The organism is Halomonas sp. A3H3, from assembly GCF_000982975.1.
GTDB lineage: Bacteria > Pseudomonadota > Gammaproteobacteria > Pseudomonadales > Halomonadaceae > Vreelandella > Vreelandella titanicae.
In genome coordinates, this window is record NZ_HG423343.1 from 3,841,452 (window position 1) to 3,894,016 (window position 52,565).

General features: G+C 56.1%; 72 protein-coding genes (1 of these 72 only partly in view). 45 read left to right on the plus strand and 27 right to left on the minus strand.

The window, feature by feature from the left end; all coding sequences use genetic code 11:
* Positions 1–803: tyrosine-type recombinase/integrase (locus HALA3H3_RS17210; RefSeq protein WP_158414249.1), on the plus strand; the 803-nt coding region annotated here is incomplete at its 5' end.
* On the opposite strand, the gene HALA3H3_RS26280 is transcribed toward HALA3H3_RS17210, so the two are convergent.
* From HALA3H3_RS26280 to HALA3H3_RS17285, 16 genes are all read right to left on the minus strand, one after another.
* Positions 754–957: a helix-turn-helix transcriptional regulator gene (locus HALA3H3_RS26280; RefSeq protein ID WP_022522810.1), complete on the minus strand. Its 204-nt coding sequence runs from the start codon at positions 955–957 to the stop codon at positions 754–756. The two genes, HALA3H3_RS17210 and HALA3H3_RS26280, sit on opposite strands and share 50 nt — an antisense overlap.
* A gap of 4 nt (positions 958–961) precedes the next feature.
* Positions 962–1,477, minus strand: a complete 516-nt coding sequence (locus tag HALA3H3_RS17215; protein WP_022522811.1) for a hypothetical protein — start codon at positions 1,475–1,477, stop codon at positions 962–964.
* Complete coding sequence (locus HALA3H3_RS17220; RefSeq protein ID WP_022522812.1) at positions 1,477–1,728, minus strand: hypothetical protein; 252 nt, start codon at positions 1,726–1,728, stop codon at positions 1,477–1,479. Before HALA3H3_RS17220 ends, HALA3H3_RS17215 begins: the two co-directional genes overlap by 1 nt.
* Positions 1,728–2,246: a hypothetical protein gene (locus HALA3H3_RS17225; RefSeq protein ID WP_022522813.1), complete on the minus strand. Its 519-nt coding sequence runs from the start codon at positions 2,244–2,246 to the stop codon at positions 1,728–1,730. The genes HALA3H3_RS17220 and HALA3H3_RS17225 overlap by 1 nt, the downstream gene beginning before the upstream one ends.
* The gene (locus tag HALA3H3_RS17230; RefSeq protein WP_022522814.1) at positions 2,246–3,814 is read right to left on the minus strand and encodes a DNA cytosine methyltransferase; all 1,569 of its coding nucleotides are present in this window, start codon (positions 3,812–3,814) and stop codon (positions 2,246–2,248) included. Before HALA3H3_RS17230 ends, HALA3H3_RS17225 begins: the two co-directional genes overlap by 1 nt.
* Complete coding sequence (locus HALA3H3_RS17235; RefSeq protein ID WP_053857023.1) at positions 3,811–4,107, minus strand: hypothetical protein; 297 nt, start codon at positions 4,105–4,107, stop codon at positions 3,811–3,813. Before HALA3H3_RS17235 ends, HALA3H3_RS17230 begins: the two co-directional genes overlap by 4 nt.
* The gene (locus HALA3H3_RS26935) at positions 4,104–4,340 is read right to left on the minus strand and encodes a hypothetical protein (RefSeq protein WP_022522815.1); all 237 of its coding nucleotides are present in this window, start codon (positions 4,338–4,340) and stop codon (positions 4,104–4,106) included. Before HALA3H3_RS26935 ends, HALA3H3_RS17235 begins: the two co-directional genes overlap by 4 nt.
* A complete protein-coding gene (locus tag HALA3H3_RS17245; RefSeq protein WP_022522816.1) occupies positions 4,333–4,632 on the minus strand; it encodes a hypothetical protein in 300 nt (99 codons plus the stop codon). Before HALA3H3_RS17245 ends, HALA3H3_RS26935 begins: the two co-directional genes overlap by 8 nt.
* Positions 4,625–5,557, minus strand: a complete 933-nt coding sequence (locus HALA3H3_RS17250) for a recombination-associated protein RdgC (protein WP_022522817.1) — start codon at positions 5,555–5,557, stop codon at positions 4,625–4,627. The genes HALA3H3_RS17245 and HALA3H3_RS17250 overlap by 8 nt, the downstream gene beginning before the upstream one ends.
* A 1-nt stretch (position 5,558) precedes the next feature.
* Positions 5,559–5,855 carry a hypothetical protein gene (locus tag HALA3H3_RS17255; protein WP_022522819.1) on the minus strand — a complete coding sequence of 99 codons (297 nt, stop codon included), beginning with the start codon at positions 5,853–5,855 and terminating at the stop codon, positions 5,559–5,561.
* 95 nt (positions 5,856–5,950) lie between these two features.
* A complete protein-coding gene (locus HALA3H3_RS17260) occupies positions 5,951–6,202 on the minus strand; it encodes a hypothetical protein (protein WP_022522820.1) in 252 nt (83 codons plus the stop codon).
* A 9-nt stretch (positions 6,203–6,211) separates the two neighbouring features.
* The gene (locus HALA3H3_RS17265) at positions 6,212–6,493 is read right to left on the minus strand and encodes a hypothetical protein (protein WP_022522821.1); all 282 of its coding nucleotides are present in this window, start codon (positions 6,491–6,493) and stop codon (positions 6,212–6,214) included.
* Positions 6,490–6,786, minus strand: coding sequence for a hypothetical protein (locus tag HALA3H3_RS17270; protein ID WP_022522822.1), 297 nt, complete (start codon positions 6,784–6,786; stop codon positions 6,490–6,492). Before HALA3H3_RS17270 ends, HALA3H3_RS17265 begins: the two co-directional genes overlap by 4 nt.
* Complete coding sequence (locus tag HALA3H3_RS17275; RefSeq protein ID WP_022522823.1) at positions 6,783–7,061, minus strand: hypothetical protein; 279 nt, start codon at positions 7,059–7,061, stop codon at positions 6,783–6,785. Before HALA3H3_RS17275 ends, HALA3H3_RS17270 begins: the two co-directional genes overlap by 4 nt.
* A complete protein-coding gene (locus tag HALA3H3_RS17280; protein ID WP_022522824.1) occupies positions 7,058–7,444 on the minus strand; it encodes a LuxR C-terminal-related transcriptional regulator in 387 nt (128 codons plus the stop codon). Before HALA3H3_RS17280 ends, HALA3H3_RS17275 begins: the two co-directional genes overlap by 4 nt.
* Before the next feature lie 140 nt (positions 7,445–7,584).
* Positions 7,585–8,277, minus strand: a complete 693-nt coding sequence (locus tag HALA3H3_RS17285; protein ID WP_022522825.1) for a LexA family protein — start codon at positions 8,275–8,277, stop codon at positions 7,585–7,587.
* A 95-nt stretch (positions 8,278–8,372) separates the two neighbouring features.
* Between HALA3H3_RS17285 and HALA3H3_RS17290 the strand changes: the two genes are divergently transcribed.
* The 11 genes from HALA3H3_RS17290 (at position 8,373) to HALA3H3_RS17335 (ending at position 12,983) form a co-directional block, all read left to right on the plus strand.
* Positions 8,373–8,615 (plus strand): helix-turn-helix domain-containing protein, encoded by a 243-nt coding sequence (locus HALA3H3_RS17290; RefSeq protein WP_022522826.1) that lies wholly within the window; start codon positions 8,373–8,375, stop codon positions 8,613–8,615.
* Positions 8,616–8,697: 82 nt separating this feature from the next.
* The gene (locus HALA3H3_RS17295) at positions 8,698–8,955 is read left to right on the plus strand and encodes a hypothetical protein (protein ID WP_053857024.1); all 258 of its coding nucleotides are present in this window, start codon (positions 8,698–8,700) and stop codon (positions 8,953–8,955) included.
* Entirely contained in the window at positions 8,952–9,908 is a 957-nt protein-coding gene (locus HALA3H3_RS17300; protein ID WP_022522828.1) for a helix-turn-helix domain-containing protein, read from the plus strand. Before HALA3H3_RS17295 ends, HALA3H3_RS17300 begins: the two co-directional genes overlap by 4 nt.
* 31 nt (positions 9,909–9,939) lie before the next feature.
* Positions 9,940–10,542 (plus strand): replication protein P, encoded by a 603-nt coding sequence (locus HALA3H3_RS26940; protein WP_053857025.1) that lies wholly within the window; start codon positions 9,940–9,942, stop codon positions 10,540–10,542.
* Between the two features lie 2 nt (positions 10,543–10,544).
* Positions 10,545–10,865 (plus strand): MarR family winged helix-turn-helix transcriptional regulator, encoded by a 321-nt coding sequence (locus tag HALA3H3_RS17310; RefSeq protein ID WP_022522830.1) that lies wholly within the window; start codon positions 10,545–10,547, stop codon positions 10,863–10,865.
* Positions 10,862–11,272: an HNH endonuclease gene (locus HALA3H3_RS17315; protein ID WP_022522831.1), complete on the plus strand. Its 411-nt coding sequence runs from the start codon at positions 10,862–10,864 to the stop codon at positions 11,270–11,272. The genes HALA3H3_RS17310 and HALA3H3_RS17315 overlap by 4 nt, the downstream gene beginning before the upstream one ends.
* Entirely contained in the window at positions 11,272–11,559 is a 288-nt protein-coding gene (locus HALA3H3_RS17320; RefSeq protein WP_022522832.1) for a hypothetical protein, read from the plus strand. Before HALA3H3_RS17315 ends, HALA3H3_RS17320 begins: the two co-directional genes overlap by 1 nt.
* Positions 11,546–11,902 (plus strand): hypothetical protein, encoded by a 357-nt coding sequence (locus HALA3H3_RS17325; RefSeq protein WP_022522833.1) that lies wholly within the window; start codon positions 11,546–11,548, stop codon positions 11,900–11,902. Before HALA3H3_RS17320 ends, HALA3H3_RS17325 begins: the two co-directional genes overlap by 14 nt.
* A 139-nt stretch (positions 11,903–12,041) precedes the next feature.
* Entirely contained in the window at positions 12,042–12,176 is a 135-nt protein-coding gene (locus HALA3H3_RS27665) for a hypothetical protein (protein ID WP_258955951.1), read from the plus strand.
* Positions 12,163–12,477, plus strand: a complete 315-nt coding sequence (locus tag HALA3H3_RS17330) for a hypothetical protein (protein ID WP_053857026.1) — start codon at positions 12,163–12,165, stop codon at positions 12,475–12,477. Before HALA3H3_RS27665 ends, HALA3H3_RS17330 begins: the two co-directional genes overlap by 14 nt.
* Positions 12,474–12,983, plus strand: a complete 510-nt coding sequence (locus HALA3H3_RS17335; protein WP_022522836.1) for a VRR-NUC domain-containing protein — start codon at positions 12,474–12,476, stop codon at positions 12,981–12,983. The genes HALA3H3_RS17330 and HALA3H3_RS17335 overlap by 4 nt, the downstream gene beginning before the upstream one ends.
* 2 nt (positions 12,984–12,985) lie before the next feature.
* Here the strand turns inward: HALA3H3_RS17335 and HALA3H3_RS17340 are convergent, their stop codons facing one another.
* Both HALA3H3_RS17340 and HALA3H3_RS17345 read right to left on the minus strand, forming a co-directional pair.
* Entirely contained in the window at positions 12,986–13,405 is a 420-nt protein-coding gene (locus HALA3H3_RS17340; protein WP_022522837.1) for a type II toxin-antitoxin system HicB family antitoxin, read from the minus strand.
* A gap of 66 nt (positions 13,406–13,471) precedes the next feature.
* A complete protein-coding gene (locus HALA3H3_RS17345; protein ID WP_053857027.1) occupies positions 13,472–13,654 on the minus strand; it encodes a type II toxin-antitoxin system HicA family toxin in 183 nt (60 codons plus the stop codon).
* Between the two features lie 122 nt (positions 13,655–13,776).
* Here HALA3H3_RS17345 and HALA3H3_RS17350 point away from each other — a divergent pair, with 122 nt between their 5' ends.
* Positions 13,777–14,391: a hypothetical protein gene (locus HALA3H3_RS17350; RefSeq protein ID WP_022522839.1), complete on the plus strand. Its 615-nt coding sequence runs from the start codon at positions 13,777–13,779 to the stop codon at positions 14,389–14,391.
* A 19-nt stretch (positions 14,392–14,410) separates the two neighbouring features.
* On the opposite strand, the gene HALA3H3_RS17355 is transcribed toward HALA3H3_RS17350, so the two are convergent.
* Both HALA3H3_RS17355 and HALA3H3_RS17360 read right to left on the minus strand, forming a co-directional pair.
* Positions 14,411–15,343 carry a hypothetical protein gene (locus HALA3H3_RS17355; protein ID WP_022522840.1) on the minus strand — a complete coding sequence of 311 codons (933 nt, stop codon included), beginning with the start codon at positions 15,341–15,343 and terminating at the stop codon, positions 14,411–14,413.
* A gap of 16 nt (positions 15,344–15,359) precedes the next feature.
* Complete coding sequence (locus tag HALA3H3_RS17360; protein ID WP_053857028.1) at positions 15,360–15,551, minus strand: hypothetical protein; 192 nt, start codon at positions 15,549–15,551, stop codon at positions 15,360–15,362.
* A 542-nt stretch (positions 15,552–16,093) separates the two neighbouring features.
* On the opposite strand from HALA3H3_RS17360, the gene HALA3H3_RS17365 reads away from it, so the two are divergent.
* From HALA3H3_RS17365 to HALA3H3_RS17505, 28 genes are all read left to right on the plus strand, one after another.
* A complete protein-coding gene (locus HALA3H3_RS17365) occupies positions 16,094–16,600 on the plus strand; it encodes an N-acetylmuramoyl-L-alanine amidase (protein WP_022522841.1) in 507 nt (168 codons plus the stop codon).
* Positions 16,597–16,923 carry a hypothetical protein gene (locus HALA3H3_RS17370; RefSeq protein ID WP_022522842.1) on the plus strand — a complete coding sequence of 109 codons (327 nt, stop codon included), beginning with the start codon at positions 16,597–16,599 and terminating at the stop codon, positions 16,921–16,923. Before HALA3H3_RS17365 ends, HALA3H3_RS17370 begins: the two co-directional genes overlap by 4 nt.
* A complete protein-coding gene (locus tag HALA3H3_RS17375) occupies positions 16,920–17,132 on the plus strand; it encodes a DUF7940 domain-containing protein (protein ID WP_022522843.1) in 213 nt (70 codons plus the stop codon). Before HALA3H3_RS17370 ends, HALA3H3_RS17375 begins: the two co-directional genes overlap by 4 nt.
* Positions 17,129–17,545: a hypothetical protein gene (locus HALA3H3_RS17380; RefSeq protein ID WP_022522844.1), complete on the plus strand. Its 417-nt coding sequence runs from the start codon at positions 17,129–17,131 to the stop codon at positions 17,543–17,545. The genes HALA3H3_RS17375 and HALA3H3_RS17380 overlap by 4 nt, the downstream gene beginning before the upstream one ends.
* A gap of 274 nt (positions 17,546–17,819) precedes the next feature.
* Positions 17,820–18,149: an HNH endonuclease gene (locus tag HALA3H3_RS17390; protein ID WP_238326092.1), complete on the plus strand. Its 330-nt coding sequence runs from the start codon at positions 17,820–17,822 to the stop codon at positions 18,147–18,149.
* A gap of 112 nt (positions 18,150–18,261) precedes the next feature.
* Entirely contained in the window at positions 18,262–18,732 is a 471-nt protein-coding gene (locus tag HALA3H3_RS17395; protein ID WP_022522846.1) for a phage terminase small subunit P27 family, read from the plus strand.
* A 6-nt stretch (positions 18,733–18,738) separates the two neighbouring features.
* Positions 18,739–20,454 carry a terminase large subunit gene (locus HALA3H3_RS17400; protein WP_022522847.1) on the plus strand — a complete coding sequence of 572 codons (1,716 nt, stop codon included), beginning with the start codon at positions 18,739–18,741 and terminating at the stop codon, positions 20,452–20,454.
* Positions 20,448–20,645: a hypothetical protein gene (locus HALA3H3_RS17405; RefSeq protein WP_022522848.1), complete on the plus strand. Its 198-nt coding sequence runs from the start codon at positions 20,448–20,450 to the stop codon at positions 20,643–20,645. Before HALA3H3_RS17400 ends, HALA3H3_RS17405 begins: the two co-directional genes overlap by 7 nt.
* Entirely contained in the window at positions 20,645–21,922 is a 1,278-nt protein-coding gene (locus HALA3H3_RS17410; RefSeq protein WP_022522849.1) for a phage portal protein, read from the plus strand. The genes HALA3H3_RS17405 and HALA3H3_RS17410 overlap by 1 nt, the downstream gene beginning before the upstream one ends.
* Entirely contained in the window at positions 21,910–22,848 is a 939-nt protein-coding gene (locus tag HALA3H3_RS17415) for a S49 family peptidase (protein ID WP_022522850.1), read from the plus strand. Before HALA3H3_RS17410 ends, HALA3H3_RS17415 begins: the two co-directional genes overlap by 13 nt.
* A 72-nt stretch (positions 22,849–22,920) precedes the next feature.
* Positions 22,921–24,216 carry a phage major capsid protein gene (locus tag HALA3H3_RS17420; RefSeq protein ID WP_022522851.1) on the plus strand — a complete coding sequence of 432 codons (1,296 nt, stop codon included), beginning with the start codon at positions 22,921–22,923 and terminating at the stop codon, positions 24,214–24,216.
* A 93-nt stretch (positions 24,217–24,309) separates the two neighbouring features.
* Complete coding sequence (locus HALA3H3_RS17425; protein WP_022522852.1) at positions 24,310–24,543, plus strand: hypothetical protein; 234 nt, start codon at positions 24,310–24,312, stop codon at positions 24,541–24,543.
* 92 nt (positions 24,544–24,635) lie between these two features.
* Positions 24,636–25,196, plus strand: a complete 561-nt coding sequence (locus HALA3H3_RS17430; protein ID WP_022522853.1) for a head-tail connector protein — start codon at positions 24,636–24,638, stop codon at positions 25,194–25,196.
* A 3-nt stretch (positions 25,197–25,199) separates the two neighbouring features.
* Entirely contained in the window at positions 25,200–25,535 is a 336-nt protein-coding gene (locus HALA3H3_RS17435) for a phage head closure protein (RefSeq protein ID WP_022522854.1), read from the plus strand.
* Entirely contained in the window at positions 25,522–25,974 is a 453-nt protein-coding gene (locus HALA3H3_RS17440; RefSeq protein ID WP_022522855.1) for an HK97-gp10 family putative phage morphogenesis protein, read from the plus strand. The genes HALA3H3_RS17435 and HALA3H3_RS17440 overlap by 14 nt, the downstream gene beginning before the upstream one ends.
* Complete coding sequence (locus HALA3H3_RS17445; protein WP_022522856.1) at positions 25,971–26,699, plus strand: phage tail terminator protein; 729 nt, start codon at positions 25,971–25,973, stop codon at positions 26,697–26,699. Before HALA3H3_RS17440 ends, HALA3H3_RS17445 begins: the two co-directional genes overlap by 4 nt.
* A 60-nt stretch (positions 26,700–26,759) precedes the next feature.
* Positions 26,760–26,945, plus strand: coding sequence for a hypothetical protein (locus HALA3H3_RS17450; RefSeq protein WP_053857031.1), 186 nt, complete (start codon positions 26,760–26,762; stop codon positions 26,943–26,945).
* On the plus strand, positions 26,938–27,903 hold the full coding sequence (locus HALA3H3_RS17455) for a hypothetical protein (RefSeq protein WP_022522857.1): 966 nt from the start codon (positions 26,938–26,940) through the stop codon (positions 27,901–27,903). The genes HALA3H3_RS17450 and HALA3H3_RS17455 overlap by 8 nt, the downstream gene beginning before the upstream one ends.
* A 79-nt stretch (positions 27,904–27,982) precedes the next feature.
* Positions 27,983–28,324, plus strand: a complete 342-nt coding sequence (locus HALA3H3_RS17460; RefSeq protein WP_022522858.1) for a hypothetical protein — start codon at positions 27,983–27,985, stop codon at positions 28,322–28,324.
* Between the two features lie 74 nt (positions 28,325–28,398).
* Entirely contained in the window at positions 28,399–28,833 is a 435-nt protein-coding gene (locus HALA3H3_RS17465) for a DUF1799 domain-containing protein (RefSeq protein WP_241254272.1), read from the plus strand.
* A 75-nt stretch (positions 28,834–28,908) separates the two neighbouring features.
* Positions 28,909–29,778, plus strand: coding sequence for an exonuclease domain-containing protein (locus HALA3H3_RS17470; RefSeq protein WP_022522860.1), 870 nt, complete (start codon positions 28,909–28,911; stop codon positions 29,776–29,778).
* A gap of 2 nt (positions 29,779–29,780) precedes the next feature.
* Positions 29,781–30,089 (plus strand): hypothetical protein, encoded by a 309-nt coding sequence (locus tag HALA3H3_RS17475; RefSeq protein WP_022522861.1) that lies wholly within the window; start codon positions 29,781–29,783, stop codon positions 30,087–30,089.
* A 74-nt stretch (positions 30,090–30,163) separates the two neighbouring features.
* Positions 30,164–36,280 (plus strand): EF-hand domain-containing protein, encoded by a 6,117-nt coding sequence (locus HALA3H3_RS27755; protein ID WP_022522862.1) that lies wholly within the window; start codon positions 30,164–30,166, stop codon positions 36,278–36,280.
* A complete protein-coding gene (locus tag HALA3H3_RS17485) occupies positions 36,277–37,632 on the plus strand; it encodes a hypothetical protein (protein WP_022522863.1) in 1,356 nt (451 codons plus the stop codon). The genes HALA3H3_RS27755 and HALA3H3_RS17485 overlap by 4 nt, the downstream gene beginning before the upstream one ends.
* A complete protein-coding gene (locus HALA3H3_RS17490) occupies positions 37,629–38,450 on the plus strand; it encodes a hypothetical protein (RefSeq protein WP_022522864.1) in 822 nt (273 codons plus the stop codon). Before HALA3H3_RS17485 ends, HALA3H3_RS17490 begins: the two co-directional genes overlap by 4 nt.
* A gap of 2 nt (positions 38,451–38,452) precedes the next feature.
* Positions 38,453–40,765: a hypothetical protein gene (locus HALA3H3_RS27145; protein ID WP_022522865.1), complete on the plus strand. Its 2,313-nt coding sequence runs from the start codon at positions 38,453–38,455 to the stop codon at positions 40,763–40,765.
* Positions 40,766–40,774: 9 nt separating this feature from the next.
* Positions 40,775–41,200 (plus strand): hypothetical protein, encoded by a 426-nt coding sequence (locus HALA3H3_RS17500; protein WP_022522866.1) that lies wholly within the window; start codon positions 40,775–40,777, stop codon positions 41,198–41,200.
* Positions 41,197–41,499 (plus strand): hypothetical protein, encoded by a 303-nt coding sequence (locus tag HALA3H3_RS17505; protein ID WP_022522867.1) that lies wholly within the window; start codon positions 41,197–41,199, stop codon positions 41,497–41,499. Before HALA3H3_RS17500 ends, HALA3H3_RS17505 begins: the two co-directional genes overlap by 4 nt.
* A gap of 225 nt (positions 41,500–41,724) precedes the next feature.
* On the opposite strand, the gene HALA3H3_RS17510 is transcribed toward HALA3H3_RS17505, so the two are convergent.
* From HALA3H3_RS17510 to HALA3H3_RS17520, 3 genes are read right to left on the minus strand one after another with little or no spacing between them, the layout of a single operon-like run.
* Positions 41,725–42,999, minus strand: a complete 1,275-nt coding sequence (locus HALA3H3_RS17510) for a Y-family DNA polymerase (protein WP_022522868.1) — start codon at positions 42,997–42,999, stop codon at positions 41,725–41,727.
* Positions 42,996–43,445, minus strand: coding sequence for a LexA family protein (locus tag HALA3H3_RS17515; RefSeq protein ID WP_022522869.1), 450 nt, complete (start codon positions 43,443–43,445; stop codon positions 42,996–42,998). The genes HALA3H3_RS17510 and HALA3H3_RS17515 overlap by 4 nt, the downstream gene beginning before the upstream one ends.
* Positions 43,442–43,672 (minus strand): DUF1654 domain-containing protein, encoded by a 231-nt coding sequence (locus HALA3H3_RS17520; protein WP_022522870.1) that lies wholly within the window; start codon positions 43,670–43,672, stop codon positions 43,442–43,444. Before HALA3H3_RS17520 ends, HALA3H3_RS17515 begins: the two co-directional genes overlap by 4 nt.
* 130 nt (positions 43,673–43,802) lie before the next feature.
* On the opposite strand from HALA3H3_RS17520, the gene HALA3H3_RS17525 reads away from it, so the two are divergent.
* On the plus strand, positions 43,803–44,459 hold the full coding sequence (locus tag HALA3H3_RS17525) for an SOS response-associated peptidase (RefSeq protein ID WP_053857225.1): 657 nt from the start codon (positions 43,803–43,805) through the stop codon (positions 44,457–44,459).
* Between the two features lie 173 nt (positions 44,460–44,632).
* Here the strand turns inward: HALA3H3_RS17525 and HALA3H3_RS17530 are convergent, their stop codons facing one another.
* Complete coding sequence (locus HALA3H3_RS17530; RefSeq protein WP_022522872.1) at positions 44,633–45,370, minus strand: HNH endonuclease; 738 nt, start codon at positions 45,368–45,370, stop codon at positions 44,633–44,635.
* A 315-nt stretch (positions 45,371–45,685) separates the two neighbouring features.
* Here HALA3H3_RS17530 and HALA3H3_RS17535 point away from each other — a divergent pair, with 315 nt between their 5' ends.
* The 3 genes from HALA3H3_RS17535 to trpC are packed head-to-tail and all read left to right on the plus strand — an operon-like array spanning position 45,686 to position 48,188.
* The gene (locus HALA3H3_RS17535; RefSeq protein WP_022522873.1) at positions 45,686–46,318 is read left to right on the plus strand and encodes an anthranilate synthase component II; all 633 of its coding nucleotides are present in this window, start codon (positions 45,686–45,688) and stop codon (positions 46,316–46,318) included.
* Between the two features lie 37 nt (positions 46,319–46,355).
* Positions 46,356–47,375, plus strand: coding sequence for an anthranilate phosphoribosyltransferase (gene trpD / locus HALA3H3_RS17540; RefSeq protein ID WP_022522874.1), 1,020 nt, complete (start codon positions 46,356–46,358; stop codon positions 47,373–47,375).
* Between the two features lie 9 nt (positions 47,376–47,384).
* Complete coding sequence (gene trpC / locus HALA3H3_RS17545) at positions 47,385–48,188, plus strand: indole-3-glycerol phosphate synthase TrpC (protein ID WP_022522875.1); 804 nt, start codon at positions 47,385–47,387, stop codon at positions 48,186–48,188.
* Between the two features lie 11 nt (positions 48,189–48,199).
* Here trpC and HALA3H3_RS17550 read toward each other — a convergent pair whose 3' ends face one another.
* From HALA3H3_RS17550 to HALA3H3_RS17560, 3 genes are all read right to left on the minus strand, one after another.
* Positions 48,200–51,343 (minus strand): efflux RND transporter permease subunit, encoded by a 3,144-nt coding sequence (locus HALA3H3_RS17550; RefSeq protein WP_022522876.1) that lies wholly within the window; start codon positions 51,341–51,343, stop codon positions 48,200–48,202.
* Positions 51,344–51,360: 17 nt separating this feature from the next.
* Positions 51,361–52,422: an efflux RND transporter periplasmic adaptor subunit gene (locus tag HALA3H3_RS17555; protein WP_022522877.1), complete on the minus strand. Its 1,062-nt coding sequence runs from the start codon at positions 52,420–52,422 to the stop codon at positions 51,361–51,363.
* Between the two features lie 105 nt (positions 52,423–52,527).
* Positions 52,528–52,565 carry the 3' portion of an FAD-binding and (Fe-S)-binding domain-containing protein gene (locus tag HALA3H3_RS17560; RefSeq protein ID WP_022522878.1) on the minus strand. Its footprint extends 3,169 nt past the window's final position, so the window shows 38 of its 3,207 coding nt (coding positions 3,170–3,207); the start codon falls outside the window, past its right edge — the gene reads right to left on this strand; its stop codon occupies positions 52,528–52,530.

Consider the following 52,565-nt stretch of genomic DNA (forward strand, 5'->3'; position numbering starts at 1 on the left):
AAAACATCCGCCAGGTTACGCCCGCCGATGTTTTGCGGCTGGTTCAAAAGGTCGAGGCCCGCGGAGCGCCATCGATCGCTATGTTGGTACGCCAATGGATTGCTCAGATATACCGCTACGCCGCTAGCACACTACGTGCTGACCACGACCCAGCCGCACCTATTGAGGGAGCGGTGCAGCGCCCACCGGTACAGCACAGCAAGTCACTAGCTGCCGAAGATCTCGCCACGCTCGCTAATCAGATCGACACTAAAGGTGGCTGGCGAATCAACGCCATAGCTATGCATGTGCTGATGCGCACAATGCTACGTACAGGAGAGCTAAGGCAGGGCCGTTGGGAGGAGGTCGACTTCATGCGCGCTGAATGGCGCATTCCTGGCGAGCGTATGAAAATGCGGCGCCCTCACGTTGTTCCGCTATCAACACAGGTGGTGGAACTGCTTCAGGAGCTTCACAGCTATACCGGCCACATGCCCTTGATGTTTCCATCATACCGGCACCCGGCTAAGCCGATGAGCAACACGACGATCAATAAAGCATTAGAGCGTATGGGCTGGCAGGGCAAGTTCAGCGGTCACGGCTTCCGATCGACAGCCTCTACGTTGTTGAATGAACATGGCTGGCGCGGTGACTTGATTGAAAAGCAGCTGGCGCACATGCCAGGTGACAAAGTGCGCGCTGCTTACAACCATGCTGACTATCTAAAAGAACGGCGGGAGATGCTGCAGTGGTATAGCGATTATATCGAGGCCATCATGCAAGGCGCAGCCGCGCCTCTGGTGCCTGCTCGTATGCGTGCATAATCCACTCATCCACGTCAGACTCCAGCCACCGCACACCGCCTGTGGCCAGCTTACGCCCTGGCGGGAATTCCCCTTCACGTATCATCGCGTACAGTTTGCTTTCGCTGTAGCCGACACGCTCGCTCACTGCCTTCATCGATAGTAGTTTTGCCATGTCATCAGTCTCCCGTATGCCGCTGGCCGTGCGGGCCGTGGCCTTTGCCTCTACGCCATTCCTGTTCCTGGCGGGCGGTGCTTTCGTCTATCGCGTGCTGGCGCTGCTGCTCGATGAGCGCTTGCACCGCTGGGTTTTGAGCGATGCGCCGAAGGCTGCGCAGTTCATGTTCTTGGCGCGTGATGATCGTGGTGGCCACCGTGGCGAGTTCCCACATTTCCTTTGGGGCTTCGCCCGTTTCCAACACTTTGCCCAGGCCGTAGCAGCCACCGCAGGGCATTTCCTTGTTGTTCTTGATGTGGTCGAATCCAGTGCCCATGCAGACGGTGCAATCATCCGGGGCGATCTCCCGCCAGTTCTGCACCCAGTCAGCTTGGGTAGTAGCGCTTTGAATGCCGTCTATTAAGTCGAGGAAGATGACCAGCCACTGGCCTTCAAGCGGGCCGGTGCCCTGGTGCTGGGCTATCTCGTGAAACTTCCCGCCGGCTTCTCTATGAGTGTGGGTGGGTTGCTGGGTCATCAGAAAGGCCCCATGATCGTTGCCGGAAATGCGCCTCGACCCTTTTCACACTGCGTCCACCAGGATTCGTAACCATCCCGGGGCGTCTTGCGCATATAGACGTGGTGCACCTCTTCAATGCTTGGCCAGTCATCCTTAGGGTCGCCAGAGCGTGCCCCGTATGCCTCAACAAACTTTTGAGGATCTACATGGCCTTTGGTCGCGACCGTGATGCTGCCGCCGTTTTCCAGTTCATTGATTTCAATGCTCATCAGGCACCCCCGTCGGCTTGCTGGCGAAGTTCATCTGATAATTCCATAAGCTCGTTGTAATACTCATCGCCATTGCCTGGGTATTCACGCGTTCCCGTTGTGGGGTCTGTTGAGCCGTGCTCTTCGTCGTAAGCATTAGCTTTCTGCTCTATGATCCGCGCGGCTTTTCTCATTCCTTCCGACTGATTTAGAAGGTCGCGGTGCAAACAACTGGCTTCCGGAGTTGATGAAGTAGCATCCATCACATCGCTAAAGGCGCTTTCCGTGACTTCGCTTGGTTTCCATGCTGGATCGCTGTCATGAACCAGACCAAAAGTAAGTGCATCGGCCGCTTTGGTTAGTCGCTTAACATGTGCCGTCAATGCATCACGCTCACCTTTCAGCTTGCGGATAGCCGCGATGATCTCAAGTGACCCGTTCAGCTGTTCCTCTGGTGACACGCCTACTTCATTCCCAATATTCACTAGGCATTGGAGAAGGCCATTTACTACCACGCTGTCTTTATCAGTGCCGTACATTACGCGACCTCGCTTAGCGGCATGAACCGCTGTTCGTGTGTGAAGTTGGCTTCTACAATTGCCCGGGCAAGGGGTGGACATACGCTGTTACCGATCAGCCGGACTTGTTTGTGCTTGGCTAGCGGCTTGCCGTCGATGTGGGCGAACTGGTAGTGCTTAGGGAAGCCGGTAGCCTTAGAAAGCTCATGCGGCTGAAGCATGCGCATGCCAATGTCTACGACTATGTATGTCTCGCCATCGATAGTGACGGTGACCAACTGGAAGCGGTCTTTAGTAGTGATCGTAGGCGCAGGCTGGCGCAGGTCGCGGCCAGTCTCGCCGGAACCACTGCCGTAGTAGGGCGCCAGGAATGCCGCCGTTAGGTAGGCGTGTGTGGTGCTGGCGCAAATGGTGTTGAGCGGTGACCGTGCATCGATAGCGCTGCGGTGGCTTCCTTTCATATTGATCATGAAGGCGCTGACCACTGCGTTATGGTCTGTGGTGGTGACCGTTGGTAGTGGGTCGCGCAGATCGGCACCGACGACGCCGGTGTAGTGCTTGGCGAGGAACGCCGATACCAAGGCGAAGTGCCCGCCTTTCACCTGGGCGCACTGCGTGCGTAGCGGTTCATCGGCAGGCATGTTGCGCTGGCTGCTGGCGTTCGCGCACTCGGTAACGAACGGTGTCACCAGAGCATAGCCAGGTGAGGTGGTGATCGTTTGCAGCGGCTGCAGCAGCGACTGACCACGGAAGGGCGTGTAATAGTCTGCCGTGTGGTTCAGCTTCACGATAAACGGCTGCTGGTGGTTCACGACATAGCGCATCACGCCCTTGGCGATCCGGTTTAGCGTGGCAGTGGCCAGCGGCTTTTTACGGTCGAAAATCGAGGGGCAGGGCAGCGACCAATCAATACATTCAGCGGCGCTGCGCCACGCCTTGAGCTTGCCACGCTGGACGGCGGGCGTTTTCGGGTCGGCGTGCGTTGGCTTCGGCCAGGTGATCGGCAGGCCGTCACGGCGAGCGATAAGAAACAGCCGCTTACGGATGGTTGGCGCGCCATAGTCGCAGGCGCGCAGCAGTCGCCAGTCTACCTGGTAGCCATGGCGCTTTAAGCAGCTCACGAATCCACGGAAGGTCTGGCCCTTGCGTGCGGGGTCAGGGCGCACCTTCCCGTCTGCACCTTTAATCAATGGGCCCCAGTCTTGAAACTCCTCGACGTTCTCCAGAACGATCACCCGCGGCTTTACTTTCGCCGCCCAGCGAGCGGCTACCCACGCCAGCCCGCGCACGCTTTTTGATACAGGGCGCCCGCCTTTGGCCTTGCTGTGGTGGCGGCAGTCAGGGCTAAACCATGCCAGCCCAACGGGCATGCCGTTAGTGGCTTGCTCGGGGTCTACGTCCCATACGTCCGCGACTGAATGCTCGCTGCCTGGGTGGTTGGCGGTGTGCACGGCGATTGCGGTGGCGTCGTGGTTAATTGCGAGATCAACGGAGCGGCCTAGCGCCTGCTCGATGCCTTCACTTGCGCCACCCCCGCCAGCGAAATTATCAACGACGAGCTCATGGCCGAAGAGGTTTAGGTTGCTCATATCGCCATGCCCTCCTGAATCGCTACCCGTGGCTCTGGCCGATTGATAACGTCAAAGCACTCAATGTGTGGATCTGGCGCGTGGGCGTTGCAAATCTGGGTAGCAAACACCTGCACACCATGGCGATCGCACCGGCCGTAAGGCGTGCGGCTTGGCTTTTGTTGTAACGACGAACGCTGCTGAAACGGGCAGTGCTTGTCTTCATCAAAGCCAAGGTGCTGGTATTGCAGGCAGCTCACGCAGGCTTTGGGCGAATACATGAAGGGCTCTGTGCTTGGGCGTTGGTTGCTCACTGGCAGCCCTCCTTGTACTTATCCAGCGCGACATTAGCCTCTGCCCACTTTTGGTGGGCGTGCAGCTGGCGCTTGCTGTCGATTGCCTCCAGCTTGGCTACCAGGGCATTGCTTAGGCGTAGCTGCTCAACGATCTGCAGCATGCTAGGCCAGGTGAGGGTGACGCCGCCATCGTTCTGGCGTTGGCGGCATAGCTCCAGGAGCTTTTCGGGGTCGATGGATGGGTTAGGCATGCTGCTCACCTCCGATCATTTTCCCGGCGTCGGCAATATGGTTCAGCGGGCGCGCTAGCGGTGAGCGTTTGGCCTGCTCGATGTAGCTAGCACGGGCCTCTTGCTCTTGGCGTTCGCGAACGGCGTCGCTGACGCTGCCGCGCTTTTGGTGGGCAATGAGATCCATGCCTCGCTTGCCCGCGAGGTGGCGGCTGTAAACGGTGCCCTTGGGCAGCTGGTAGCGCTGAGCAAGCCTGTTTAGCTCGATCTGCTCGCCCGTGTGTGGGTCGGTTGTCATGATGGGGTCATGCATTGCTGGTTGGCTCCCGCTGAGTCTCGCCGCCCAGCCATTCCACTAGCCGCTCCACATTGGTGCGCAAACTGCCCGCCATTAGGATGAAGTCGGTTTCAAAGCGGGCTAGAGCGTCGTCGCCATCGTCTGTGTGGTCGGCTTCCTCGATGAGGGCATCACCAAAGCGAATCGACTTAAGCGCTAGATCGTCATGCAGGATGAAGGAAAGCTGCCCCTCGATACTCAGCGCTAGCTTGCTGGCTTGGCGCCCGCTTTCGAGCAGCTGCTGCATTTCGTCGCTGTCGAGATCCACCTGGCGTGCGCGTACCACGCCGTCATCGCCTTTCGCTTTCAGCTCTACGTTGTCGCCTAGCTGGAGATCGGCAGGGCGGCTGGCTGCATCGTCTACCCATGTGGTCATGGCGCGGATGGGCAGCGTTTGCGTGGATAGCGGTGTGACCTTTAGGCTGCCCAGCGTTTCACGCAGCAGGTCGAGTACGTCCTCAGCGCGTGCGCGGCTGCTGGTGTTGACGCCGATCAGCTGGCGCTCGGTGTCCCACCAAAGGTCTATCTTCTGGCTGCGCACGAAAGCGCGAGGGAGCAAGTTCTCGGTGACCTGTTCTTTGAGTGCCGTTTTCTCTTTGCGTGTGACCTTGCGGCCCTCGCTGGCTTCGATCTCGGCTACTTGCTCGTCGACTTCCTCTTTCACGACTGAGGCGGGAAGCAGGCGCTCTTGGCGTAGGGCGCTTATCAAGCGGTGGCCTTGGATCTCATGAATCAACTGCCCGCCACCCAGGCGACCCGCTGGCGCTGCCCAGCCAATACGGCGGGCGTCGGCATTGCCCAGGGGCTTGGCGGCGTAGCACGCCATTTGCTCGGCTATCTGTTCGGCACTGACTTCAACGACAGCATGCAGGCGGTAGAGGGTTAGGTTTTTGAACCACATGTTAGGCGTCCTCTTCTGCGTCGCAGGCTTCCTCAACCTTGATCGGGAATTCGCCCATCAAGTGCAGGGCAATTTGCAGGCCCGTTAAAAAGCCCTTGTGTAGATCGCTACCCGCTTCAAACTGGCTTTCTTCACCCAGGCGAATACCCTTATCCTTCATGGCAATGATGCCTTCGATCTGGTCGCGCACTTGCTGGTGGTATTCCTGGGCACGGAGTACGACGCGCATCATTTCTTCATCGCCAGTGGCCTGCGTTGCTGGCTTAAACATTTCTGCAAACTGCTCGTTAGCTGACATTTATTTGTCTCCTTGCTTGTTCTGGTCAGAGCCCTTAGCTGGCGCTGGCTGTTTGAAAATTCGGTCGAATGCGGCTTGGTCAATCATGTGATTCCCTAGATGATTCGGCCTAAAGCGGCGTAAATGAGGCGATCAACTAGCTCTAAAGCGCGTTCGTCGTTGCCGTTCCTGCGCGCTTCAAACAGTGCATCTGCTAGCTCTGCCGTGCCTTTCCCGCTTACAGGGTCATACCCTTCAACAAGTCCTACGCCTGAGGCGTTGCTACCACGGCTTTTCAGCTCATCAAGAAGGTCTTCGGTGTCGAAATCATCGAGATCAACTTCTACATCAACGTTTACGGTGGCCATGTGTGGCTCCTAATGCTGAACAATCTGGTAGTTGGATTGCGGCAGCGCTGGCCCTGCTGGGCGCATACCCGGGCAACTGTCTGCTGCAATGCCCTTGTAGTCGGGCTGGCCGGTGCGTAGCTCTAGCGGCACGCCGCGGGCTTCTTCGGCTGCCCATACCGCCGCATCGGTGCAGTAGGTGGTCAGCCAGTCGGCTTGCTCTCGTGCTTCGCCCTGGTCAAGCTGGCCCATCACGAGCAGCGCGATAACCAGGGCTCCCGCCCATACGAATTTGGTGGCTTGTGTGCTCATGCGGCTAGCTCCTGTGCGGCTAATGCGGGATTGGCGTGTAGGTTGATGCGCTGTTCTACGTGAGCACCCCACAGCACATTGCGCAGCGCGTTACGGGCGGCTAGCTCGGTGGGGAGCGGCACGGCCATGCGGACGATGATCTTGGTGCCTTCCTTGCCGATGAAGGCGGGCAGGTAGCCGCCACCCAGGACGGTCTCGGCATAAATCACGGTGCCGTGCAGGGTGTAGCCGTCTTGCATGGCGAACAGGCGCCAGTGATTGATGACGAACTTGAGGCTGATGACGTGGTTCATTGGGCACCGCCTTGCCAACGCCAATGGCCGCGAAGGCGTGCAAGCAAGCTCTCCACGTTATTCAGCGCTGTTTCGGGCATTGCTAACGGGGGCAGAGAGGCAGAGGCAAAGCGAGGCTCACAGCCGTCCCGTTCTTCTGTGACTGAAACGCCGCCCGGGAAAATGCGCATCTCGACGTGACGGCCCTGGATGAGGTTCATGTCCATCACGATGTTGGCCACTTCGTGCACTTGATTGCGCACTAGCTGCTTGAGGGTTTTCTCGTGAATACTCATGCGTAAAGGCTCCCATTCAGGCGCTGACTGATCCGCGCGGTGACGCTGCTATGGGTGCGGGTACGGGTTGGCTGGCGGTGGCGCATCGCGTCCATGTCGGGGTTGATGCCGCTGATCAGCAGGGCGACGAGCAGCGGGGCGATCCATCCGCGTTTCATGGCCTCGGCTACGGCGCCAGCGGCTTTGTAAACGCCCAGCTTGTGATAGCCCTTTTCGATGCTGCCGCGCACGGTCTTGGGTGAGCGTCCGGTGGCCTTGGCAATCTCTTTGTAGGTGTTGCCTGCGGCCAGCAGCATCATGTCCATGGCTTCAGTACGGGTGAAGCCGAGACTGCCGCGCACAGGATTGATCTTTGCCTGCCAATTACCGTTTGTGATTTGCATTGTTTTGCCCTTGCTCGTGTTCTGTTAAGAACCATTTAAGTACCTTTATGGTACATAGTCAAGGGTGGGAGTGTTCTTTTTAGGTACATTGCAAACACAAAAAAACCGCCTGTCTAGGCGGCGCTTGATTCCTGAGAGGTTTAGAGGCTCATTTGCATCTTAACGGCAACGCCGATAATCCTACAGTTTCCGTTGCAGTGTATGAGCGGGTAGGCAGGATTGAGGGCCTTAAGGTATTTCTGCCCGCTTTCTTCAATTAGTTTTTTAAACGTGGCTTCGTTGCTTTCGTCCAGCTGGGCCACCACTAGCTTACCCGGCGCTGCTTCGATGCCTGTATCAACTAGCACCAGAGAGCCCTCTGGAATGCTTGGTTTTACTCCCGCTGGCGCTGTCATTGAGTCACCTTTTACCTCTAACCAAAATGCTTGGCCTTTGGCTTTATAGTCGGTTGTCTCATGACGATCTTCCATGCCTGATGGGTAGGGCACTACGCTTTCAGCGAACTGTCCCGCCTGGATTGCAGACACGACAGGATAGCGGAAATAGCGGATAGGCTGCGCAACTGGCGCAGTGTTTGAGTGATAAGCGCCAGCATCCTCGCTAATGCCGTTGCTGTGATCGTAATCTAACCAGCCTGAAGGCTTTCCGAAGCACGATTCAATATGGCGCGCCATCTTGCTACCAATGCCCTTGGTAGGGTTTGCGCCCATTATTCTACTCATTTGCGTGGGCTCACGATCTACCCTCGCAGCAAATTGCGTGGTTCCGCCTGCTTGTTTTGCAAGCTCACGGGCGTTTTCAAGACGTATTTGAGCGATTTCTTTCATGTCCATATTGAACGCTAACTGTACTCTATAGGTACAGTCCCTTTACGGTACATAAGAAGCGAGCTACTATGTACCAAATTGGTACTTAAGAGGGCGCAGTAATGGGCCAAAGCTCGAAACAAGAAAGCTCGAACCGTAGCTATTGGAAGTCTCTATCTGTTTCTCAGCGTGAATCTATCGCGTTGAGCGCTGGAACCACTGCCGAGTATCTACGCCAAGTTCTGGTGTATGAGCGCCAACCTAGTGCCGATATGGCTAAGCGTTTAGAGGAGGCGACTGGTGGTGCACTTACTCGCCGCACTCTACGCCCTGATCTGTTCGCTGATATGCAGGTGGCGCCGTAATGATTCCAGTATATGCATTCACGCTAAACAGCACCGCCAGCGCTGTGGCTCTGTTTGTGCGTACAGTGTTTTGGGGGTGGGTATGAGCGAGCTAATCCCGCTGTTAGCCAGCAATGTCATGGGAATAGCAACAGGTTATCTAATTGGGCGATTAGCCAATCCTAAGTCCGCTGCCGCTGTTCCTGTGATTGAGCCTGCTTTGGTGGCGCCCTATGTATTGTTTCCACCCAACACTCCTCAACGCGAGGCTGTGGTGTGGCTGCGCTGGCTGGCGGATGCCTTAGAAGCCAAGCAGCGCCAGAAAGATGCAGATATACGAGCTGACAGGGGTGCATCATGAGTCTGCACGCAATGCACTGGGCGCGTCAGTCGCTCAAGTCCTTCCCTGATTCCGTCAAAGCCCCTGCAAGGCTGGCGCTGATGCTGCTGGCTGACTACGCCGATGAGCAGCACGCCAGTTGGCCGTCCATCAATACCATGTCGCTTGAAATGGGCTGCTCGGTGCGCAGTGTGCAGCGCGCTATCGACCTGCTTGAAAAGCATGGCTTGGTGATGGTCGAAAGCCGCCAAGCGAAGAACGGTAGGCAGATGAGCAACCGCTATTTTCTGGCGGTCGATGGCCTTTTTGTAGGGTGTCAATCTGACACCCCCTCTATATCTGGCAATTCAGAGGAGGGTGACAATCTGACACCCACCGAGGGTGACAATTTGACAGGGGAGGGTGACACCGGTGACAGGGGGAGGGTGACACCGGTGACACCCCTTGACTCTACCAATAGGACTCTAACCCCCTCTCTCTCTGGCGGGCGTGAAGATCACGAGCCGCCAGGACGAACGGCACCCCCGCCGAACGTTTTCGAGCAAGCCGCCCAGCAAGCCGACGACGGCGAACCCGCTGCCGACGATCTGACCCAGCCCCGCAAAACTGCCATGCACCTGGACTGGGAACCAGAACCGGAAACCTATGCCGCTTCCTGCTGGCAGCGAGGGCTGGCGCCGGATGCCAACGTACACGCCGCGCTGCTCGACTTCCGCGAACACTTCGCCGCCCAGCCAGGGCGAACCAATACCCACGCCGATTGGACACGCCGATTCGTGCGCTGGGTATTTGAGAACCAACAACGCCAACAAACCGCCGTAGCCACTGCCGGAGGCCACCATGCAAACCGCCGCAACAGCACTCCAAAACGCCGTCTCACCGCTCAGGAAGCGCGAGCAGCCCACGAAGGCAGAGCGCCAGAGCCGCCAGGGCGAACGTTCGACGGCGAATGGGCCAGTACTGACCGCCACTGACATCGACAACCTGTTCAACGCCATGGGTGAGATGTTCGCGAGCAAGTTTGTCAGCCAGTGGGGCGCATTCGATGAAACCGGTGCGTGGTGGGCAGAGCTGCAGCAAGTCCAGCCTGCGCAGTTGGCGTTAGGCCTGCGCCGTGTGCGCCAGCAGGTTCAGGACGCAGCTCGAGCCAATGACGAGGCATGGCCACCGACGCCAATCGCCTTTGCCGCGATGTGCCAGCCAAAACCGGAAGACCTGGGGCTGCCCAGTGAAGCCGAGGCATGGCGCGAAGTCACCGCAAACGCTCACCAGCCTGGGCGGCATCGCTGGAGCCATGAAGCCGTACGCATGGCAGGGCAAGCTGTTGGCTGGTGGGATCTGACCCACGGCGGGGGCGAAAGCCGCACCGACCGCATGGAGCGCCGTTTCCGGAAAGAGTACGCCGCTCTGGTTAACCGTGTAATGGCAGGCGAGCAGCTGCAGGCTCGCACGTTGATTGGCCATGACAGCCAGTTGAACCGCGCTGAACGGGCAGAACGCGCCAGCCGCGAAGCCGCCCAGCAGCGCGCCGAGGCGGCGGGCATGCCTCACCGGATGAATTCAGAGCAAGGGATGCGCTGCCTACGCGCCGCCCTGGGAGGACGTTAACCATGAATACTGCATTCCAGCCGAGCGGCAATGAAGTTAAGCAAGCCGCATTCAGCGATCACCGCCGTTCAGGCAAGCTTAGCGCCTCGCGTGGGCTGGTGACTGCCTCGCTGGTGAGCAAAGGCCCCATGACCCGCAACCAGCTAGCCGATGCGACCGGCTTACCGCTAGCCAGCATTTGCGGCCGCTGCCGTGAGCTGCTCGACCTGAAATACATCGAGGTGGCGGGCATGAGTGCCGACTCCCCAGCGCGCCAGGTGTTGGGGCTGACTGAAAGCGGCAAGGCGCTGGCGGTGGAAGCGGCTAAGGGGGTGGTGTCGTGAAGCGATTAACAAAAGCTGAGCGCGCTGTGCTCTTCGGCATGTTCGACGGCTGCTGCGCTTACTGCGGCGAAGAGTTAGGCCAGCGCTGGCATGCCGACCACGTCAAGGCTGTGCTTCGGCGTCATGAGTTATACCGGGATGGATCGCCTGGATATAAGACGCGCCTAGTGGGTGCAGATAGGCCCGAAAACCACGCTATTGATAATTTTATGCCCGCTTGCGCGCCCTGCAATCTCTCCAAAGCGACATACACACTAGAGCAATGGCGCGATGTGCTGGCTGGCTACGTTGGTGCGCTGGATCGTAACGCGCCCACGTACCGCATGGCTAAGAAACATGGGTTGATCGTGGAGACCGATATTCGCGTGGAATTCCACTTTGAAAAGCTTGCTAGGGAGGCTGCGTAATGGCGACTAGGAGTATCGAGCCGGGGTGTCTGGCCTACGTGACCTATTCCATCCGCAAGCCTGAGCTTGCTTGGACTCAATGCCGGGTCATTGATCGCTGCCCACCAGGGGAGCCGACGCTGGAAGGCGAGCGAACGCTGCTTGGTGAATGGGATTGTGAGCATCCTGATGTGCCGGGGATTGCTGTTTTCCATGAAAAGCAGCTTGTGCGCATCGACGGCGGCGACCCTGAGGCGGGTGAGGTTGAATGCCAGGATCTGGAGGTAGATTCCCATGCCCACGCTTAAGCCCATCGACCATCAAAATATCGTACTGCGCCTGCTGGGAATGTCATCCAGCAGCCCGGCTCACCTCACGGCGCTGGCGCATTCCTACAAACTGCCGGTATCGCTGCATGAGATCCGCGTTGCGTGTGATGCCTTAGTAGAACAGGAGTTTGTCGAGCGTGCCCCAGGCTACGCCTACAGGCTGACGGCGTTTGGCACTGTTGAACTGCCTGCTGTGCCGTTGATTGAGAGTTATTACACGATGCCGCGCCAACGCACAGAACCAAAGGTGGGCGATTCAGTTTGGCGGGCCGCTGAGCAGGCAGGAAAACAGCTCCCTGGGGCTGGGTGGGCTGAATCATGACCCGCCAGGCCTGCACACAGCCCAAATGCCCACAGTGCCACTACCGCAAGGCAGCTAGCGAGTTTCGCGACCCCGCGACTGGCGAAGCATTGCCCGCATGCAAGCACTGCATGCGTATTGCACAGCGGGGAGGTCAGCGATGGACGGCATGACATGGTTTTTAATCGGCATGCTGAGCGGCGTGTTTATTACGGTCGCTTGCTCGGCCATCGCCTTCTCTAAAGCGGTCAATGACCTTAATGAGCAGGGAGAGCAATTTGATGACTGGCAATGATCAAAAGGGCGGCCAGCAGGCACGCCGCGCCGCAATGCTTTGCCAGAACCCTCGCTTCTGGCTCTACCTAGACCAGCGCTGGCGATACAACAACGCGCTTGAACATCGGGAATTTCCGGACGGCACCTTTAAAGCCGCTGGCGCTACCCGGTGGCTGCGCAAGGCGTGTGGCATCCAGAGCCGTGCCGAGCTAGACCACAACGACAATGCGCGGGCCATGCTGGATAAGGTAATGGCTGATTACAGCAAATGGGAGCGCCAGCAGCGTTTGAATGAGCGGATCTCAGGGGGTGTGGTGTGAGCTTACGTATGCAGACGCCACGCCGCCCCCGCAAGCTGAAAGCGGACGGCACGCCCAGAGCAAGGCCCGTTGATTGGGAAGGCCAAGAGCAGGCAGTGCTAATCCGCTGGCTGTTGGGCGAGAAGAAACGCGGGGAGCCGGTAGGGCAGCTGTACGACGCTATTTATCACGTTCCCAACGGTGGCCAGCGCAGCAAGAGCACCGGTGCGGCAATGAAGCGCCAGGGCGTTAAAAGTGGTGTGAGTGACCTAGTGATCATGGATGCCCGCGGGGGGTGGCACGGGCTTTACATGGAATTTAAGGCATCGCCCCCGCATACCGCGCCCCTGGCCGATAGCCAGCATGATTGGCTGGTGAAGGCAGAGGAGCGCGGTTATTGCGCGGTGCTGGCGGTAGGGCTTGAAGAAGCCAAGCATGTGCTCGAGGAGTATGCGCGAATGGGGCCTTCTTATAGCCACTACACAAAAGCACCTCTTGGCGGTACCGAGTGGAGAAACCCCCGCTGATGTTATGCCGCGACAACCTCAATCTCCAGATGATGGCCCATAGCGTCCATGGCCGCTTCGAGTTGCGCCAGCTTGGATTTGTGGTTTACGTCCAACATGCGGTCAACCTGAACGGGCGCGACGTTCATAGCCCGGGCCAAGTCTGCTTTTCGCCAGCCCTTATCCAGCATCGCTTCGGAAAGCAGCACTTTGATAACGGTCGAGGCTGGAACCGCTACCAGGTGCTCTCCATCCTGAGCTTCGCTAGGGCGTGGCACGCGACGGCGCTCGTCGATGTAGATGCCAAGTGTGGTTTCCAGCAGCTCAACGGCGTTAACCAGTGTGGAGCGCTCGTCTTCGTCAGCGGCAACAAACTCGGGCAGGTCGCGGGAGGTTGCCATAAAGCCGACGGTATCGGGTTCGAGTTTGATGGGGTATCGCATGGGTATCTCCTAATCGTTATCAATGTTTCAGGAATCATGACGTTCGAGTGTCTGCAAGTTGGGGCCTCACTTGAGGCCCAGTTGCTTGATGATGGTTTTCCTGACCCCTTCACCTATTTCTTTAGCTCCGTGGAAGGGGAGTGGAACCGTTTTGCCGTTGTAGGTCGCTTTCATACTGTGGCGTCCTTTGCCTTTGCTGACCTCGACTCCCATTTTCTTCAACCATCTGACGAACTCGTTGTATGTCATGACTCCTCCTTTGCTTTGATGAGTCAATAATACAACACATCTGTTTATTATGCAACATAAGTGTTGTTATTTTGAGGGGGAAAGTAGTGATGGCCATAGCGTTACGGAAAGAGGAAAGCGCGATGCGTGATGTTTTAGAGCGGATGCCTATGAGCCGGTTGCGTGAAGTGGCGAAAAAGTCGAATGCTGACCACCATCCGGAGGCGCCCCGGGTGTTTGTCAACCGCGTGCTGGACATGGAGGTGGAAAGGCGCACGTGGTACGCCCATGAAAACCCTGGATTTCAGCCGTTCAGCTCAACAGCAAAGATAGGAGAGCATCCGGGTGGCGGTACTGCTGCCGCTGATCCGTTGGTGATTGCTTATGATCGCGGCATTCGCGTGCACGCTGCTCATGACGAAGCCCGCCAGTTTCTTGAGTACGCTCGCCTCACACCGCGCGACCTGCTGGCGGCATTGATTCAGGCGGCCAAGACGGATCGCCGTGTGTCTGGCCCTTGGGGTAAAAACTACGACCAGATAGCGGCTGATTGTGGCACGTATGCGCAGCGCCTGGGATTTTCCCCTGGCATGATGAGCGGTAAGACACTTGTGTGTTACGACATGATCCAGCATGAGTCAGGCTGGCGCGAATTAGTGGAAACTAAGCATGTGGTGCCGTTGTTTAAGAATGGCCAAGCGCTAAAGGACGCGGCGAAGCAGGCGAGGGTGCAGCTACTGTTGTTAAGTAAGCTGTAACGCGTTATTTCTCGATGAGTTAGCCATCTTTAGAAGAGGTGGCTAGCATAATATTTTGCCTTACAGGCTTAGGTAGATAAATGTCATGCCCGCACGCACAAACCTTTCTTCTAAAAAATGCTTCAAACATACCTAAATCGAATCTTCTTAAAATTCTTATTTTTTTTGTGTAAATCAATATTGCTATATCACTAGGTGAGTCATAAGTACCTACGTCGGCTTCACTTTCAATCGTAGGAAGTAATGTGTCGGAATAGTCAGTTGTGATGTGTAACTGCTGAAAGTCTTTGCATAGAGAGCCACTCATAATTGGAACCATAGTTATAGTCCGCTCACCATGCGGTTGTGTTGGGTCTGGTAGTTCAAGAATAAAACCTATGAAGACCTTCCCATTATCATCACAAGTCATGATTGCACCATCTTCATCAAGCATTACGTCTAATAACAGTTCGTCAACTGGGTTACCTGCTAGGCTTGCTCGCTCAACCCACTGTGCGTATTTCCAGCCAGTATATTGCAACGTAAGCCACAAGGCTTCCGCAACCTTGATTAGAAAGTTTGCAAATTTATTACTGAATCGTTTTTCGAGTTGCCTGTCTAGCCAAGTAGAATTGAGTATGAATCTAGACCAATATACTGGTAGTTGGAGCAACGTAAGGAAGAAAACTGATAGACTTATTGCAAGTAGGGCAGCTCTTGTAAGCTGATCTATATCTTCTTTAAATGCATTGGGTACAAAGTTCAGAGTGTAATTGAACAGAAAGTAGTCGCTAAGCTTATTCTGCAGAAAGTAAGATATAATAAAAAATATTAGGCCACATACGGCACTTTTAAGGTAGAGATGTTGCCCGTTCGATCTCGCTATTCTACCTTTAGTTAGCGTGTAATTAGAAATAAAAATGTAGCCAGCAATAAGTATTAGAATTAAAAGTAAGAACCTACTGCTAGCCACTTAATACACCTATTTTTTATGTGTAATCAAAGTTCTCAATCTTAGTTCGATTGATTTTTCCTACAACATTTGTAACTTTGCGAGAAGACATGAAGCCCTTTGATGTAACAGATGCCACACCAGCGCCTCTTACATTGACGGCAGTAACCATTCCTTGTTTCTTCTGGTCTCGGAAGGATAGGAGCTTAGCTTTTAGTTTATTTGTCATTTTATTTGCCTCCGTTTATCCACAGCTTTTCAACAGACTTATTAACAAGAAGAATGTATATTATAGTAAATCTTCTCTTTTTATGTAAGTTATCTTTTCATTAAATCTAGGTTGGTAGTGAAGGCATTGCAAGCTAGCATACGATTAAACGTAGCTGCGTACATCATGTGGTATTGGAACATGTTGAGTTGTCTACATGTTGACACTGGCTCCACGGTTGATCTACTATGTATCTAGGCTGGCGCTCAATGACGCTAGCCACCACACATTGAAGCCCTGCTGGTCACCCAGCGGGGCTTTTGCGTTCTGCGCAGGTGTCGGGAGTCGGGTAGTGCCGAGCTGGTGATGGCAAGCCAGTGACCGTTAATAAACCAATGATGCTTGGGTTACACGTATTCGCACTCACTGAGCGAAGCCCATCGACACGGATCCATCGGCTGACAGTGCAGCGCCGGAAGCGTAACCGGCACTCTTTCTCTTGCGTTGCCATCTGGTAATGCCTTGCCCCTCCGTGTTGGGGCCTTTCTATTCCTGAGGTGCTAATGCGTTATCTCACCATTCACTGTGCGGCCACCACGGCCAGCATGGACATTGGCGTGGATGAGATTCGCCAATGGCACTTGGCGCGCGGTTGGCGTGACGTGGGTTACCACTATGTTATCCGTCGTGATGGCACGCTTGAGCACGGTCGACCCGAAAGCCAAACAGGTGCCCATGTCGGCGGCTACAACACCGGCAACATCGGTGTATGCATGGCGGGCGGCGTGAAGGATGACGGCGTTACGCCGGAAGATAACTTCACGGCGGCTCAGTGGAACGCGCTTGACGCATTGCTTACCGAGCTACACGAGCGCTATCCCAAGGCGCTCATCATGGGCCACAACGGTTTCCCTGGACATGAGTCTCGCGGTTGCCCTTGCTTTGATTGGCGGAATTATCGCGATGGCCTTCACGATATGTGGGCCGATACGCCTGAAGAGTGGGATGGTCATTGGATAGACCAGATAGATGCGCAGGTTAAGGCCTCGCAGGAGGCATCGTGGCAATGACTGAGGTTCCAAGCAGAGATACCCAGCTAGATCGCATCGAGGCCAGTATCACGCAGGTGCTGGATCGCTTAACGCGTATGGAGGAGCGCCAGAATAACCACGCTGGTCAGATCGAGGGGCAAGCGGCCCAGATTGCCGAGCTGTCTGCACGTATGCGTGAGGTTGAGCTAAACCATGCGGTAGCGGCCACGATGAGCTCTCAGCAGGGAAAAACGCTGCTAGGCCGCTGGGCTATCGTTGGCGCGACCATGTTGGTGCTGTTAGGTGCGGCGGGTTCGTTCGTTGGCAATGTATTGATCCAGCATTTCAGGGGGTGGTCGTGAAACTAACCGACGATGCTAAGCATTGGCACCAGTTCTGGAGTGTTCGGCTTTCCTTCGCCGCTGCCTTGCTCGCCGCGCTAGAAGCGACCTTGCCGCTATGGCAGGGCGTGATACCTGCCGGTGCATTCGCTGCTGCATCCACTGCCGTGGCAATGATGGCTGCAGGCGCCCGCGCGCTTAAACAGTCCATCAAGGGGCGCGACCTGTGATTGCGTCGCTAAAGGCTAAAGCCCTTGGCCTGGTAGTTGGCGGCCTAGCCTTGGTCAGCGCCTACTTATATTGGCAGCACATCACCACCCAGCGAGACGCCTACCAAGCCGAAGCCGAGCGCCAGCGCAGCCGCGCCGAGATACTGCAAGAGCACCAGCAGTGGCAGCGCCAGCAGATCGAGACGTTGAACACCGCCATGGCTGAGCGTGATCGGAAGTTAAGCGCTATCGCAGAAGACATAAGCGCCAGCACAGCCGCGCTTGATCAACTGGGAGAACAGAATGCTGAGATCCGCGCGTGGCTTGATCGGGATCTGCCTGTTGGCATTGGTGACTGGGTGCGCGAGCTCCAACGTCCAGCCGATGGAGATGCAGTGCTACGGCCCGACAGTACCCGAACGCCTCACCAGTGAGCTACCCGCACCAGCGCTGATCCTTCAGAGCCAAAAGGGCTTGCTGCTGTTGCTCGCTGAGTATGAAGCGATGCGCCGCCGGTTTAATGCAGATCGGGCGGCGGTGGTCGAGATACTGACTAACGATGCAGGGGATGAGTGATGCCACTACCCAACAACCGCGCCTTCTGGCTGTTAGCTGCCGCTGTTGCGCAGGTCGCCCGGTTCTTCCGTTGGCTTAAGAAACTCCTTTCAGCTAATGCCTAGCTCGCCGCCACGCCCATGCCGGGCGCCAATGTGCGCAGGCAAAACTACGCATAAGCACGGCTACTGCGACAAGCACGCCGACCAAGCCGTCACCTGGAAGAAGTCACCCAGAGCTAAGCAGGATCGCGGCGGCAGGCCATGGCGGCGTATACGTGAGCGCATCCTTCAACGTGATAAAGGCCTGTGCCAGCCGTGTCTGCACCTAGGTATTTACACCCCAGCCGTTGAGGTTGACCACATCGTCAATATCGCCGAGGGCGGCACTGACAACGACGACAACTTGCAGGCGATATGCGGGCCGTGTCACAAGGCCAAGACGCAGGCAGAGGCGCGCCGGGGGCGTGGCGCGGACGCCTGAGGGGGAGGGGGGGATCAAATCTCTACAGCCCTGCGTCAGCGGACACCGACGCCACCATTAAATTTTTATACCCGCGAAATTAAAAAATCAGGTCGGCGCGAGGAATTAGCAAATGAGACAAGGTCGCAAACCTAAACCGAGCCACCTGAAAGCGGTGCAAGGCAACCCTGGAAAGCGTGGTGTGAACCACGATGAACCCGAAGGTGAAGAGCTCACTGAAGTGCCGCTTCCGCCGGATTGGCTTGATCCGATCGGCATCCAGATGTGGGAGAAAATTGGCCCTTGGCTAGTGAGCTCCAAGATCCTTACCGGATCTGACCTTGCCAACCTGGAAGCCTACTGCGCAGCTTATGCCCGCTGGCGTAAAGCAGAAGAGAACATCGCTATAAAAGGCATCACGGTGCAGGGCATGAACTCGGAAGTGAAAAACCCAGCCTGCACTGTGGCGAATGAATCCCTTAAGCAGCTCGTGACGTTTGGCAGCGCCTTAGGCTTGGATCCTTCCAGCCGTTCGCGCCTCGCAATACCTGGCGCGAAAGAAGCCGGCAACCCCTTCAAAGACCTGATAGGCAAAAAGCGATGAAGCTCCATGGCCAGTTACCCGAACGTCAACGCCGCGAACAAGTACGCTCGGGACGTAGTGGCCAAAAAGATTCCCGCGTGCAAGGAGGTGCGGCAGGCCTGCCAGCGCCATCTGGACGATCTCAAGGCGCAGAAGTCCCGGTCATATCCGTACCGGTTCGATAAGGACGAAGCCGAGCGCTGTTGCGACTTCATTCAACTACTGCCTCACACTAAGGGCAGGTGGGCGCGTGAGAAACGGCTCATTACCTTGGAGCCGTGGCAGCTGTTTATCGTTGCCTGCATTTTTGGGTGGCTCAAAAAGAAAACCGGACTACGCCGCTTTTCAGAGGCCTACATTGAAGTAGAGCGTAAGAACGGTAAATCAGTGTTGGCGGCTGCAATTGCCAACCTGTTGTTTTGCGCTGATGGCGAGTACGGCGCAGAAGTCTACTGTGGCGCGACCACAGAGAAGCAAGCATGGGAAGTGTTCCGGCCTGCACGCTTGATGCTAATGAAGTCACCCGAGCTGGTCAGTGCGGCTGGCATCGAGATCATGGCCAAGAACATCTCGATACCAGAGGATGGTTCGCGGTTAGAGCCATTGATTGGCGACCCGGGCGACGGCTCCTCGCCAAGTGGTTCGATAGTCGATGAGTTCCACGAGCACGATAAGCCCAACTTGTACGACACCATGGCCACCGGCATGGGGTCACGTGATCAAGGGTTGATGTTCATCATCACCACCGCGGGCTTCAACCTAGCCGGGCCTTGTTATGACAAGCGCCGTCAGGCGCAGCAAATGCTTGATAAATCGCTGCCGAATGATGAGCTGTTCGCCGTTATTTATACCATTGATGCCGGCGACGATTGGAAAGACCCCGCGATACTGCGCAAGGCTAACCCGAACTTCGGTATCTCGGTTGGTGAAGAGTTTCTACTCAAGGCCCAGCGCGACGCCGTTCGCTACCCAAGCCGACAAAACAGCTTCCTCACTAAGCACCTGAATGTCTGGGTGAGTGCGCGCACTGCGTGGCTCAACATGGCCAGTTGGCACGCGCTCGGTGATGAGTCGTTAAACATAGAAGACTTCATCGGCAAGGCCTGCTGGTTAGGCGTGGATCTCGCCAGTAAGACCGACATCGCGAGCATCGCGCTGCTATTCCGTGACGAAGTGCCCGATAAGAAAGGGCGCATGAAAACCCGCTGGACGGTGTTCGTTCGTAACTACCTACCGGAAGGCGCCGTGGAGCGGGCCAGTAACAACAAGGCGGCTTATGAAACCTGGGTGAATAGCGGTGACCTGATTATCACCGATGGCGAAGAGCTCGACTTCGATGTGATCCGCGATGACATCAAAGACCTGGCGGGCTTATTCGAGATCACCGAAATTGCCTACGACCCTTGGCGCGCCACCCAGCTTGCCCACCAGTTAATGGCAGACGGTGCCAGCATCGTCGAGTACCGCAACACCGTTCAAAACATGAGCCCCGCCATGCGGGAAATGGAAGCCGCCATCACAGGCGGGCGCTTCCGGCATGCCAAGGATCCGGTGCTCACCTGGATGGCCAGCAATGTGGTCGCCAAGGCAGATGCTAAAGACAACATCTACCCACGCAAAGAAAAGCTCGACAACAAGATCGACGGCATCATCGCCATCTTGATGGCGCTCGGTCGCGCCGTGCTCACCGAAAACGACGAGCCGGAAGAATCCATTTACGACACCTCGGACGTTACATGCTGATCAATCTCCTAACCTTCACAGTCGGCCTGCTGGGTGTCGGGCTCGTCGCGTTTGGCGCGTGGCTGGTACTGCCCGCCGCGGGCTATATCGTCGCGGGCAGCTTCTGCCTGTTCTGGTCGTGGCTGGCTTCCAAAGCAGCTGCCCAGGCTAACCAGCCGCCATCGGTCACCAAAAACGAAGAGGATAGCTAATGTTCTGGCCTAGCCTCTTCAATTCTCCCGCCACAGGCAGCCCCCAGAAAAGCCAGAATTGGACGGGCAATTGGGTGAGCTCTAACACCAGCCGCCAAAGCGCCGCCGGCACCATGGTGAACACTGAAACCGCCCTGGGAGTCAGCGCGCTACGCGGCTGCGTCACGCTGCTAGCTGAGTCGCTGGCGCAGTTGCCCTGTGAGCTCTACCGCCGCGACGACAAAGGCGGGCGTGAGCGTGCGACCGATCACCCGCTGTATGACGTGATCCATAGCCAGCCCAACCGAAAAGACACCACGTTCGAGTATTACGAACAGGGCATGGGCCACCTGGCACTGGAAGGAAACGAATACTCGCTGATCGAGCGTGATGGCGCTGGCTTCCCAACAGAGCTAATCCCCGTCCACCCCAAGAAGGTTGGGGTGCTAAAAGGGCCGGATGGCCTGCCGTATTATCAGCTGCTGGATTACAAAAACCAGATATTGCCGATGCGCTCAGTGCATCACGTTAAAGCGTTCTCGCTAGATGGCTATGTAGGACTTTCACCCATCGCTACCAACGCCGACACCATCGGCTTAACCATGGCTACAGAGCAACACGCGTCAGCAGTGTTTCAGCGTGGCGCTACGATGGCCGGTGTGATTGAGCGCCCCAAAGAATCGGCAGCGATTAAAGACCAAGCCTCGGTCGATCGGCTCCTGAGTAAATTTACCGAGCGCCACGGCGGAGGGCTACGCAACGCGTTCTCAGTGGCATTGCTGCAAGAGGGCATGCAGTACAAACAGCTAGCGATGGACAACGAAAAGGCCCAGCTACTGGAGTCTCGTAACTTCGGGGTGGTGGAAGTGTGCCGGCTATATCGCGTCGCGCCCAACATGATCCAGCACCTGGACAAAGCCACGTTCAACAACATCGAGCACCTTGGCCTGCAGTTCGTCATCTACACGCTGATGCCGTGGATCAAGCGCAAAGAGGCCGCGATGATGCGCGACCTGCTCATCCCCAGCGAGCGCAAAAATCTTTACATCGAATTCAACGTATCCGGCCTGCTGCGCGGAGACCAGAAGTCACGCTTTGAAGCCTACGCAATTGCCCGCCAGTGGGGTTGGTTGAGTGTTAACGATATTCGCCGCTTGGAAAACATGCCGCCTATCAAGGGCGGCGATCGCTACCTGAGCCCCATGAACATGGTGGATTCACAGCAGATGCAGAACTCGCTCAACGCCACGCCCCAACAAATGCAAGAGATCGAGGGAATACTCGCATGCACGCAATGATCAACTACCCGCACATCGCGTCCATGGTGTTTAACACACCGCTGTACGCTACCCCAACGCTCGTGCAAGCCGTGCGCAACGTGTTGGAGCCTCGCTTGCTAGGGCGCGCTAACGACCTGCCGCAAAGCCTGGGAATGGAGTCGGGCAGCGGGGAAGACCGCGAAATGCAGCGCCTTCAGGTCTCTGGTCGTATTGCGGTTATTCCCGTGCACGGTGTACTGGTGGCGCGACGTGGTCACATCAACGCGGCGTGTGAAGAGATCCTGTCGTATGAGCGCTTGCGCAGCCAAATCACCGCCGCGTTAAAGCATGAAATGGTCGAAGAGATCGTGCTCGACTTCCACACCGGTGGTGGCCACGCCATGGGTTGTAAAGAGCTCGCCGATTTTATCCGTGCCAGTACGGCCATCAAGCCCATCACGGCGTTGGTCAACTTCGCCGCCTACTCAGCGGGCTACTACTTGGCGTCGGCCTGTTCTCGCATTGTCGCCAGCCCCACCGCGGGCGTGGGCTCCATCGGCGTGATTATCGAGACCTACGAAGTCAGCCGCTGGGAAGAAGAGATCGGTATTAAGTACAACACCTACTATCGCGGCGACCACAAGAACAACGCCTCCCCTCATGAGCCGATCACCGACCAAGCCGTGCAGGAGATTAACGGAATGTTGGATGTCGCCTATAGCGAATTCACAGAAGCCGTGGCCAGCTTCCGCGGGGTGGATGTGTCCGCCATCGTTGATACCCAAGCGCGGCTGTTCCGGCCAAAAGAAGCGCTTGCCCTAAAACTCATCGATGAGATCGCCCCCGCACAAGACGCCATCGACACCATCGCGCAGCGCTACACCAGCAACACCGGCACCACCCCACGAAATAACCGAAGCATTCGCGCCCAGGCGCGGGCGCTCGACACCAGTTGTCAGCTCTAGCCACGCGGCGGAGCGACACCACGGCGGCCAAGGGGCCGCCATTTTTTTGAACAAACGAAGAGGAAATACCCCATGGGCATTGAAGAACTCCGCCGCAAGCGTGCCGAGATTAACGCGCAAGTGCAGGCGCTGGCCGCTATTGAGATGGAAGCGGGCGAGCTGAACGAAGAGCAGCTGGCTGAATTTGAAAAGCTGGCCACCGAGTTTGATGAAATCAGCGCCAAGCTTTCCCGCGCTGAAAACATCGAGCGCATGAATGCCGCTTCCGCCGAAGAGGTACCCGCTTTTGGTGGTGGTCAATCGGCCGCGGTGCATATCAAACCCGAGCTTAAGCAGTACACCGGCGCCAAGGTGGCGCGCATGGCGATGGCCGTGGCCGCCGGTAAAGGCGATATGCAGTTGGCCTCGAAGTTCGCCAGCGGTGAAATCGGCGATGCTGACGTAGCCATGGCGATTGATACCAGCGCAAACTCTGGCGGATCGCTGGTGCCGGAAAACATGCATAACGAAGTGATTGAATTGCTTCGCCCTAAAACCATCGTGCGTGCCTTGGGCGCCCGCTCTATGCCGCTACCGAATGGCAATCTAAGCATTCCCCGTATGGCGTCTGGCGCAACCTCTAGTTACGTGGGGGAGGGGTCTGATGTGCTGGCGAGCGAAGCCAACACTGACGATGTGAAACTGAACGCCAAAACCATGATCACGCTGGTGCCTATGAGCAACCAGTTGATTGGGCGCGCAGGCTTCCAGGTCGAACAGATCTTCCTAAACGACATGCTTGCTAGCATGGCCGTGCGGGAAGACAAAGGCTTCCTGCGTGATGACGGCACCAACGACACTCCCACCGGTTTCCGCGCGGTGTGTGTGGACGAAGGCCGCGTAGTGCCATGGTCGGGTACCGCCGATCTGCAAACGATTGACGCTTATCTCGATAGCCTGATGCTCAAGCTGATGGAGAGTGACAGTCTGTTGATTGAGCCGGGCTGGGGCTTATCACCGCGTACTTACATGAAGCTTTTCGGTATGCGTGACGGTAACGGCAACAAGGTGTATCCCGAAATGGCCCAAGGCCAGTTAAAGGGCTACCCCATCCGCCATACCACCACTATCCCAGTGAACTTGGATACCTCCACGGCGGGCACCAACAACGAAACCGAGATCTACTTCGCCGACTTTAACGACGTGATCATCGGTGACAGCGATGTGATGACCATCGACTTCAGCCGTGAAGCCACCTACAAGGACGGCGCAGGCCAGCTGGTTTCCGCGTATAGCCGCAACCAGTCACTGTTGCGCGTGGTGAAAGAGCACGATATTGCCTTCCGTCACCCTGAAGGCCTGGTGCTGGGTACCGAGGTCACTTGGTAAGGCTGGCCAGTTTAACTAACAGCAGATGAATAACACCTAAGGCCCGCCACGTGCGGGCCTTAATCGTTACCCCTTTGATCACAGGAGCCACCCATGGCCACCGCAAAACAACCGGCTGCAAAGCTGATCACCATGGTGTTTCTAAAACCCTATGGCCGCTACTCCCGCACTGACCGCGCAGGCTTCCCAGAGGACAAAGCCAAGCAACTTAAAGACCGCAAGATTGCTATCCCCGCATCAGAGCAAAAAGCCGCAGACGCCGAGAAGGCCAAAGCCGCCGGCGAGAATAAACCCGCCAAAGGCACCGAAGGCGCGGACAAGGTTTAACCCCCACTGCGCTTAACGATATGCCAACGCCGCCACCAGGCGGCGTAGTTGTTTCTGGCTAATGGCTATTTCTGACTATCGAGAGTCCCTGAATGATCACGCTCACACACGCCAAACTGCACCTCAAGCTGGCCACCACAGCAGAAGAGGCAGAGGCCTACACCGATGAAGACGCGATCATTCAAGGGCTCATCAACGGAGCCTACCAATACGCCGAACACGATACCCAGGCAGTGCTGGTCAGCCGCACTAAAACCCTGGTGCTTGATGCCTTCCCAATGGGCAGCAAAGCAATAGAGCTACCGTGGTCTCCGGTGACCGCCATCGAGTCAATGGAGTACATCGACCCCGAAGGCAATGAGCAATCACTCGATGCCGAAACCTTGAGGCTCGACACCCGGCCCATCTACCCGCTGTTGGCGCCACAGTGGGGCACCCGATGGCCAAGCACCACAGATGAACCCGAGTGCATCACGATCACTGCCACGGCTGGTGCGGAAGATACTCCGCCTGACGTAGACATTGCGGTGCTGCTGTTAGTCGGGCACTGGTACGAAAACCGCGAAAGCGTGGTCATCGGCACAATATCCAGCGAAGCGCCTATGGGCGTGGACATGCTGCTGGCGCCACACCGAATTTATAGCGTGGGGTGACGTATGCAGATCGGAAAGAAGCGAGAACAGGTCATCTTCGAATGGTGGCAGAAGGGCGAGCGTACGGATTCAGGTGCCACACCAGAAGAGTGGCAGCCCGGTGGCAGGGTGTGGGCCGAAGTGGAGCAGCTACGCGGCCGTACCTTGTTTGCCGCGCAAGAAGCCAACGCCGAAACCACCGCCCGCATCCGCATCCGCTACCGGGCAGACATCGCTGCCGCCACCGGTAAAACCCTACGGCTACGCCATGGCGAGGTGACCTACCAACTGGAAGGCCGCCCGATAGATCTTGGCGGGCGCCGTACTGAACTGGAGCTGATGTGTCATGAGTGGGTTTGATTGGCAGGTTCAGGGCGTCGACCTAGACGCGATGCGCCAAGAACTGCGCGCCCTGGAAGACAACATTAAAGAACGCGCGGTTCGAGCGGGCTTGGTGGCTGTTGTTGCCCCCGTTAAGCGTACCGCCAAGCAAGTAGCGCCGACCGAAAGCGGCGACATGGCCAAAGCCGTTGGCCACTTGAATATCAATAAACGCCAGCGCGGCCGCTTAGGGTTTCGCCCGGGCGAGGTCGGCCTCCTCGTGGGTACCAACCGCCGCATCAATGGCGTGTTTCAAGGTCGCAAAGGCCTATGGCAAGAGCACGGTACCGAGCGCATGGAGGCTAACCCCTTTCTATGGCCTGCCATGCAGCAGCACGAAAGCGGGGCAGCTGGGCGCTTTTATGGTGGGCTCTCCAAGTACCTTGACCGTCAACGAACCAAAGGGGCCATTGCATGATTAGCGACATTATCACCGCGCTGGGCGGGGCAGGCATTACCGCAGCCCCCAGCAGTGAAGCCGACCCTAGCCGAGCCGATACCGTGCCTGGGTTAGTCGCCCTAGTGGATCCTGTGGTGGGCGGCAACCTATGGCCGCTCAACCTACCCGCCAGCGCACCCGGTACCAACGGCGTTTATAACCTGGCAGGGCAAAGCGGTATTGAGCTAGACGGCTATCGCCTGGGGCGTGTGGATACATACGTGCTGAGTTTACGTTCGCCTGACTTTGACCCGCTGCGAACCATGTCTACCCAATTGATTGAGCGCGTAGCCGGACAAAGCGGCATTGAAGGCTGGGAGATCACCGACGCGGCCACCGATTACGAATACGACCAGCGCCAATACCGCGCCCATTTTGAGTTACAAGCCACCAGCCTAGCGATGGCTGCGCCCGCGCTGCCCGCTGCTTTCATTCACCCCGTGCATGCCGCTACAACGCCCAATGAGCTAGGCACCATGAACGTGCGGCAAACCGTTACCGAGCATATCGCAGTGGTACTGGTCGCCGAGCAAAGCCAAGTCGACACACAGCGCCGCGCCATTACGGCGGCCCTGCTGGGTTTAGAGAACCCGGCAGATGCCGTCGCCCCCCTGGAATACGCAGGCGGGCAGCGCGTTGCTGTCTCCGGCAGTCACGTCTATTGGCGTGAGCTGTACAGCTATGATCGCCTGATTCGTAGCTAACCCACCACCACCCAAACAGCCCCGCCGCGTGCGGGTTTTTTACGCCTGGAGGAAACCCCCATGCCCAGCATTGGAGGCCGCTACGAGATCCGTGACGGCAAGCGTGTGCTAACGCACGAAACCAAACCGGCGCCCGTGAAGACCGCGAAAGCGCCCGATTCAAAACCCGCGTCGGTGAAAGCCGACGCCGTAGCACCCAAGCCCACCAAGGCGGTGGCCAAAAAAGAGGTAACAGGCGATGAGTAATGAACCACTACTCTGGCGAATTCTGACCGTTGCGGCGGTCATTGAAGATGAGTACGGCGTCACGCCCACCGACCTAAGCACCGCCGTGTTTTTTGATGTAATGACCAAGGATTCGCCGGGCGTTTATCAAGGCGATACCGCCGAGCGCGAGCGCGTCAAACCGGGCTTTGGTGCTAACGAGCAGATCAACGTTGCGCCGTATTCCACGCGTACGATTCGCGTACCCTACGCAGGCTCAGGGACGCCCGGCGTGCCGCCTTCATTCTGGCCGTTAATGTTGTGCTCTGGTCATAGCGAAACAATCGATATGACCGTGGACGAAGAGAAGGTGATATACGACCCGGTTTCCAGCAACTTCAGTTCTATCTCGCTGCTTTGGTGGTCTGATGATGACGAGCTGCAGGTATTACCGGGAGTGCGCGGTACCTTGACGCGTACCACCGATGCTAAAGGCATGCCTTACTTTGAGTTCAATCTCACCGGGCTATATGTGCGACCAACAACTGAAGCGCCGCCTGCAGGCGCGACCCGTGCGCCCCAGGCTGGCGAAGTGCCGGTGAACAAGCAAAACAGCACGTTCACGTTCTTCGGCTACGCTGCGCCGATGCAGTCCTGGTCGTTCGATATGTCTGGACAGGTAGAGCACCGCAACTTGCCCGGTTATGAGGGCGTGCACCTGACTAACCGGAATGCCGCTGGGCAGGTCAATATCCAGAAGCCGCGCCTTGCTGACTTCAATATCTATGAAAAGATTGAGTCGCATAACGGCACGGTAGTAGACACGGTAACGTTCTCCCATAACAAAACCCCCGGCAATATCGTGGATTTTGAAGCCACCCGCGTGCAGCTCTCGAATTACGCCGAAACCGAGGTTCAAGGGATTACCCATTCCACGATGGATACCCGCCTGCTTTCCGCGCCCGAAGGCGATGGCGACTACCGCTACGTTTTCCGCTAAGCACTCAACCCATAACCGCTAACCACACCGCGCCGCCTAAGGGTGGCGTGCTTGTTTGTGCTAATCAAAGGAACACACAATGTCTCTCATTCTGAAGAAAATCCCCACCGTTACCGTCGATGTGCCTATTCAAGTGCCGGGCGATAAGAAAGCATCAACGATCCAAGCAGAGTGGACGCTGCGTAAATGGGATGATTACCGCGCCACCGTTGAAGCGGCTCAGGCAGGTAAGAGAAAAGATGAAGAATTTTTAGAAGATCTGGTGAATATCACCGGCATTAAAGGCGAAGACAAAAAGGATTTGCCGTTTGATAAAGAGCTGGTCGAGCAGCTAATGCAAGAAACCTATATTCGCCGGCCGTTGATCCTCAGCTGGTACGCCGCACAGGAAGGCCGCAACCAGGCCGCTGCAAAAAACTAAGCGGCGCTGGCCAGTGGTGGGCCAGTGGCCCAGCCCCCAGAGATCAGCGAAAGAAAGACACTGACCGCTGGGGGCTGAAAGACGCCGACACACCCGAAGCGCCTAAACACTTTGAGGTGTGGGAAGAACACTGGCCAGCGCTGGAACTGTTCTTAGCGATGCGCACCCAGTGGCGCACGGCCATCGGTATGGCAGGCGGGCAACGCCTGGGTATCGACTACACCTCGCTCTATGGCCACCCCAAATTTGCCCGCCTGGATTATGACGAGCAAGACAAACTGCTAGGCCAGATCCAGCACATCGAAGCGGGCGCGCTCGCGGCGTTTAATGATCAAAGCCACCTAGCCGAGCAGGAAGCCGAGCAGCAAGCGCAGGTTACCGAGATCATCGAGAAACGCGCCGAGTTGAGTTTCCTGCAGGAAGAACAGCAGCGCATCAACGTGCGGGAGCTGATGAATGTGATGGATCTGCCGGCCGATTATAGAGGGGATGGTGCGTTTGTGGCCTGAGGCCCATAGGTGTAATTGAATATAAGTTAACTTTGTCGCAATCTGCCTAAGGCGTATTAATTAGGAGGGCGCATTGTGGCAGAGCGATTTGTAGTAATAGACGTGGAAACCGCCAACCCCGACATGAGCTCTATTTGTCAGGTTGGGCTGGCGGTGTACGAAGATGGCCAGCGTGTAGGGGCTCACTCGATACTGATCGACCCAGAAGATGAGTTCGACGAATTCAACATTGCTATTCATGGCATAACCCCAGAGCAGGTGCAGGGGAAGCCGAATTTCTCAGAAGCACTGCCAGGCATTCAGCAGGTACTTGGCGATGACCCGGTCGTCTCCTATGGCCATTTCGATAAAACCGCCATGGCGCAAGCTTGCTATCGCTATGGGTGGGAGCTGACGGTAACGGCTTGGCTTAATCTGCATCCCGTCGTTAGAAGGGCGTGGCCAGAAGAGGCGGCAACGCACGGTGTAGCTTTAGCCAAAACCGCCAAGCGCTTGGGCGTTAAGCTGGTTAACCACCACGATGCCAAAGCCGATGCTATTGCTGCTGGAGAAATATTCCTACAAGCCATGGCTGTAAGCGGCCTGGGTGTGGCTGACTGGCTCAAGCGAGTTGCGACTCCTATAAATCCTGAGCGTCACGTATCCACCTACGAAGTAAATCCGGAAGGCGCGTTATTAGGGGAAGGGATTGTTTTCACTGGCGCCCTCTGCATGACGCGAGAGCAAGCGCGTGAAGCGGCCGCCCAGCTCGGTTGCATACCGCTATCCGGTGTTAGCAAGAAAACCACCATGCTGGTTGTCGGTGATCAAGACATAAGGTACCTACGCGGATCGGATAAAAGCAGCAAGCACCGAAAAGCCGAAGAGTTAATTCAGAAAGGGCACCCTTTACGCATTCTGGGTGAAAGTGACTTTATGGCGATGTTAAGTAGCGAGAGGGTGTAGGTATGAAAAAGTTGATAGCTGGCTTGGTCGTGGTCGTGTGCATGTTTCCGGTATTCGCTTCCGCCCAAACGATTAGCGAATGCCGTGACCGCCAAAAGCTAACCGAAATGGCTATGGAGGTCAGGGATCGCGTAAGCAGTGGAGAATCAGAAGACAGCTTGCTGATGTGGGCTGGAAGCATTGAAGCCCCAGGCCTACAGGCCGCGGCCTATAAAGCCATTGAGGCTTACACGTTTCAGCATGCACCTGGAAGTGTTTCCCAGGTGGTAACGGTCATGGGTTATATGTGCAGTAAAACGTACAGACCATGATCTAAACAGTAGACAACCATCCAGCCCGCCAATGTGCGGGTTTTTTTGTGCTCGCAATTTGAGGTTTGCCACCCATGGCCCAGCAATACAAAACCGGGTTAATCATCACGGGCGACGCCAGTGGTGGTATTCGTGCCATTAAGGCGACCGGAAGCGAGCTGGGAAAACTGAATCAGGGCTTTGACCGTGGTGGGCGTCAGTCCAAACAGTTTGGCGCAGACGCTGCCCGAGCAGGTCGTCAGCTCTCAGCAATTGATCAGGGCGCTTCTGATGCTAGCCGTGGACTAGCTGTGCTACGTACTAACGTGGCAGGCGTGGCCGCGGCAATGGCCACCGCTTTTGGTGCTGGCAGTATTATTAATCAAGCCAAAATAATTGCTGATACGGATTCGCTCGCTAAAAGCATCGGCATGGCCACGGGCAGCTTGCAGGCCTGGGACTACGCTGCCAAGCAGGCTGGTCTGGCTGGCGGCCAGATGGGCGACATCCTCAAAGACATTACCGAGCGAATCGGTGAATTCACGGCTGAAGGCACCGGCGAAGCGGTCGCCCTATTTGAGAACCTAAATCTCAACATTGGTGAGATGAAGCGGCTGGCGCCCGACCAGCAACTGCTACGCATTGCGGATGCCATTAGTACGCTGGAAACCCGCGGCGAGCAGATCAGTTACCTAGAGCGCCTGGGTAGCGATGCCACATTGCTGCTACCGCTACTGGACAATAACGCCGCTAAGCTGCGCGAGTTCACCAACGAAGCGCAAATGCTAGGCGTGGCCATGTCGCAGATGGACATTGACAGCGCCATTGAAGCCAATCGCGCCATGGTTCAACTCACCGGCACCATGGAGGGGTTTACAAATCAGATTGTAGCGGACGTAGGCCCCGCGCTCGCCTCCACCGTGGGCGAGCTAACCAACTTCATTCAGGAAGCGGGTGGCGCTGACGCCATTCTTGAAACCGCTGCAGATGCGGCGACGATGTTTGCCGTAGTGATGGGTGGACGCCTTGTTGGAGCGCTAACGAAGTCTACTCAGGGAATGATAAGTGACGCGGCGGCAGCTGTTGCTCAGGCAAAAGCTCACGCCACGGCCACAACCGCAGCCCGCGCAAAGGCTGCTGAAACGCTGCGTGTGGCTCAAGCAGATCAAGCCGCAGCATCAAGAGCGCTTGCCAACGGCCATGCAATTGCGGCCGCAACTGGCAACACCACACTACGTACCAAAGCCATTACCCAAATGGCCGCTGCCAACCAGCGAGCCATAGCAGCAGAAGCCGCGCACACCGCAGCGGTTAATGCCAACAGCGCCGCTATGGCGCGAGGAACAGTAGCAGCCCAGGGGATGGCCGCTGCAACCAGAACAGGGGCTAGTGCTCTTGCGCTCATCGGTGGCCCTGCCGGTGCTGCTCTAATAGCTGGCGCGGGGCTATATTACTTCCGCGAGGAGCTTGGCCTCACTGACGACAAGATGCAGGGCACCATCGGCACGATAGAAAGCCTAGGTGATTCGTTTATTTCAGAGTTCGGCAGTATGGGGGCTGAACTGGTAGGTGGCTTCCGTGGCATGCGCGGCGAGCTGATCGATCTTGATGCATCCTTTATCGACTTGAAAGCCAGCGCTGTTGAATCGTTTGCGGGTATTGTTGGCAGCAGTGCTGACGTTATCAACCTGGGTCTGATCCCGATTCAGCACGCCCTGAATGCGTTAGACCAAGGCTTTGCCAACTGGATCAATCGCGCAGCCGGTGCGTTTGAATCAGCTGGCGCTATGCCGTTTGGTATGACCAACCTGTTTGGCGAGCAAGTTACCCGCCTGCGATCAATGGCAGACGATCTAGCCGATGGCATGATCGAGCCTATCGGCATTTCAACAGCGGCGCTTGAGACCAATGCCCAGTCTTGGCGTTCCCAGGCCGATGCGATGCGCGCTACGGCCGATGAATTGCGCGGCAATGTCACACCTGCCACTGATGATTTAGTCGTAACATTTCAGACCCTTGACCAGTGGCTTGATGAGATCGAGCGTGGCGCTGGCGCTGCTGGTAATAGCCTGCGCGATAATGCGCCAGATGAGAAAACGATTGCCGCATGGGAGAAGTACAACGATCAACTACGTGACAACCTAGCCGCAAGCCGCGACCCATCGGCGGTAGGCGCTGCCAATCGTGAGCTAGATAAATTGGGGGTAGATGACCCCATTCGCCGTGCGATTACCGTTGGCCTGGCGCTACAGGAAGATCAAGTAGAGCGCCAAAAAGAGCTGCAAAAAGAAGCGGCGGATGCTGCCCGTCAGGCCGCCAGTGAGGCTGAGCGAGCATATCAACAGCAAGCCCGTGCTGCTGAACAGTCAGCCAAGCAACAGGCTGACGCTCTGCGGAGCATTCAGCACGAAATGGATCCACTGACAGCGGAGCATGATAAATACGTCGAACGTATTAACGTGCTGGATCAAGCCCTGTCAGATGGCACGCTAGCCCCTGAGGCTTACGGTGACGCCTTCCGCTGGGCAGCGGAGCAATACACCCGCGCCGCTACCGGTGCCGAAGAGTACGAAAAGCAAACCGAATCACTGATTAGCACCTACGATCGGCACAACCAACGTGCCCACCAGCTACGCGATGCGTTAGAGCAAATCAATCAGCGTTACCGTGCCGGTGAAATCGATGGCGACCAGTACTCCCGTATGGTCGGCGGTATCCGCGATGAAATGCAGCAGTTGGCGCTCGAAGCCGCCCCCATTTCTAAAGAGCTGGCACGTTCGTGGGAGGAAGCCGCTAACCGGATTAATGAAACGTTTGGAGATGCGTTTACCGGTGCCTACGACTCGTTTGAGGATTTTGGCGACAAACTGATGGACGGCGTTAAGCGCCTGATCGGTGAGATTACCTACCAAGCGACGCTTGAACCTATTGTTATCGGGGTGACTACTCAGGCGCGTGGTGCGCTTGGTATCCCCGGCACTGGTGGCCAGCAGGGCGGCGGTTTAGATCTCAGCTCCATGAGTTCGCTCAAAAACGGCTGGAGCGCCATTAAAGGCGGCGTTAGCAATGTCGCGTGGACGGGGGCTGGTGGCTCATACCAAGGCACTGGCTGGGCTAACGCCGCTACTGAAGGTACTGGCGTCAACGGTTTTATGGGCGGCTCCACGGCCAATTTTAGTGGCATGCAGGGTCTAGCCTCAGCGGGTGCAGGCTTTGCGGGCAGCTATGCTGGGCGCTCAGTGTTTGGCGAGGGCCGCGATAACGACATCCTAGAAACTGCCGGGACACTGGTGGGCACCTACTTTGGTGGCCCGCTGGGTGCCGCTGCCGGGTCGTTTATTGGCTCAGCCCTGGCCAGCCTTGATAAAGAAACCAAGTTTAGTGGCCGCTTTGGCACCACCGCTACCAACGACCCATCCCAATATGCTCGTAGCGGTAAAGATGGCGTTTTCGAGCATCAAGACTCTGGCACTAATTTCTACGGTCAATCTGCTCTAGGGTACACCGGGTTCCTCGACCAAGGTACTAAGCGCCTACAACGTGCGGGTGTCGGCGAGGACAAAGGCTGGGCGGAAGAGCTGACCGCCGCGTCTGTGCAAATGGACAACCTGGTTGCCTCTATTGCTAGCAGTCCTGCCGAGTTAGAGGCTATGCGGTCTGCTGTTCAGGGCTTGGAAACATCGAGCAGCAACGCCGGGCAGATTATCGAGTTTGCGCTTAACGAGCGCCCCCGCGCCGCGCTGGAAGCGCTGGGCGGAGACTTCGGTGCATTCGTCAGAATACTGGACGGAGGCATTGAGCAGGTGGTTGCCCAGGCTCAAGTGGCACAGCAGGCGCATACGCTGCTGACTGATAGTGCCGAGCGTTTGGGCCTGCAATTTAATATTGCTGGCGGCTATGCCTACGAGGCGGCTCAAGAGGTCGCCCAGTTAGCGGGCGGTGTTGAAAATCTCAGCTCACTACAGCAGTCGTACTATCAGAATTACTTCAGCGACGCAGAGCGTGCGGCGCATCTCACCGAGGATCTAACCGAAACGCTCAACAGCATGGGCCTGCAAATGCCCGAAACCCGCGAGGGGTTCCGTGCACTTATTGAGTCGCAGGAACTAGCGACTCAGGCCGGGCGCGAAAATTACACGCAACTGCTGCAGTTAGAGAGCGCTTTTGCACAGCTAACGCCTGCTATCGAGGAAACCGGAAGCGCGGCAATTGATGCGTCAGATGCACTGCGCGAGCGTGAGCAGTTAGAAAAACAACTGCTGCAGGCGCAGGGCAACACCGACGCGCTACGTCAGCTCGAACTTGACCGGCTGAGCGAACTGGAAACTGCCGAGGTTAATAATCTCACTACTCTGCAGCGACGTATTTATGCAATAGAAGACGAGCGGGCGGCTCAGGAAGCGGCAGAGCGCGCACAGCAAGAACGCATCCGAGCCATTGAGCAGGAATCTCAAGCATGGGCGCGAGCCCGTGACCAGCTAGCGGGGTTTAGCAACTCAATTGATGGCTGGTTAGCACAGCTGGACGGCACCGAAAAGGGCATGGGCACGCCCCGCGAGCGGCTGGAGGCGAGCGACGCAGACTTTTGGGCGCAGTACGAGAAAGCCTTGCAGGGTGATCGCAACGCGCAACAGGGAATTACCCAGTCCGCTGACCGCTACATCGCAAATCTGCAGGAGATGTACGCAAGCTCAGACCCTGCGGTTGATGGCATCGCTGAAATCCGCGACGCCATGGAACGCTTGCCAGAAATGCTCACGCCTGAGCAGTTCCTCGCTGACGAGTTTAAAAACGCCCTTGGCGAGCAAACCGTATCGCTCACAAATGTTCTCGACCTCAACGGCGACGGCACTATCTCTGCTATAGAGCGCTCAATTACCGCTGAGTGGGATGCCACGCAGCAACTCAATGGCGTCCTCAGTAGCGAAATGGAGCTGCTTGGCACGACAGTGCTAACCGAGTCTCAAATCCGCTCAGCGTTAAAGCCTCATGCGACAGACGCTGAAATTAATCGACTGATCAACAACGTTGACAAAAATGGCGACGGCATTATCAGCCGCCAGGAGTTGACTAACGCGCGCTTGAGCGATCTGGCGGGTGGTATTGCCGGAGCACTTGAGCCGATGTTTAGCAGCATCGACCTAGATGCTAACGAGCTGATTGACTACAACGAGTTCGGCAAAGCCTTTGAGGGAATGGCGACGGATGGCGAACTACGCCGTATTTTCAACAAGTTGGATGTTGATGGCAACGGTCAAATATCCCGGCTAGAAGCGATTAATGCCAACACTAGCACGATAGATCAAGCCAATGGGGATGGTCTAAAGGTTTCATTTGGTCGCAATCACAACCCCAGTGGGCTAATTGACATGGCCTACAACTGGGGTACGAAGTGGGGCCAAATGGGCGCGCCCGCGTTCCGTGGCGCCGGTGGCGGCGATCTTGATTACGAGCCACCTGGAGAAACCTCCGGAGGCTCCGGTTCGGGAGGGTCTTCATCCGGCGGTGGAAGTGCGGGAGGGTCTTCATCCGGCGGGTCAGGTACTTCGGGTATACCCGCAGGCGCTCAATCATGGATTGATCAGTTTAGCGCTAACGAGCCGAATTCAGTGCAGTTTTTGAGTGTCGATTATCTGCTAAAACACTGGAGGAACCACGACACTGAGATCAGAAAAACGGGGCAAGCCCTTTATGAGCTAGAAGCACTTGGCGCACGAATGCCGAGCGGGGACACGACCCTAAGAAACTTAACGCCCAGCTGGAAGTTCTTCGCTAACGGAGGCTACACCGGCCCCGGTGGAAAATATGACCCCGCAGGTATCGTGCATGCTGGCGAAGTGGTGTGGAGCCAAGCTGATATTGCACGTGCAGGCGGCGTCGGTGCCGTTGAATCAATGCGCATCGGCGGCATTTCCGCGCCTCCCCTACCTAAAATCCAGATGCAACTCCCGATGCCCGAAATGCCCCCGCTGCCACAGTTCCCCGCGCTGAGCAATAACGACGTGCTGCAAGTGCTTAACGACGTGCGTAAAGAGCTGCAAGAAACCCGCAAGGAAAACAAGCGCTTGCTAGAGCTGATTGGCGAGAACACCGGCGACACGGTGGCAGCGGTCGAGCAAGCGGCGGCGCGGAGCGAGCAACAGCGCGATGACCAGCTAGACGAACTCGAAACACTCAGTAGGTATAGCAAAACGGAGATACGTACAACATGAGCATAAGCGACGGGCAGTACCTGGCTTGGCTCGCTAAAACCAATGTCACCCGCATGTTGCTGGCTGAGCTGCACCATGCGGACGGCATCGAGTACGTAGCGACTGGGCCGTTTATGTCGCTGCCTAGCGACGCTGACCCCAACCGCCCCTATATCGCCTGCATTAAAAAAGCGGTGGATGTCACCACGCGCACAGACGGCAATACCACGTTTGGCGAGGTGACGTTAATCGGGGATCAGCTGGCAGCGGATTGGCTGGATCTGAAATGGCACGGGCACCCCATCAAGCTGTTTCTTGGTGCGCCGGATTGGGCGCGGGATGATTTTCGATTGCTTGCCCAAGGTCGTAACGGTGGGCCGCAAGGGGCGGAGCGCGGAAAGCTAGTATTTCGCATGGATGACGAGAGCAAGGTGCTTGATGAGGTAATCGATACGGGGCAACTGCCCAACGACGCAGGGCCGGTGCCCCTGGCGCTGGGCAGCGTTTACAACGCGCCGTTGACCCGCATCGACACCCAAACGCTCACGTATCGCGGTTCATATCTGCCGGTGACCAGCATCGCCGCTAAAGCCAACGGTGCGATGCTCACGCACAGCACCGACGCAGCGGCGGGCACTGTGACGCTAAACGACCAGTTCGGCGATATAACAGGCGACATTGAAGAGCCCCACAACACCCCGCAAAGGATCGTTGAATGGGTGGCCGCGCATTACAACCTGGCTATTAGTGATATTGACCTGCCCCCTTACCGAGTGGGGCTGTTCTACAGCGGCGAGGCAACCGGGCGGCAGATTCTCAACGCGGTAAAAGAGGGGCTTGGTGCGTACTGGTATCTAAACGAACTCAATGAGTTAGTGATGCGGCAGCATAAAGCGCCGGTGGCCGCTGATGTGACGATCGTTCGTGACGATATTTTCTACGGCAAGTTGGTTTTGTCGGAAACCGAGCAGCCGTGGCGCAGCCTGACGCTGCGCTGGGGCCGCAACTACTCGCCGCTTTCAAATGTAGCGGCAACGCTTGACGAGAATTCCCCCGCTGAGGCCACGCGCCTGCGCACGGAGTGGCGGGAAAGCTACGCTAGTCAAGACGTTAGCGACTACCCAATGGCCGAGCGCATCACGCGAGATAGCATCATTCAAGATGAAACGGACGCCATAACGGAGCGCGACCGTCTTTTGTCTCTGCGCAGCGTACGGCGCAATACATGGAGCATTGAGGCGAGGTTTCCGCCGGTATTCGCTGGGCAAGTGGCGGCGGTGGATCATGGCCGCTTGCAAGGGAAGTTAGGGCGCTTAATTAATGTAAGCCGTTCGCCGACTAAAGCGGTGACCAGTTTGGGGTTTTGGGTATGAATCCAATCGAGATACTGTTTGATAATAAGCATGATGCCGCCACATTAACGGCAAGTAGCCAACAGTCACCCCCCGAATATACCCAAGTAAGTGGCGGCAGCCACTTGTTTAGAACGCTGGGTATAGAAAACGAAACGTTAACCGCTGATTTAGGGAGTGCCTTATATATGACGAAGGTGGTTATATATGGGCACAACTTAAGCCCGGCGGGCACTATTAACGTTGAGCTTTTATTGAACGGCGATGCGGTTGCGGAAACAGGCTTTAAAGGTGTTGCAGAGTTAATACCATTAGGCCGTTTTAGAGTGGGTATTGACCCATGGGGTGGTCACGATTTAAGCGGTTTATCAACGGTTAGTTTCGAAGCTAACTTTCAGCCAACGATTGCAAATGCTTACCGCATAACGATAAACGACCCTACAAACGTCAAGGGTTATTTAGAGATCGGTCGGGTGTTTTCAGGTGCGCCATGGTCGCCACCCAAGGATATGAATATTAGCTACGGCGTTAGCATGAACAACAAAACCGCTACTCGAAAAGAACGCACAGAAGGCGGGTCGTTAATCGCTATCGGTAAAGGGGGCTGGCGAGAAGTTTCCCTCTCTTTTGATCATTTAGAAGATGCCGAGTTTGAGAACTTTGTAAAAGAGATGAATAAAACTGACGACACGACCGAAGTTTATATCAACGTTTACCCAGAAAAAGGTGGCGTTATTGAAGCTATTCATTCGTTCGCTGCAATGCGCCAAGACGGTTATGGCACTACGCATAACTTTTACAACAGTCGTCGAGTCCCCTTAACCTACGTGGAGGTTTAAATATGCTAACGCCGCCTGAGTTGGAAGATCCCCGGCAGTATGATTATGAGTACGGCGATCAAGAGGAAATGATTTATAAGAAAAATGCCTTAAATGCCTATCACTATAATTTTTATAATGCGTTAAAAGTCATTGTTGGAGAGCTGAACGTAGAGTTTCAGTTCGTCGCTGACTCTAGGTTAGACATTACCAATAAGTCAGGCCAAGTGGCAACGGCGCTGCAGCAAGTTAACACGGCTAAGCAATCCGTTGATCAGTCTAAAAACCACATTGACCAGCAAAAACAGGCTATTGATACCACCGCCGGGCAGGTTAATAGTGACGCTCAGCAGGTAGCCAGTGATAGGCAGGTCGTAGCGCAAGACAAGCAAGCCACTACCGCATCTGCCGCCGCCGCCAGCAGTTCTGCCAGTGATGCACTGACAGCTAAACAACAAGCCGAAGCGTTGTACGGCGATTTGGACGCCATTAACACGGCGAAAACGCAGTCGCAGCAAGCGGCGACAACCGCCAGTCAGCAGCGGGCTTTAGCGGTTACCGCCCGCCAGGGCGCAGAGCAGGCGCTGGCGGATGCATTGCAGGCGGCAGCGGATGCGAATGTCGATATTGATGCCGCTATCGCCGCGCTCGTTGACTCATCGCCTGGGGCACTGGACACGCTCAATGAGCTAGCAGCGGCATTAGGGGATGACCCTAACTTTAGTACCACTATGCTGAACGCTTTGGCGGGTAAGGTACCTCTCACTGGTGCGGATCTAGGCAGTAACGAGCTAAAAGCGAACCTGACCCACAATAATGGTTATTTTTACGTCGGGCCTTACAACAGTTCTTATGGTGATACTCAATTACGGGTGTGGTGGAGTTCTGCTTCCAACATACTGAATATGGGCGGCGCACAACTCGGCAATGTTAGTGTCAGAAATGGGGATGTAATAGGTCGTAAGCCAATCACAAATATGGAGCTGGTTGGGGAGATTGCTAATCCAGAAACTGTGTTTGCTTTAAGAGAAGGCGGCAAAAGTCCGGCTATTACCAATGACGCACATACTGCAAGAGCGACAGGAACGTATTATGGGCTGAGCGCTGCTAATTCACCGCGGGGAAATGGCCACTATTTCTGGTCGCAGTATGGCGGCGACTACAATAAGTTCCTTTTTATAGACCAAACTAGCGGTAATCGGTTATTTGTTGGTGGTAGCCATGGTGGTGTTTGGTCAACACCTGCGGAAGTGTGGACTACAGAAAACCTCAATCTGTCAGCTATCACGACCGACTTATATGTGGATAAGCCCAGGCCCTGGCTGACACTGAAAAGTATTACAACGGGCGATTCAGGAGTTGATCAGGCAGCGGGGGTTACGCTAGGGGAAAGTACAGGTGCAGCTCTCCATATCACTTACACAGGTGATGGCCGCGGCCACATTGGGATGGGCACCATTGATGCTAATACTGGCATCCCTGCTAACGAAGCTATGGGGCTTTACTATCAGAACCCAGATGTTGATTTTTTTGGTGATATAAAATTACCTGAAAGCGTTACGCTAAAAGGCGGTGTGTCGGGGCTTGTAATAGGTAACTCGACATACGGTGAAGTAGCAATTGGCAACCGTAACGCTAACTACACTCACTATTTCAGCTCCGCAGGCTCGCACTACTTCTACGGTACTGTGCGTGCACAAGAGGGGTTTAACGGCGACGGTTCCAGTGTCACTAACGTTAATGCAGCGCAGCTTAGCGGCCAGTCTCGCAGCGTTAACGACGATGCCAACACCGTCGCTGGGCGGGATTCTGCAGGCGATATAAGAGCAAGGCTTTTCCGGTCAACGTATACGCCCACAAACAGCAATATCGCGGTTATTTACACGTCGACTAAAACCGATGGTACCGATTTTATGCGCCCGTCGACCCCCGCGCAGGTGCGCGCTGCGCTGGATTTAGACGACCTGGGAGCAATAACAGGCTCAAATAGCCGTGGCCGTTACTACCTTTACCCCGATGGTCGGCTGGTCATGCAGTGTGGCGTCAAAACATTCACACAAGACCCGTCATCTTATCGCTACCTGTTGTGCAAAGTGACGCTTCCGTACACCCCGCTGGGAAGCGCCGAGCATTACGTCACTGCCACGCCGTCCTCTGATGCTAGCGATTACTCCAGCGGGGCTAGCCCCTTAGACGTGGCGCCGCCTCTTGCAAAGCCCGGCAGAGTAAGCAGCGGTACTGTTGTAGAGGTACGTGTAGCTAACATTAGTAAAAGCAACCACAGCTCAGGTGCCACCGCTAAGGCAAGCATACTTGTCGAATCCCGCTGGAAATAGGAACTCATCATGAAACTGCTGATAGTAGATCACCCCGCGCACCACGATTACACGATCAGTGGGGGTGTGATTAACGGTATTGACCTGTCGGTTTTTCCTGCTGACGCAACGTTCAAGGGCAACGCCGACACCGACGCGGCGGGCATTCATAACGTAGAGCGTATTGATGGCGAGCTGCGTGTCACGTTGGGCCAATGCGGCTTACTGTATGAGTGCGCGCCGGTCAACGGGAGCCATGATTGGTTTGGCACAGGCGAATGGATCGACGCCGCCGATTACGACAATGAGCATTGCTACATAGTGGCCACCGCCGCCCCAGAGAACGCGAGCTATGAAAAGCGGGATGACGGCTGGACGGTGACCGTGCCGGTGGTAGAAGAGCCGGAAGAGCCCGAAGCGGGCGATGAAGAAGCGATAGACGAGGTGGTGGAATGAGTGAAGCATGGTTTATCACAGGAGAACAGGCCGCCCAGGGGGCTCTTGAAGCATGGCGAGAGGCGACGGTCGTTAGCGCGTTTCAAGCCCATCAAGCATTAGACGATTTTGGCTACATCGATCAGGTCGAGACAATCATAGCTGACCCGGACACGCCCGCGAAAACCCGCAGGGCGTGGAAAATGGCGCAAGAGTTTCGGCGTATGAGCCCCACAGTGCTAGAACTAGCAGCAGCGCTGGAGCTGACTGCCGCCCAGGTTGACGAGCTGTTTGAGTATGCGCTGACGATTGAGGCGTGAGCCTTATCCGCTGCACGACCCGCCGCCGTTGAGCGGTTTTTTTGTGCCTGTTGTAAGAGATCTCTTACAAAAACTGTGGTTAATCTCTTACATACAGGAACTTAATCGGTGACTATGTTTTAGAAGTGACGCCAGGAACGCCGCTTTTAGCATGTCGGACGCGTCACGACACGGATGTTTTGTGTATGTAGAAGGGACTCAGTTTATTGCCAGGGATGGCATACTCTATGATTTAGCGACTGCTAGCTCCTCCCACTTCGTTGTATACCTCGGGGTGCGGTGCTCGCAACGCAATTCCCATGCATTGACCTTTCTCGGCATCCCCAGCCGCACAGTGTTTTTACCGTGCTCCCGGTTTAGCTTATCCAGCGTCGCCATTAATTTCTCATTCTTTTCCCGCTTCTCATCACTCACAGGCTCAGCGAGCAGACCAAGCTGCTCATTGTCGTGGTCGCAGAGATCCATCAACATCACGCCGCATTTTTGATACATGATTCCCGGTTTGAAAATCCTCTCCAGCCCAGCAATCGCAGCCCGAACAAGTTCCCGGCTGTCGTCAGTTGGGTGGGGCAGCGGTAGCACCAAGCTTTTACTATAGCTGGGCAGATCCTGCCTAAATCTATTCGTGCGAACAAACACCATAATGGCTTGGGCAAGGCCGTGCTGCTTGCGTAGTTTCTCGCCGGCGCGTGAGGTGTGGACGCGGATGGCTTCGTGAAGATCCGCTTTGTTGTTGGTAAGGCGGCCAAACGAGCGTGAAACCATTATCTGCTTTTTGGGCTGCGCCATATCATCAATATGGATACAGTCAACGCCGCGGAGCTCCCAAACGATCCTCTCCATGACTACTGAAAAGTGTTTGCGCAAATGCTTGGGCGATGACTCGCGCAGCTGCCACGCGTTCTCAATGCCCAGCGTATGCAGCCGCACAGCGCTGCGCCCAGCTACGCCCCAGATCTCAGTTACTGGCAACTGCTGCAGGAACTCCCGCGTGTCATCGCTATCCGGCTCCATAATGGCCACGCCATTAAAATGCGCCTCTTTTTTCGCCCTATGGTTCGCTATCTTCGCCAGTGTTTTAGATGTGCTCAAGCCGACGCTCACCGGAATGCCTGTATCACGGCGCACCTGGTGCCTCATCAACTGACAGCGATCGCTTAACGTCTCAAACTCGAACCCCTCAAACGACAGGAAAGATTCATCAATCGAATACACGTCCACGTGGGGTGTGTGCTGGCTGAGAACGTCAGTAACGCGTCGGGACATATCGCCGTAAAGTGCGTAGTTACTCGATAGCAGAATGCACTGGCGGCGTATGTGTGGGTCGATCTGGTGCGCGGGCATGCCCATGGCCACACCCAACTGCTTGATCTCTGCTGACCTGGCCACCACACAGCCGTCATTGTTCGACATCACTCCAACGGGCTTGCCTTCCAGCTTCGGGTTAAATACTCGCTCACAGCTAACGTAAAAATTATTGCAGTCGACAAGTGCGATCATACAGAAAACCCAGGGGCCAGCGAGTGGATGTTGTGAGTGACCACGCCCCACACCTGGCACTCTTTGCCCTCTAAGGGCATCGGGCGAAACTCTGGGTTGGCTGCGAAGAGGTAAGGGCGGTTGCCGATCGAGCCTAGTTTCTTGCACGTGAGCTCACCGTCAACGCTCATTATGACGATATGGCCAGACTTAGGCTCAAGTGAGCGATCGACAATCAGCAGGTCACCGTCATAGATCCCCGCGCCTGTCATTGAGGTTCCTTTGGCCCTGAGGTAATACGTCGCGCTGGGGTGCTGGATTAGGTGAGCCACCAAGTCGAGCTCAGCTTCGAGATAGTCATCAGCGGGCGAAGGAAAACCGGTACGCACTTCGCCAGCTGCCAACGGTAACTTTAACGGTGGGGCAGTGGTATCGACGCGACCCAGAATGGAGAGATGGATGCTCATGACATGCTCTCCTCTGGGTTCCAGCGCAGGCGGATGTGCTCTGCCGCGTCATCAAGCGGGATCATGGTCACGTTCTCGACGGTTCCCAGGTCTTCCAGCATGCGCGCCCAATCGTCAGCGCTATCATCTTCCCGTCGGCGGATCTCGACACAGTGTTTTGATTGCGCCCCAGGGCTGCCGATCTCTTTCTGTACCCGCTTTATAAGTTGTTCGTAGGATTTAGACATAAGCGTCTCCTAAAATGCTGGTGATATATACAGTATTTAAGGCAGACGATAAGCGATGAGCATCGTTGACTGCAAGCAGTGATCGGTAAGTGACTGATGCACAGTGTGGGTTATCGGCTATGCTTCGCTCATGTGTGGACGATTCGCGTTATTCACCCCGTTAGATCGCCTGGCCAGAGTGGTCGGTGCAAGTGTGCCTGATAGCAATCTACGGCCGCGGTACAACGTGGCGCCTGGTACCTGGATCGCAGCCGTGCACCAGGCTTTAGAAAATGAAGAACCGCTCATTGATGAAATGTGGTGGGGTTACCGCCCAAAGTGGGCGAAAGGCAACGGCAATCAACCGATCAATGCCCGGGTGGAAACGGTGGCCACCAATGCTTACTTCAAAAATGCCTTTGCTAAGCACCGGTGTTTGATACCGGCTGACGGTTGGTATGAGTGGATCAAGAGCTCAAAACCTAAACAGCCGCATTACATTTGTCGGAAGGATCGTGAGCCGCTGTTCTTCGCTGGGTTATTCGCTGAGCGTGATGATGGCAGCATGGGTTGTGCCATCGTCACTGAGCCCGGGCGGGGCCGTGCTGCCGAAGTGCATGATCGAATGCCGTTGATACTGGATGACGATAGCCTTAAGCACTGGCTGGCACCTGACATCACGGATCGGGAGACCATTCGCAGTTTGGTGCGGCATATCAATGCCGATCTGGTCGAGCACTGGGCGGTGAGTACCGCGGTTAATAAACCGGCTGAAGGGCAGGGGGAGGAGCTGATTAATCCGGCGTAGCAATCCACTGGTCGCAGTTTGGTCGCAGAACCAGCGCGACCAATGTGCTGTATGTAAATATAGTAAATCCGTAAGATGCTGTTTTTATTATAAAGCCTTGTGCAAGCGCGGCCTCAAAAGTATAGCTGCGCGGATTCAAAATCCGCCGCCTTTGCTACAGGGCCAGGGTGAAATTACCCCAGTGAAAAGCCTATTGGGCAGTTGTGCATGATCATGCTTCCGCAATGCATTTCGAGACCACCATCGCCCCTTAACAGCAAGTCGGTTTCGTCTCCAATAATTTGGTAGGCGCCGACCCTCATATTGATTGCTTCAACGATAATTCCAGCGTCGGAGGAGGCTCTGAGGCGCAATGAAATGCTTCGAGGGGCATCACGCACAATAAGGCCGCCACCAATAGCTTCAAAATCCCAGTTGTTAGAGAGTGCTCTCCATTCATTTTCAATTATTTGTAGACTTAATTCACCTCTACTGTTGAAGAATGTACCGCTAAATAGTGCAGGGCCTCCTTCTTCTCTACTAGGTTCGATTTTTATGACGGGGTATCCGTGAATCTCTAATGGAATAGGCGTGTTTTTAATGGAGCACCCACCAAGCACGAATGCAGGCGGCCTTGATCCAAGATCAAAGAACTCGTGAGCGAAGTTCTTTTTTTGGCTTATCGGCTGTTCTTTTGCTTCCTTAACTCGATCCGGAGATAAGAAGCCCCTTGTTTTTTTTGCGTGGCACTGAGGGCAGAGTAAAACGATTCCGTCTGGCGAATGCTCGTGTGCATCTGAGAAGACAGGATCCACATGCTCGTATTCAACGATAGCCGCGCCGCAAATTACGCAGCCATACCCGCAGGCCTTCCTTACTTCTCGTTTGATGCCTTCAGGAATTTTTCGATTTAATCCGTGACGATTTTGCATAACATTCCTTTTAAGTGAGCATTCTCTGCAGGCGGCCAAGTTGGCTTTGGTGTCTCTATTATAGACGCGTTGCCATGGTTGCGGTTTGGTTGCTGACTTGCTGCAGCCAATATAAGTAATGTAAGCATAGGAGGGCGTTGAATAGTGATAGACGGCGGGAGGCCGCATGGCAGGCGCGACCGTTGCTAATACTGCTTTGCACTCATAATCCCTTGCGCCGGATTAGAATGGCGACATCAACGCTCAGACGATACAATCCAGAACATAGCAAAAAAGCTCAACCAATAGCTAACCTGGGTAACAGGCTGGGTAACAATGAAGCAGCATTTAGTCGATGTTGAATCTAATCAAGTAGTTAATGATGCTAGAGTAATGATGCTGGACAATTATGACAGTTTCACGTTCAACATTGTCCAGTACCTGGGTGAGCTTGGTGCCGAAGTCATCACTCACCTCAATGACGAAATCACCATTGAGCAGATCGAAATGCTGGCGCCGACACACCTGGTGGTATCGCCTGGGCCCTGCACTCCCAACGAGGCGGGCATATCCATGACCGCCATCAAACACTTTGCAGGCAAGCTGCCTATTTTAGGCGTTTGCCTGGGCCATCAGGCGATTGGCCAAGTGTATGGTGGCAAGGTCGTGCACGCGCCACAGGTGATGCATGGTAAAACCTCCGCTGTGCTGCATGCTAACCAAGGCGTGTTTGAAGGGCTGGATAACCCGGTTGAGGTTACCCGCTATCACTCCCTGGTGGTCGATAAAGCGAGCCTGCCCGACTGTTTACAAATCACTGCCTGGACAGGTGATGACGACGTAACCCCCGGTTTAGTCATGGGGTTTCGTCACCGCGAGTTGGATATTGAAGGGGTGCAGTTTCACCCCGAGTCGATTCTTACCCGCCAAGGCCATGAGCTGTTGGCCAACTTTTTAAAACGCGGCTGATAGCCGGTTTCACACGCTTTTAGGGGCCCCTCTGCTCATGCAAATGCGAGATGCGATTAATGCGGTGATGCGCCGCGAAGACCTCTCTTTCGATGCCATGCACGCTTTGATGCGTCAGATCATGACCGGCGATGCAAGCGATGCACAAATTGGTGGCCTGTTAGTAGGCCTCGCCATGAAAGGTGAAAGTGCCGCGGAAATTAGCGCCGCTGCTCAAGTAATGCGCGAGTTGATGAAGCGCGTTGAACTGAGTGCTGAAAACGTTGTGGACATTGTCGGCACCGGTGGCGATGGTGCCAACCTGTTTAACGTTTCCACCGCCGCCAGTTTTGTCGCCGCTGCCGCTGGTGCCCATGTGGCCAAACATGGCAACCGAAGCGTTTCGTCTTCATCGGGTAGTGCGGATCTGTTCGATGTGGCGGGCATCTACCTGGATCTCAAGCCTGACCAGGTAGCGCGCTGTATCGAGCAGGTGGGTGTAGGCTTTATGTTTGCGCCTAATCATCATCCGGCCATGCGCTATGCCATTGGCCCCCGCCGTGAAATGGGCGTGCGCACGCTGTTTAATATTTTGGGCCCGTTGACCAATCCTGCTGGTGCTCCCAATCAGGTACTGGGTGTTTACGCGCCGGAGCTGGTGCCGCTGATGGCGGAAGTGTTGCAAACCTTGGGTAGCCGCCATGTGATGGTCGTTCACTCCGAGGACGGTCTGGATGAGATATCTCTGGCCAGCCCCACCTTGGTAGCCGAGCTTAAAGCGGGTGAGATTACCCAGTACACCATTACACCCGGAGAACTGGGTATTGAGCGCCAAAGCTTGGCAACACTGAAAGCCGCCAGCGCCGAAGACAGCCTGCGCTTGGTTAAGGCCGCGCTTTCCGGTGAAGGTGCCGCTGCCGATATGGTCGCGCTAAATGCAGGGGCCGCGCTCTACTGTTCGGGCGTTGCGGATACGTTAAAAGAGGGTGTGATGGTAGCCCAGGACGCGCAAGCTTCTAAACTGCCGCTTGAGAAGCTTAGAGAGCTTTCGCACTTCACCAGCGTTTTTAAACAGTAAGAGACCACCATGACTCAACAGGCAACGCCGACTATTTTAACGCGCATTCTTGCTCGCAAAGACCAGGAGGTGGCAGAGCGCCGTCAGGCCGTTTCAGAGGCGGATTTGCTCGCGTTAGGAGAGCAGCAGAGCACCCCGCGTGGCTTTATTGAGGCGCTGAATACGCGCATCGCAACGGGTGATCCGGCGATTATCGCCGAGGTGAAAAAAGCCTCACCGTCAAAAGGCGTTATTCGCGAAGAATTTCACCCCTCGGATATCGCCAAAAGCTATGCCCAGGGCGGCGCTGCCTGTCTCTCCGTGCTTACCGACGCCGACTTCTTCCAGGGCCATGAAGACTATCTAATTGCCGCTCGGGACGTCTGCACACTGCCGGTGATTCGCAAGGACTTTATCACCCATGGCTATCAGGTCTGTGAAGCGCGGGCGATTGGTTCTGACTGTATTCTGCTGATCGTTGCTGCCCTGGACGATGCACAGCTACGCGACCTGCATCAGCAGGCCAATCAGTTGGGTATGGATGTGCTGGTCGAGGTGCACGACGCCAACGAGCTTGAGCGTGCCCTGGCACTGGATCTAAAGCTGGTCGGCATCAACAACCGCAACCTGCATACCTTTGAAACCAGCCTGAATACCACCTTGGATCTGTTGCCGCGCATTCCTGAGGGCGTCACAGTGATTACCGAATCGGGTATTCATACCCGCGATGACGTTGAGCTAATGCGCGACCACAGCGTCAACGGTTTTCTGGTCGGCGAAGCCTTTATGCGCGAAAGTGACCCGGGGTTGGCACTTAAGCGTTTGTTCTTCTAAGTAGCCCGCTTTTAGCTCGCCGGTCGTTTGGTTTTCCAACTGAGCACGGCGACGGTAAGCGCTGGCAAGAAGGTGACGGTGACGATCGCCGTGCCGAGCAGCCCGAATAGCACAATGGCCCCAACGCCGCGGTAAAGCTCGGTGCCTTCCCCAGGCAGAAACACCAGCGGCGAAAGGCCGCAAAGGGTAGTGAGAGTCGTCATGGCGATAGGCCTTAAACGGCTCTCTACCGCCTGTTGAACGGCTTCACGAACCCCCATGCTCGCCGTGCGCAGATTCTCTCTCGCCTGATGAACAACCAATATCGGGTTGTTAACCACTGTCCCTATCAAAATCAAAAAGCCCAGCATGGTGATCATATCAAACGGCTGGCTGATGGCACTCAAGCCAATTTTTGGCAACTGAGCTCCCACGGTATTCATTAGCCATAGCCCCACAATTCCCCCAGCGGCGCCTAATGGAATAGTGGCGAGGATAAGCAGCGGATAACCCCAGTGGGCAAAAATTGCCACCAGCAGCAGATACACAATAGCTAATGCAATTAACGCATTGCCGGTAAGCGCCTGGCGGGTGGCGTCTAACTGATCCCCCGCGCCGGTCACGCTGACGTTAATGTTGGCAGGGATTGCGCTCTCATTGCGCAGTGGTTCAATCACCTCACGCTGCATACGGTCGATACCGGCTTCCAGCGTCACGCTGCGAGGTGGGATGACGTCCAGCGTAACACTGCGTCGACCATCCACCCGCCGAAGGGTGGCCGTTCCCACGGTTTCGCGAATTTCGGCAAGGGTATTGAGTGGAACGCTCACACCAGAAGGGGTATAGATGGGCAGGGTGGCAAGGGCGTCCAGGTCAATATCCCCCGCCTCGGAGCCATAGCCGTAAAGGTCGATTTTCTCGTCGTCGAGATAAAAGTCATCCAGGTAGGCGCCGTTGGTGAGCACCGCGACGGTGGTGCCCAGGGCGTTGGTATCCAGGCCGACTTCTGCGGCGCGCTCCCAATCGGGATACACCTCAATCAGCGGCTGGCCAAGATCCAGGGCGGAGGGCCGCGACTGAATGCGCGGGTTGTCGAACACTGTCTCGGCGCGCTGATAAATCGCATTGGCGGTGGTGTAGAGTTCGTTTAGATCGTTACCGGCAATATCCAGCGTGATGCTGCGCGTTCCGCCGTCGTTGCTGGAGATAATCGAGCCACGGGCGGCAAAGGCGCGCATGTCCGGGTACCTTTCAAAGCGCCGGGTGAGGGCGTCCATCAAGGCTTCAATATGGGTGGGGTCGATGGTTTCTGCAATGATCCGTAGGCTTTGAGCTTCGGCTTGTATGCCCATGGTGCGAATCGGCGGGATATCGGTGTCGCCGCGTTCGAAGCCCTCTGGAGCAGCGCCTACATGGGGCTCCAGTTCTTGCTGCAGCGTTTGCGCAATGGCATCCATGGTGGCCAGGTTGTAACTCGCCGGGGCGTTCATACTGGCAAAAGTTTTGGCCTCTTCGCCTTCGGGCAGGTACTCGGCCGGGGGTGTCAACAATACAAAAATGCCGATACCTCCCATGATGCCCAGCACGATAGCGAGAAAGCGCCGGGAAGCAGTGCGGATCATGCCATCAACCACCCACAGGCAGCCGCGTACCCAGCGCGGTGATGACGTTGAGGCACTCTCCTTACCACGAAAATCGATATGCGCGCCCAGGGTGGGAATAACGGTAATGGCAACCACCATTGAGACAATAATCGAGGTTGAGATGGCCACTGCAATATCGGAGTAGAGCTGCCCGGCTTCCTGCTGAATAAAGAAGATGGGCACAAAGACTAAAATAGTGGTCAACGTTGAAGCGAGCACTGCAGGCCATACTTGCTTAACGCCCTCGAGAGCCGCTTCAAAACGCGCCAAGCCTCGGCGGCGCTGGGTCTCAATGCTCTCCAGCACCACGATGGTGTTGTCTATCGTCATGCCAATGGCGAAAGCAACACCCGCCAGCGAAATAACGTTGAGCGTGCGGCCCGCTAGCAGCAGGCCTAGAAAGGCGGCGATGGTGCAGATAGGGATGCCGATAACCCCGGCCATGGTGGCGCGGGCAGAGCGCAGGAAGGCGTACATCACCAGGGTGGCAAACAGCGCGCCCAGGCCCTGGTTAACCCAAACATTGGCAATCGATGACTCCACGTAGCGCACGTCGTCGCTGGAGAGCGTCATGCGCATGCCCTGCTCGGCTAGTAGACCTTCATTAAGCGCCGCGACTTCGTCGAGCATGGCGCGCTTGATGTCGATCACATTGGCGCCCGGTTCTCGGCGCACCTGCACGCTCAGTACCGGCTGACCGTCCGAGCTGTAAGCGCGGGATGTGAGTTCGGCGTAGGATTGGCGCACCTCAGCCACATCGCTTAGCCGGGTAACCGCGTCGCCGTCGCGGATGAGAATCAGCGCTTCAAGGCTTTCAACATCCTCAAAACGGCCTACGGTACGCAGCAGGTAGCGGCGTTTGCCGCTCTCTAGGTTACCGCCGGAGACATCCTGATTGCGGGCCTGAAGGGCGGCCTGAATATAAGCGATACTCAGTTCACGGGCGGCTAGCGCTTCGGGGTCGATCAACAGCTGCATTTGCCGTTCGGCGCCACCGGAAACCGTGACTTCTGATACGCCAGCAACACTCTCCAGGCGCGGGCGGACGTTATCTTCCAGGTAGTCGCGCATGGCGGGCATATCGAGCTGGCGCGGATTGCCCTCCCGGGGTCCAACGTTAAAGTACATAAAAGCGTTGGCGGAAAACGAGTTGGCCACGATGCGCGGCTGGTCGACGTTGTTGGGGTAGGAGGGCACCTGGCTTAGCGCGTTGTTAACCCGAATCAAGGTTTCGGTGAGATCGACGCCGAAAGGGAACTCTAGCTCGATTTCGGCGCTACCGCTGCTTGCTGTCGACTCCATGCGCTGCAGGTTAGGCACATTGCGCAGGAACTCCTCCTGCTCGATCAGGATATCCTTTTCAATATCCTGTGGCGTAGCCCCCGGCCACTGGGTCTCGATACCCACCACGCGGGTTTCCAGGTCAGGGATCATCTGTACAGGGATGCGCCAGATGGCGGCGATACCCAGAATCAGCAGGATCAGCGTAATGACGCTAACCAAGATGCCGTGACGAATAATGGCGGCAAACATAGGTGGGGCGGGCTCCTTTAGTCGTCGCTCAGGGACACGTTTTGTCCTTCTTCAAGCCGCTCATTACCGACGACGATAACGCGGTCTCCCGCTGATAGGCCCTCATTGACGGCGACCTCTCCCTGGTAGCTGCTGCCGATCTCAACCCGCTGTTCGAACGCCTGCCAAGTATCATCGCTCTGGCGGGCTAGCCAAACGCTAACGCTGCCATCCGGGCGGCGAATGAGGGCATCCCGCGGCACGCTGGGCCCGCTTTCGCCGTTAAGTTGCAAACGGCCTTCCACCGCCATACCTGGCAGCATCTCCAGCGGTGTTTCCGGCGCCGCGCGAAGCAGAAACTGCCTTGAGCTGGCATCGAGAGGAATACGCGCGAGGGTGCGCGCCGGGTGCCATTGATCGCTGCCTTCTAAGCGCACCTCTAATTGAGAGCCCTCAAAGCGTTGGAAGGCAGAGAGTGGCACCGAGAAATCTAAACGAAGTGAAGCTAAATCGACCAAGGTGAGCAGGGTATCGCCAGGGTTGACCCACTCACCGATATTGCTCTCCCGGTGGGTGACCATGCCGTCGAAGGGGGCGCGTACCTGGTGACGCTCAAGCTGCAGTTGAGCCAGCTCGTAATCTGCTCGGCGCGCTTCAAGGGTGGCCTGGGCCGCCGCTAAAGCGCTTTCACGCTGGCGGCGGTCGCTGGCGGCAAAGTTTTGCGCCGAGAGCTGGTTGGCTTCGCTTACTAGGCGCTGTGCTTCGTCACGCTCGGCTTCGGCCTGGGCCAGATCCGCGCGGGCGCGCTGGCTTTCCAGGCTAATATCGCGGGTATCCAGGGAGAGCAGCGGCTGGCCTTGAGTGACTGTGTCGCCCATCTCAACCGTTAGCTCGCTGACCTGACCCGCTTCAGCACTTGATAGCAGCGAGGTACGTGGGGCACTGACGCTGCCGGTAAGTGGCAATATCTCTATCCGGGGAGAGTCAGCAACCACCTGCGTCTCAACACGGTTTTCCTGAGCGACCGCCATGGCCCCCAGGCTCAGGGTTAAAACAGCGCCTGCGCCTAGGCGAGTCAGGGAAGAAAATAGAGATAACAAGGCAGCTCCTGAAAAAATAACAGTCAATGAACAGCGTGACAGTTTTCTGCACCGCACGCCGTTAGCTCCCTCAACGTTATACAAGGTTTAGTGTTTGTACAAACTTTAGCTGCGCTTTAGGGCAATGAGTAACGCCTGTAAAG

What these genes read in the sequence shown, in the direction of transcription:
- HALA3H3_RS17475 (WP_022522861.1), top strand. Translation starts at nt 29,781, where the DNA reads ATGAAAAAGTTGATAGCTGGCTTGGTCGTGGTCGTGTGCATGTTTCCG.
- HALA3H3_RS17400 (WP_022522847.1), top strand. Translation starts at nt 18,739, where the DNA reads ATGGCCAGTTACCCGAACGTCAACGCCGCGAACAAGTACGCTCGGGAC.
- HALA3H3_RS17220 (WP_022522812.1), bottom strand. Translation starts at nt 1,728, where the DNA reads ATGAGCATTGAAATCAATGAACTGGAAAACGGCGGCAGCATCACGGTC.
- HALA3H3_RS17415 (WP_022522850.1), top strand. Translation starts at nt 21,910, where the DNA reads ATGCACGCAATGATCAACTACCCGCACATCGCGTCCATGGTGTTTAAC.
- HALA3H3_RS17330 (WP_053857026.1), top strand. Translation starts at nt 12,163, where the DNA reads ATGACTGGCAATGATCAAAAGGGCGGCCAGCAGGCACGCCGCGCCGCA.
- HALA3H3_RS17390 (WP_238326092.1), top strand. Translation starts at nt 17,820, where the DNA reads ATGTGCGCAGGCAAAACTACGCATAAGCACGGCTACTGCGACAAGCAC.
- HALA3H3_RS17245 (WP_022522816.1), bottom strand. Translation starts at nt 4,632, where the DNA reads ATGCATGACCCCATCATGACAACCGACCCACACACGGGCGAGCAGATC.
- HALA3H3_RS27665 (WP_258955951.1), top strand. Translation starts at nt 12,042, where the DNA reads ATGGACGGCATGACATGGTTTTTAATCGGCATGCTGAGCGGCGTGTTT.
- HALA3H3_RS17505 (WP_022522867.1), top strand. Translation starts at nt 41,197, where the DNA reads ATGAGTGAAGCATGGTTTATCACAGGAGAACAGGCCGCCCAGGGGGCT.
- HALA3H3_RS17405 (WP_022522848.1), top strand. Translation starts at nt 20,448, where the DNA reads ATGCTGATCAATCTCCTAACCTTCACAGTCGGCCTGCTGGGTGTCGGG.
- HALA3H3_RS17280 (WP_022522824.1), bottom strand. Translation starts at nt 7,444, where the DNA reads ATGCAAATCACAAACGGTAATTGGCAGGCAAAGATCAATCCTGTGCGC.
- HALA3H3_RS17285 (WP_022522825.1), bottom strand. Translation starts at nt 8,277, where the DNA reads ATGGACATGAAAGAAATCGCTCAAATACGTCTTGAAAACGCCCGTGAG.
- HALA3H3_RS27145 (WP_022522865.1), top strand. Translation starts at nt 38,453, where the DNA reads ATGCTAACGCCGCCTGAGTTGGAAGATCCCCGGCAGTATGATTATGAG.
- HALA3H3_RS17500 (WP_022522866.1), top strand. Translation starts at nt 40,775, where the DNA reads ATGAAACTGCTGATAGTAGATCACCCCGCGCACCACGATTACACGATC.
- HALA3H3_RS17225 (WP_022522813.1), bottom strand. Translation starts at nt 2,246, where the DNA reads ATGTACGGCACTGATAAAGACAGCGTGGTAGTAAATGGCCTTCTCCAA.
- HALA3H3_RS17485 (WP_022522863.1), top strand. Translation starts at nt 36,277, where the DNA reads ATGAGCATAAGCGACGGGCAGTACCTGGCTTGGCTCGCTAAAACCAAT.
- HALA3H3_RS17275 (WP_022522823.1), bottom strand. Translation starts at nt 7,061, where the DNA reads ATGAGTATTCACGAGAAAACCCTCAAGCAGCTAGTGCGCAATCAAGTG.
- HALA3H3_RS17265 (WP_022522821.1), bottom strand. Translation starts at nt 6,493, where the DNA reads ATGAGCACACAAGCCACCAAATTCGTATGGGCGGGAGCCCTGGTTATC.
- HALA3H3_RS17445 (WP_022522856.1), top strand. Translation starts at nt 25,971, where the DNA reads ATGATTAGCGACATTATCACCGCGCTGGGCGGGGCAGGCATTACCGCA.
- HALA3H3_RS27755 (WP_022522862.1), top strand. Translation starts at nt 30,164, where the DNA reads ATGGCCCAGCAATACAAAACCGGGTTAATCATCACGGGCGACGCCAGT.
- HALA3H3_RS17530 (WP_022522872.1), bottom strand. Translation starts at nt 45,370, where the DNA reads ATGCAAAATCGTCACGGATTAAATCGAAAAATTCCTGAAGGCATCAAA.
- HALA3H3_RS26280 (WP_022522810.1), bottom strand. Translation starts at nt 957, where the DNA reads ATGGCAAAACTACTATCGATGAAGGCAGTGAGCGAGCGTGTCGGCTAC.
- HALA3H3_RS17360 (WP_053857028.1), bottom strand. Translation starts at nt 15,551, where the DNA reads ATGACAAATAAACTAAAAGCTAAGCTCCTATCCTTCCGAGACCAGAAG.
- HALA3H3_RS17510 (WP_022522868.1), bottom strand. Translation starts at nt 42,999, where the DNA reads ATGATCGCACTTGTCGACTGCAATAATTTTTACGTTAGCTGTGAGCGA.
- HALA3H3_RS17340 (WP_022522837.1), bottom strand. Translation starts at nt 13,405, where the DNA reads ATGCGATACCCCATCAAACTCGAACCCGATACCGTCGGCTTTATGGCA.
- HALA3H3_RS17345 (WP_053857027.1), bottom strand. Translation starts at nt 13,654, where the DNA reads ATGACATACAACGAGTTCGTCAGATGGTTGAAGAAAATGGGAGTCGAG.
- HALA3H3_RS17255 (WP_022522819.1), bottom strand. Translation starts at nt 5,855, where the DNA reads ATGTCAGCTAACGAGCAGTTTGCAGAAATGTTTAAGCCAGCAACGCAG.
- HALA3H3_RS17270 (WP_022522822.1), bottom strand. Translation starts at nt 6,786, where the DNA reads ATGAACCACGTCATCAGCCTCAAGTTCGTCATCAATCACTGGCGCCTG.
- HALA3H3_RS17395 (WP_022522846.1), top strand. Translation starts at nt 18,262, where the DNA reads ATGAGACAAGGTCGCAAACCTAAACCGAGCCACCTGAAAGCGGTGCAA.
- HALA3H3_RS17450 (WP_053857031.1), top strand. Translation starts at nt 26,760, where the DNA reads ATGCCCAGCATTGGAGGCCGCTACGAGATCCGTGACGGCAAGCGTGTG.
- HALA3H3_RS17550 (WP_022522876.1), bottom strand. Translation starts at nt 51,343, where the DNA reads ATGTTTGCCGCCATTATTCGTCACGGCATCTTGGTTAGCGTCATTACG.
- HALA3H3_RS17410 (WP_022522849.1), top strand. Translation starts at nt 20,645, where the DNA reads ATGTTCTGGCCTAGCCTCTTCAATTCTCCCGCCACAGGCAGCCCCCAG.
- HALA3H3_RS17230 (WP_022522814.1), bottom strand. Translation starts at nt 3,814, where the DNA reads ATGAGCAACCTAAACCTCTTCGGCCATGAGCTCGTCGTTGATAATTTC.
- HALA3H3_RS17350 (WP_022522839.1), top strand. Translation starts at nt 13,777, where the DNA reads ATGCGTGATGTTTTAGAGCGGATGCCTATGAGCCGGTTGCGTGAAGTG.
- HALA3H3_RS17290 (WP_022522826.1), top strand. Translation starts at nt 8,373, where the DNA reads ATGGGCCAAAGCTCGAAACAAGAAAGCTCGAACCGTAGCTATTGGAAG.
- HALA3H3_RS17420 (WP_022522851.1), top strand. Translation starts at nt 22,921, where the DNA reads ATGGGCATTGAAGAACTCCGCCGCAAGCGTGCCGAGATTAACGCGCAA.
- HALA3H3_RS17455 (WP_022522857.1), top strand. Translation starts at nt 26,938, where the DNA reads ATGAGTAATGAACCACTACTCTGGCGAATTCTGACCGTTGCGGCGGTC.
- HALA3H3_RS17460 (WP_022522858.1), top strand. Translation starts at nt 27,983, where the DNA reads ATGTCTCTCATTCTGAAGAAAATCCCCACCGTTACCGTCGATGTGCCT.
- HALA3H3_RS17525 (WP_053857225.1), top strand. Translation starts at nt 43,803, where the DNA reads ATGTGTGGACGATTCGCGTTATTCACCCCGTTAGATCGCCTGGCCAGA.
- HALA3H3_RS17260 (WP_022522820.1), bottom strand. Translation starts at nt 6,202, where the DNA reads ATGGCCACCGTAAACGTTGATGTAGAAGTTGATCTCGATGATTTCGAC.
- HALA3H3_RS17425 (WP_022522852.1), top strand. Translation starts at nt 24,310, where the DNA reads ATGGCCACCGCAAAACAACCGGCTGCAAAGCTGATCACCATGGTGTTT.
- HALA3H3_RS17515 (WP_022522869.1), bottom strand. Translation starts at nt 43,445, where the DNA reads ATGAGCATCCATCTCTCCATTCTGGGTCGCGTCGATACCACTGCCCCA.
- HALA3H3_RS17310 (WP_022522830.1), top strand. Translation starts at nt 10,545, where the DNA reads ATGAATACTGCATTCCAGCCGAGCGGCAATGAAGTTAAGCAAGCCGCA.
- HALA3H3_RS17520 (WP_022522870.1), bottom strand. Translation starts at nt 43,672, where the DNA reads ATGTCTAAATCCTACGAACAACTTATAAAGCGGGTACAGAAAGAGATC.
- HALA3H3_RS26940 (WP_053857025.1), top strand. Translation starts at nt 9,940, where the DNA reads ATGTTCGCGAGCAAGTTTGTCAGCCAGTGGGGCGCATTCGATGAAACC.
- HALA3H3_RS17325 (WP_022522833.1), top strand. Translation starts at nt 11,546, where the DNA reads ATGCCCACGCTTAAGCCCATCGACCATCAAAATATCGTACTGCGCCTG.
- HALA3H3_RS17490 (WP_022522864.1), top strand. Translation starts at nt 37,629, where the DNA reads ATGAATCCAATCGAGATACTGTTTGATAATAAGCATGATGCCGCCACA.
- HALA3H3_RS17250 (WP_022522817.1), bottom strand. Translation starts at nt 5,557, where the DNA reads ATGTGGTTCAAAAACCTAACCCTCTACCGCCTGCATGCTGTCGTTGAA.
- HALA3H3_RS26935 (WP_022522815.1), bottom strand. Translation starts at nt 4,340, where the DNA reads ATGCCTAACCCATCCATCGACCCCGAAAAGCTCCTGGAGCTATGCCGC.
- HALA3H3_RS17300 (WP_022522828.1), top strand. Translation starts at nt 8,952, where the DNA reads ATGAGTCTGCACGCAATGCACTGGGCGCGTCAGTCGCTCAAGTCCTTC.
- HALA3H3_RS17295 (WP_053857024.1), top strand. Translation starts at nt 8,698, where the DNA reads ATGAGCGAGCTAATCCCGCTGTTAGCCAGCAATGTCATGGGAATAGCA.
- HALA3H3_RS17215 (WP_022522811.1), bottom strand. Translation starts at nt 1,477, where the DNA reads ATGACCCAGCAACCCACCCACACTCATAGAGAAGCCGGCGGGAAGTTT.
- HALA3H3_RS17430 (WP_022522853.1), top strand. Translation starts at nt 24,636, where the DNA reads ATGATCACGCTCACACACGCCAAACTGCACCTCAAGCTGGCCACCACA.
- HALA3H3_RS17370 (WP_022522842.1), top strand. Translation starts at nt 16,597, where the DNA reads ATGACTGAGGTTCCAAGCAGAGATACCCAGCTAGATCGCATCGAGGCC.
- HALA3H3_RS17365 (WP_022522841.1), top strand. Translation starts at nt 16,094, where the DNA reads ATGCGTTATCTCACCATTCACTGTGCGGCCACCACGGCCAGCATGGAC.
- HALA3H3_RS17435 (WP_022522854.1), top strand. Translation starts at nt 25,200, where the DNA reads ATGCAGATCGGAAAGAAGCGAGAACAGGTCATCTTCGAATGGTGGCAG.
- HALA3H3_RS17535 (WP_022522873.1), top strand. Translation starts at nt 45,686, where the DNA reads ATGAAGCAGCATTTAGTCGATGTTGAATCTAATCAAGTAGTTAATGAT.
- HALA3H3_RS17440 (WP_022522855.1), top strand. Translation starts at nt 25,522, where the DNA reads ATGAGTGGGTTTGATTGGCAGGTTCAGGGCGTCGACCTAGACGCGATG.
- trpC (WP_022522875.1), top strand. Translation starts at nt 47,385, where the DNA reads ATGACTCAACAGGCAACGCCGACTATTTTAACGCGCATTCTTGCTCGC.
- HALA3H3_RS17320 (WP_022522832.1), top strand. Translation starts at nt 11,272, where the DNA reads ATGGCGACTAGGAGTATCGAGCCGGGGTGTCTGGCCTACGTGACCTAT.
- trpD (WP_022522874.1), top strand. Translation starts at nt 46,356, where the DNA reads ATGCAAATGCGAGATGCGATTAATGCGGTGATGCGCCGCGAAGACCTC.